Source organism: Pseudoduganella sp. OTU4001 (assembly GCF_038440195.1).
Taxonomy (GTDB): Bacteria; Pseudomonadota; Gammaproteobacteria; order Burkholderiales; family Burkholderiaceae_D; genus Rugamonas.
Genome location: NZ_JASATG010000005.1, coordinates 1 through 53,929, shown reverse-complemented (window position 1 = coordinate 53,929; position 53,929 = coordinate 1). Strand labels below are relative to the sequence as shown.

The 53,929-nt window shown below is 62.6% G+C and carries 58 protein-coding genes, 1 tRNA gene and 1 pseudogene (1 of these 60 cut by a window edge); 31 read left to right on the top strand and 29 right to left on the bottom strand.

All coding sequences use genetic code 11. The features are described 5' to 3' along the window. A protein-coding gene (locus AAHE99_RS06410; protein ID WP_342115579.1) for a DUF1653 domain-containing protein crosses the window boundary here: on the top strand, positions 1 to 114 show its 3' portion. Its footprint begins 78 nt before the window's first position; the window shows 114 of its 192 coding nt (coding positions 79-192); its start codon lies beyond the left edge, outside the window; it ends in the stop codon at positions 112 to 114. A gap of 77 nt (positions 115 to 191) precedes the next feature. After that, complete coding sequence (locus AAHE99_RS06405; protein WP_342115578.1) at positions 192 to 2,138, top strand: DUF6600 domain-containing protein; 1,947 nt, start codon at positions 192 to 194, stop codon at positions 2,136 to 2,138. Between the two features lie 72 nt (positions 2,139 to 2,210). Here AAHE99_RS06405 and AAHE99_RS06400 read toward each other — a convergent pair whose 3' ends face one another. Then, the gene (locus AAHE99_RS06400; RefSeq protein ID WP_342115577.1) at positions 2,211 to 2,699 is read right to left on the bottom strand and encodes a phage regulatory CII family protein; all 489 of its coding nucleotides are present in this window, start codon (positions 2,697 to 2,699) and stop codon (positions 2,211 to 2,213) included. Positions 2,700 to 2,794: 95 nt separating this feature from the next. On the opposite strand from AAHE99_RS06400, the gene AAHE99_RS06395 reads away from it, so the two are divergent. From AAHE99_RS06395 to AAHE99_RS06380, 4 genes are all read left to right on the top strand, one after another. Beyond that, entirely contained in the window at positions 2,795 to 3,715 is a 921-nt protein-coding gene (locus AAHE99_RS06395) for a hypothetical protein (protein WP_342115575.1), read from the top strand. A 4-nt stretch (positions 3,716 to 3,719) separates the two neighbouring features. Beyond that, positions 3,720 to 4,511, top strand: a complete 792-nt coding sequence (locus AAHE99_RS06390; RefSeq protein ID WP_342115574.1) for a DUF2491 family protein — start codon at positions 3,720 to 3,722, stop codon at positions 4,509 to 4,511. 43 nt (positions 4,512 to 4,554) lie between these two features. Beyond that, positions 4,555 to 5,325, top strand: coding sequence for a hypothetical protein (locus AAHE99_RS06385; RefSeq protein WP_342115572.1), 771 nt, complete (start codon positions 4,555 to 4,557; stop codon positions 5,323 to 5,325). Between the two features lie 112 nt (positions 5,326 to 5,437). After that, on the top strand, positions 5,438 to 5,713 hold the full coding sequence (locus AAHE99_RS06380) for an HP0495 family protein (RefSeq protein WP_342116023.1): 276 nt from the start codon (positions 5,438 to 5,440) through the stop codon (positions 5,711 to 5,713). Here the strand turns inward: AAHE99_RS06380 and gcvA are convergent. Next, positions 5,710 to 6,600 (bottom strand): transcriptional regulator GcvA, encoded by an 891-nt coding sequence (gene gcvA / locus AAHE99_RS06375; protein ID WP_342115570.1) that lies wholly within the window; start codon positions 6,598 to 6,600, stop codon positions 5,710 to 5,712. The two genes, AAHE99_RS06380 and gcvA, sit on opposite strands and share 4 nt — an antisense overlap. Positions 6,601 to 6,698: 98 nt before the next feature. Here gcvA and yfcF point away from each other — a divergent pair, with 98 nt between their 5' ends. The 3 genes from yfcF (at position 6,699) to lipA (ending at position 9,033) form a co-directional block, all read left to right on the top strand. After that, positions 6,699 to 7,328, top strand: a complete 630-nt coding sequence (gene yfcF, locus AAHE99_RS06370) for a glutathione transferase (RefSeq protein WP_342115568.1) — start codon at positions 6,699 to 6,701, stop codon at positions 7,326 to 7,328. Between the two features lie 67 nt (positions 7,329 to 7,395). After that, positions 7,396 to 8,064, top strand: a complete 669-nt coding sequence (gene lipB, locus AAHE99_RS06365; protein WP_342115566.1) for a lipoyl(octanoyl) transferase LipB — start codon at positions 7,396 to 7,398, stop codon at positions 8,062 to 8,064. Positions 8,065 to 8,076: 12 nt separating this feature from the next. Next, entirely contained in the window at positions 8,077 to 9,033 is a 957-nt protein-coding gene (gene lipA, locus AAHE99_RS06360) for a lipoyl synthase (RefSeq protein WP_342115564.1), read from the top strand. Positions 9,034 to 9,050: 17 nt separating this feature from the next. Here the strand turns inward: lipA and AAHE99_RS06355 are convergent, their stop codons facing one another. Next, positions 9,051 to 9,479 carry an STY0301 family protein gene (locus tag AAHE99_RS06355; protein ID WP_342115562.1) on the bottom strand — a complete coding sequence of 143 codons (429 nt, stop codon included), beginning with the start codon at positions 9,477 to 9,479 and terminating at the stop codon, positions 9,051 to 9,053. Between the two features lie 7 nt (positions 9,480 to 9,486). Further along, positions 9,487 to 9,876 carry a BPSL0067 family protein gene (locus AAHE99_RS06350; protein ID WP_342115560.1) on the bottom strand — a complete coding sequence of 130 codons (390 nt, stop codon included), beginning with the start codon at positions 9,874 to 9,876 and terminating at the stop codon, positions 9,487 to 9,489. Between the two features lie 138 nt (positions 9,877 to 10,014). Between AAHE99_RS06350 and AAHE99_RS06345 the strand changes: the two genes are divergently transcribed. The 3 genes from AAHE99_RS06345 to AAHE99_RS06335 are packed head-to-tail and all read left to right on the top strand — an operon-like array spanning position 10,015 to position 11,833. Continuing rightward, positions 10,015 to 10,593, top strand: a complete 579-nt coding sequence (locus tag AAHE99_RS06345) for a hypothetical protein (protein WP_342115558.1) — start codon at positions 10,015 to 10,017, stop codon at positions 10,591 to 10,593. 30 nt (positions 10,594 to 10,623) lie between these two features. Beyond that, positions 10,624 to 11,175, top strand: a complete 552-nt coding sequence (locus AAHE99_RS06340; RefSeq protein ID WP_342115557.1) for a YdeI/OmpD-associated family protein — start codon at positions 10,624 to 10,626, stop codon at positions 11,173 to 11,175. Continuing rightward, positions 11,168 to 11,833, top strand: a complete 666-nt coding sequence (locus AAHE99_RS06335; protein ID WP_342115555.1) for a uracil-DNA glycosylase — start codon at positions 11,168 to 11,170, stop codon at positions 11,831 to 11,833. The genes AAHE99_RS06340 and AAHE99_RS06335 overlap by 8 nt, the downstream gene beginning before the upstream one ends. On the opposite strand, the gene AAHE99_RS06330 is transcribed toward AAHE99_RS06335, so the two are convergent. Next, positions 11,830 to 12,087 (bottom strand): DUF6966 domain-containing protein, encoded by a 258-nt coding sequence (locus AAHE99_RS06330; protein ID WP_161024118.1) that lies wholly within the window; start codon positions 12,085 to 12,087, stop codon positions 11,830 to 11,832. The two genes, AAHE99_RS06335 and AAHE99_RS06330, sit on opposite strands and share 4 nt — an antisense overlap. A 153-nt stretch (positions 12,088 to 12,240) precedes the next feature. Between AAHE99_RS06330 and AAHE99_RS06325 the strand changes: the two genes are divergently transcribed. The 4 genes and pseudogenes from AAHE99_RS06325 to AAHE99_RS06310 all read left to right on the top strand — a co-directional run bounded on the left by AAHE99_RS06325 (position 12,241) and on the right by AAHE99_RS06310 (position 15,691). Continuing rightward, positions 12,241 to 12,657 carry a PaaI family thioesterase gene (locus AAHE99_RS06325; protein WP_342115551.1) on the top strand — a complete coding sequence of 139 codons (417 nt, stop codon included), beginning with the start codon at positions 12,241 to 12,243 and terminating at the stop codon, positions 12,655 to 12,657. Further along, a pseudogene (locus AAHE99_RS06320) lies at positions 12,570 to 13,061 on the top strand (group I truncated hemoglobin); the annotation flags it as partial. The gene AAHE99_RS06325 and the pseudogene AAHE99_RS06320, both read left to right, overlap by 88 nt. Next, positions 13,059 to 13,922 carry a DUF3034 family protein gene (locus tag AAHE99_RS06315; protein ID WP_342116020.1) on the top strand — a complete coding sequence of 288 codons (864 nt, stop codon included), beginning with the start codon at positions 13,059 to 13,061 and terminating at the stop codon, positions 13,920 to 13,922. The pseudogene AAHE99_RS06320 and the gene AAHE99_RS06315, both read left to right, overlap by 3 nt. A gap of 23 nt (positions 13,923 to 13,945) precedes the next feature. Next, positions 13,946 to 15,691, top strand: a complete 1,746-nt coding sequence (locus AAHE99_RS06310; protein ID WP_342115549.1) for an AAA family ATPase — start codon at positions 13,946 to 13,948, stop codon at positions 15,689 to 15,691. A 15-nt stretch (positions 15,692 to 15,706) separates the two neighbouring features. Here AAHE99_RS06310 and AAHE99_RS06305 read toward each other — a convergent pair whose 3' ends face one another. Genes AAHE99_RS06305 through AAHE99_RS06285 form a run of 5 tightly spaced genes read right to left on the bottom strand, consistent with a single transcriptional unit; the run spans position 15,707 to position 19,151 of the window. After that, positions 15,707 to 16,219 carry a TlpA disulfide reductase family protein gene (locus AAHE99_RS06305; protein ID WP_342115547.1) on the bottom strand — a complete coding sequence of 171 codons (513 nt, stop codon included), beginning with the start codon at positions 16,217 to 16,219 and terminating at the stop codon, positions 15,707 to 15,709. Positions 16,220 to 16,225: 6 nt separating this feature from the next. Then, positions 16,226 to 16,852 (bottom strand): BON domain-containing protein, encoded by a 627-nt coding sequence (locus AAHE99_RS06300; RefSeq protein WP_342115545.1) that lies wholly within the window; start codon positions 16,850 to 16,852, stop codon positions 16,226 to 16,228. Continuing rightward, positions 16,845 to 17,441, bottom strand: coding sequence for a phosphoheptose isomerase (locus AAHE99_RS06295; protein WP_342115543.1), 597 nt, complete (start codon positions 17,439 to 17,441; stop codon positions 16,845 to 16,847). The genes AAHE99_RS06300 and AAHE99_RS06295 overlap by 8 nt, the downstream gene beginning before the upstream one ends. A 58-nt stretch (positions 17,442 to 17,499) precedes the next feature. Beyond that, positions 17,500 to 17,856 (bottom strand): YraN family protein, encoded by a 357-nt coding sequence (locus AAHE99_RS06290; protein WP_342115541.1) that lies wholly within the window; start codon positions 17,854 to 17,856, stop codon positions 17,500 to 17,502. After that, on the bottom strand, positions 17,856 to 19,151 hold the full coding sequence (locus AAHE99_RS06285) for a penicillin-binding protein activator (RefSeq protein ID WP_342115539.1): 1,296 nt from the start codon (positions 19,149 to 19,151) through the stop codon (positions 17,856 to 17,858). The genes AAHE99_RS06290 and AAHE99_RS06285 overlap by 1 nt, the downstream gene beginning before the upstream one ends. A gap of 10 nt (positions 19,152 to 19,161) precedes the next feature. Between AAHE99_RS06285 and rsmI the strand changes: the two genes are divergently transcribed. Further along, on the top strand, positions 19,162 to 20,064 hold the full coding sequence (gene rsmI, locus AAHE99_RS06280) for a 16S rRNA (cytidine(1402)-2'-O)-methyltransferase (RefSeq protein ID WP_342115537.1): 903 nt from the start codon (positions 19,162 to 19,164) through the stop codon (positions 20,062 to 20,064). Between the two features lie 54 nt (positions 20,065 to 20,118). Here rsmI and AAHE99_RS06275 read toward each other — a convergent pair whose 3' ends face one another. After that, positions 20,119 to 20,667: a hypothetical protein gene (locus AAHE99_RS06275; protein ID WP_342115535.1), complete on the bottom strand. Its 549-nt coding sequence runs from the start codon at positions 20,665 to 20,667 to the stop codon at positions 20,119 to 20,121. A 66-nt stretch (positions 20,668 to 20,733) separates the two neighbouring features. Between AAHE99_RS06275 and AAHE99_RS06270 the strand changes: the two genes are divergently transcribed. Both AAHE99_RS06270 and AAHE99_RS06265 read left to right on the top strand, forming a co-directional pair. Then, a tRNA-Pro gene (locus AAHE99_RS06270) sits at positions 20,734 to 20,810 on the top strand. Between the two features lie 62 nt (positions 20,811 to 20,872). Continuing rightward, positions 20,873 to 21,571, top strand: a complete 699-nt coding sequence (locus AAHE99_RS06265; protein ID WP_342115534.1) for a CPCC family cysteine-rich protein — start codon at positions 20,873 to 20,875, stop codon at positions 21,569 to 21,571. Here the strand turns inward: AAHE99_RS06265 and AAHE99_RS06260 are convergent, their stop codons facing one another. From AAHE99_RS06260 to AAHE99_RS06195, 15 genes are all read right to left on the bottom strand, one after another. Then, positions 21,572 to 22,480: a hydroxymethylglutaryl-CoA lyase gene (locus tag AAHE99_RS06260; RefSeq protein WP_342115532.1), complete on the bottom strand. Its 909-nt coding sequence runs from the start codon at positions 22,478 to 22,480 to the stop codon at positions 21,572 to 21,574. A 12-nt stretch (positions 22,481 to 22,492) separates the two neighbouring features. Then, a complete protein-coding gene (locus AAHE99_RS06255; protein ID WP_342115530.1) occupies positions 22,493 to 23,425 on the bottom strand; it encodes a 2-hydroxyacid dehydrogenase in 933 nt (310 codons plus the stop codon). A gap of 9 nt (positions 23,426 to 23,434) precedes the next feature. Further along, positions 23,435 to 25,465, bottom strand: coding sequence for an acetyl/propionyl/methylcrotonyl-CoA carboxylase subunit alpha (locus AAHE99_RS06250; protein ID WP_342115528.1), 2,031 nt, complete (start codon positions 25,463 to 25,465; stop codon positions 23,435 to 23,437). A 28-nt stretch (positions 25,466 to 25,493) separates the two neighbouring features. Continuing rightward, complete coding sequence (gene bioB / locus AAHE99_RS06245) at positions 25,494 to 26,534, bottom strand: biotin synthase BioB (RefSeq protein WP_342115526.1); 1,041 nt, start codon at positions 26,532 to 26,534, stop codon at positions 25,494 to 25,496. 13 nt (positions 26,535 to 26,547) lie between these two features. After that, positions 26,548 to 27,315, bottom strand: a complete 768-nt coding sequence (gene bioD, locus AAHE99_RS06240) for a dethiobiotin synthase (RefSeq protein WP_342115524.1) — start codon at positions 27,313 to 27,315, stop codon at positions 26,548 to 26,550. A gap of 1 nt (position 27,316) precedes the next feature. After that, positions 27,317 to 28,501 carry an 8-amino-7-oxononanoate synthase gene (gene bioF, locus AAHE99_RS06235; RefSeq protein WP_342115522.1) on the bottom strand — a complete coding sequence of 395 codons (1,185 nt, stop codon included), beginning with the start codon at positions 28,499 to 28,501 and terminating at the stop codon, positions 27,317 to 27,319. Beyond that, positions 28,501 to 29,826: an adenosylmethionine--8-amino-7-oxononanoate transaminase gene (gene bioA / locus AAHE99_RS06230; RefSeq protein WP_342115520.1), complete on the bottom strand. Its 1,326-nt coding sequence runs from the start codon at positions 29,824 to 29,826 to the stop codon at positions 28,501 to 28,503. The genes bioF and bioA overlap by 1 nt, the downstream gene beginning before the upstream one ends. Positions 29,827 to 29,837: 11 nt before the next feature. Then, positions 29,838 to 30,623, bottom strand: coding sequence for an enoyl-CoA hydratase/isomerase family protein (locus tag AAHE99_RS06225; protein ID WP_342115518.1), 786 nt, complete (start codon positions 30,621 to 30,623; stop codon positions 29,838 to 29,840). Between the two features lie 10 nt (positions 30,624 to 30,633). Beyond that, complete coding sequence (locus tag AAHE99_RS06220; protein WP_342115516.1) at positions 30,634 to 32,241, bottom strand: carboxyl transferase domain-containing protein; 1,608 nt, start codon at positions 32,239 to 32,241, stop codon at positions 30,634 to 30,636. Between the two features lie 17 nt (positions 32,242 to 32,258). Beyond that, positions 32,259 to 32,687 carry a YchJ family protein gene (locus AAHE99_RS06215; protein WP_342115514.1) on the bottom strand — a complete coding sequence of 143 codons (429 nt, stop codon included), beginning with the start codon at positions 32,685 to 32,687 and terminating at the stop codon, positions 32,259 to 32,261. A 36-nt stretch (positions 32,688 to 32,723) separates the two neighbouring features. Beyond that, complete coding sequence (locus AAHE99_RS26770; RefSeq protein WP_446728897.1) at positions 32,724 to 32,924, bottom strand: HepT-like ribonuclease domain-containing protein; 201 nt, start codon at positions 32,922 to 32,924, stop codon at positions 32,724 to 32,726. Positions 32,925 to 32,943: 19 nt separating this feature from the next. Then, positions 32,944 to 33,084, bottom strand: coding sequence for a hypothetical protein (locus AAHE99_RS26765; RefSeq protein ID WP_446728896.1), 141 nt, complete (start codon positions 33,082 to 33,084; stop codon positions 32,944 to 32,946). After that, complete coding sequence (locus AAHE99_RS06205) at positions 33,081 to 33,275, bottom strand: nucleotidyltransferase family protein (RefSeq protein WP_446728899.1); 195 nt, start codon at positions 33,273 to 33,275, stop codon at positions 33,081 to 33,083. Before AAHE99_RS06205 ends, AAHE99_RS26765 begins: the two co-directional genes overlap by 4 nt. Before the next feature lie 162 nt (positions 33,276 to 33,437). Next, positions 33,438 to 34,691: a D-amino acid dehydrogenase gene (locus AAHE99_RS06200; protein WP_342115512.1), complete on the bottom strand. Its 1,254-nt coding sequence runs from the start codon at positions 34,689 to 34,691 to the stop codon at positions 33,438 to 33,440. A 108-nt stretch (positions 34,692 to 34,799) separates the two neighbouring features. After that, positions 34,800 to 36,095: a serine hydrolase domain-containing protein gene (locus tag AAHE99_RS06195; protein WP_342115510.1), complete on the bottom strand. Its 1,296-nt coding sequence runs from the start codon at positions 36,093 to 36,095 to the stop codon at positions 34,800 to 34,802. Positions 36,096 to 36,258: 163 nt separating this feature from the next. Here AAHE99_RS06195 and AAHE99_RS06190 point away from each other — a divergent pair, with 163 nt between their 5' ends. From AAHE99_RS06190 to AAHE99_RS06150, 9 genes are all read left to right on the top strand, one after another. Next, positions 36,259 to 36,999, top strand: coding sequence for a GntR family transcriptional regulator (locus tag AAHE99_RS06190; protein WP_342115508.1), 741 nt, complete (start codon positions 36,259 to 36,261; stop codon positions 36,997 to 36,999). A gap of 76 nt (positions 37,000 to 37,075) precedes the next feature. After that, on the top strand, positions 37,076 to 37,957 hold the full coding sequence (gene murQ, locus AAHE99_RS06185; protein ID WP_342115506.1) for an N-acetylmuramic acid 6-phosphate etherase: 882 nt from the start codon (positions 37,076 to 37,078) through the stop codon (positions 37,955 to 37,957). A gap of 39 nt (positions 37,958 to 37,996) precedes the next feature. Then, positions 37,997 to 39,262 carry an MFS transporter gene (locus AAHE99_RS06180; protein ID WP_342115503.1) on the top strand — a complete coding sequence of 422 codons (1,266 nt, stop codon included), beginning with the start codon at positions 37,997 to 37,999 and terminating at the stop codon, positions 39,260 to 39,262. Between the two features lie 62 nt (positions 39,263 to 39,324). Then, a complete protein-coding gene (locus AAHE99_RS06175) occupies positions 39,325 to 40,950 on the top strand; it encodes a glycoside hydrolase family 10 protein (RefSeq protein ID WP_342115501.1) in 1,626 nt (541 codons plus the stop codon). A gap of 70 nt (positions 40,951 to 41,020) precedes the next feature. After that, positions 41,021 to 41,938, top strand: coding sequence for an N-acetylglucosamine kinase (locus AAHE99_RS06170; RefSeq protein ID WP_342115499.1), 918 nt, complete (start codon positions 41,021 to 41,023; stop codon positions 41,936 to 41,938). A 15-nt stretch (positions 41,939 to 41,953) separates the two neighbouring features. Continuing rightward, positions 41,954 to 42,742, top strand: a complete 789-nt coding sequence (locus AAHE99_RS06165; RefSeq protein ID WP_342115497.1) for an N-acetylmuramoyl-L-alanine amidase — start codon at positions 41,954 to 41,956, stop codon at positions 42,740 to 42,742. A gap of 86 nt (positions 42,743 to 42,828) precedes the next feature. Beyond that, on the top strand, positions 42,829 to 43,731 hold the full coding sequence (locus AAHE99_RS06160) for a LysR family transcriptional regulator (protein ID WP_342115495.1): 903 nt from the start codon (positions 42,829 to 42,831) through the stop codon (positions 43,729 to 43,731). Continuing rightward, positions 43,731 to 44,342 (top strand): M15 family metallopeptidase, encoded by a 612-nt coding sequence (locus AAHE99_RS06155; RefSeq protein WP_342115493.1) that lies wholly within the window; start codon positions 43,731 to 43,733, stop codon positions 44,340 to 44,342. The genes AAHE99_RS06160 and AAHE99_RS06155 overlap by 1 nt, the downstream gene beginning before the upstream one ends. Before the next feature lie 13 nt (positions 44,343 to 44,355). Continuing rightward, positions 44,356 to 44,829, top strand: a complete 474-nt coding sequence (locus AAHE99_RS06150; RefSeq protein ID WP_342115490.1) for a hypothetical protein — start codon at positions 44,356 to 44,358, stop codon at positions 44,827 to 44,829. Here AAHE99_RS06150 and AAHE99_RS06145 read toward each other — a convergent pair. Further along, the gene (locus AAHE99_RS06145; protein WP_342115488.1) at positions 44,826 to 45,866 is read right to left on the bottom strand and encodes a hypothetical protein; all 1,041 of its coding nucleotides are present in this window, start codon (positions 45,864 to 45,866) and stop codon (positions 44,826 to 44,828) included. The genes AAHE99_RS06150 and AAHE99_RS06145 overlap by 4 nt on opposite strands. Positions 45,867 to 45,918: 52 nt before the next feature. On the opposite strand from AAHE99_RS06145, the gene AAHE99_RS06140 reads away from it, so the two are divergent. Beyond that, positions 45,919 to 46,374, top strand: a complete 456-nt coding sequence (locus AAHE99_RS06140; RefSeq protein ID WP_342115487.1) for a RidA family protein — start codon at positions 45,919 to 45,921, stop codon at positions 46,372 to 46,374. A gap of 22 nt (positions 46,375 to 46,396) precedes the next feature. Here AAHE99_RS06140 and dacB read toward each other — a convergent pair whose 3' ends face one another. Together dacB and AAHE99_RS06130 are read right to left on the bottom strand one after the other, a co-directional pair. Next, positions 46,397 to 47,902, bottom strand: coding sequence for a D-alanyl-D-alanine carboxypeptidase/D-alanyl-D-alanine endopeptidase (dacB, locus tag AAHE99_RS06135; RefSeq protein ID WP_342115485.1), 1,506 nt, complete (start codon positions 47,900 to 47,902; stop codon positions 46,397 to 46,399). Positions 47,903 to 47,911: 9 nt separating this feature from the next. Next, entirely contained in the window at positions 47,912 to 49,150 is a 1,239-nt protein-coding gene (locus AAHE99_RS06130; protein ID WP_342115484.1) for a nucleoside recognition domain-containing protein, read from the bottom strand. A gap of 134 nt (positions 49,151 to 49,284) precedes the next feature. Here AAHE99_RS06130 and AAHE99_RS06125 point away from each other — a divergent pair, with 134 nt between their 5' ends. Together AAHE99_RS06125 and AAHE99_RS06120 are read left to right on the top strand one after the other, a co-directional pair. Next, positions 49,285 to 50,973, top strand: coding sequence for an ABC transporter substrate-binding protein (locus AAHE99_RS06125; RefSeq protein ID WP_342115483.1), 1,689 nt, complete (start codon positions 49,285 to 49,287; stop codon positions 50,971 to 50,973). 93 nt (positions 50,974 to 51,066) lie between these two features. After that, positions 51,067 to 53,823 carry a TonB-dependent receptor gene (locus tag AAHE99_RS06120; RefSeq protein ID WP_342115481.1) on the top strand — a complete coding sequence of 919 codons (2,757 nt, stop codon included), beginning with the start codon at positions 51,067 to 51,069 and terminating at the stop codon, positions 53,821 to 53,823. The last annotated feature ends 106 nt before the right edge of the window (positions 53,824 to 53,929 follow it).

Sequence of the window (53,929 nt, the reverse complement as noted above, 5' to 3'; positions counted from 1 at the left end):
ACGATGATCGTGTACAAGGCCGCCAACGGCACCATCTGGTGTCGCCCGCGCGAGGTATTTTTCGAGGTGATCGAGGTCGACGGCAAGCAGGTGCAGCGCTTCACGCCTATTTGAAAATCTTTGTAACTTGCGTCGTCGCTTCGGCTCCCCAAGCGTTAAATAAAAACAAAAAATCTCCCTGGAGTAGAGACATGAGCCGCAAGATCCTGCACTTCCTGATGCTGGCAGCCCTGGTTGCCGTATCCACCGTTGCCATGGCCGACCCACCCGCCCGGGTGGGTCGCGTCACCGTCACCGAAGGCAAGGTGACCATGCTGGTCAATGGTGAGGAAGAGACTGGCAACCTCATGAATTGGCCGGTCACCAGCGATAACCATCTGACCACCGCCCCCGGCGCCCGCGCGGAATTCCGGGTTGGCTCGGCCGCCGTGCGCCTGGATGGCGACTCCGACATCGAGGTGGAGCAGCTGGATGACGAGCGTTTGCGCTTGCGCCTGAACTACGGCACCGCCAGCGTGCGCCTGCGCGATCCTGCCATGATCAATGAATTCGAATTCACCACGCCGCAGGCACGTATCACCATGACCGAGCCGGGCGCTTTCCGCGTCGATACCGAGCGCGCCCCCGACACCACCGTCGTCAATGTCTTCATCGGCAATGTGCGGGTGGACGGCGCTGGAACCATGCTGAGCGCCCGTGCGGGCAAGCGTGTGGAAGTGCGCGGGGACGACGTTTTCACCGCGCTGGCCGTGCGCGACCGTTTCGATGACTGGGTGACTTCCCGCGACCGCCGCGATGAAGGCCTGGTAGCCTCGCGCTATGTGCCGACCGACATGACCGGCTACGAAGACCTGGACCAGTACGGTAACTGGGTTGAAGACCGCGAATATGGCACCGTCTGGTTCCCGCGCGCCGTGCCGGTTGGCTGGGCGCCTTACCGCGATGGCCGCTGGGTCTGGGTTTCGCCTTGGGGCTGGACCTGGGTTGATAACTCGCCTTGGGGCTATGCCCCGTTCCACTACGGCCGCTGGGTCGTGGTGGGTGGCCGCTGGTGCTGGACGCCCGGCCGCTTCGTTGGCCGTCCGGTCTGGTCGCCAGCCCTGGTGGGCTGGGTTGGCGGCAACAACTGGAGCGTGAGCTTCAGCTCCGGCCGCTCCGGTCCGGCGGTGGGCTGGTACCCGCTCACCCCGCGTGACCGCTATGTCCCGGGCTACCGGGTTTCTTCCGACTTTGAACGCCGTCTGGTGTGGAACCACCGTACCAACGACCGCTGGCATGACCGCTACAAAGACCGCAACCACGATGGCCGCCGCGACGGCGTAACTGCCCTGCCGCGCGAGCAATTCGACCATGGCCGCCGCATTTCGGTCACCAACGTGGCGCGCGTGACCCCGCAGGACGTGCGCAATGTGCCGCAAATGGTGACCCCGCCGCAGGTGACCGCCAGCCAGGTACGCCCAGGGCGCCAGGAATGGCAGAACCGTGGCGACCGCAACGACCGTGACGACCGCGATAACCGTGGCAACCGCGAACGCATCGTTGAGCGCGGCGTCGACCGTAACGTGGATCGCTCGCTCGACCGCGGTCCCGAGCTGCGCGGCCCGGACCGCCTGATCCGCGAAGAACGCCACGAGCAGCCGCGCCAGCTGCCGCAACTGCAGGCCCAGCCTCAGCAGCAGCCCCAGCCGCAACCGCGCGCCAATATGCAGCGCGGCGATGACGAGGACCGCACCCCATGGCGCAACCGCAACGAGCAGCGGCGCTCGGTGACCAGCACCCAGCCGCAACCGGCGATGCAAATGGCCGCGCCACCGGCCCAGCAGCAAATGCAGCCGATGCCACAGGTCCAGCAGCCTCAGCCGCGCTTTGAGCCGCGTGCCGAAATGCGTGCCGAACCTCGTCCGGAGCCACGCCACGAGGCGCGCCAGGAGCGGGAAGTACGTGAAGTGCGTGAGGACCGTGGCCGCCGCGAAATCCAGCAGCCGCAGATGGCGCCGCCGCCGCAGATGGCTCAGCCGCGTCCGGCCCAGATGGCGCCACCGCCGCAAGCCCAGCCGCAGCAGCAACCCCAGCAGCGCCGCGAAGGCCGTGAGCGCCGCGAAGAACGCGACGACAACCAGAAAGAACGCGTGCGTTAACCGGTTTTGCCGCCTATCCTGATGTTGTAAGAGATTTTCCGCCAGCCATCCTCACTAAGGCTGGCGTTTTTTTTACTTGCCAATCCGCGCGCGCTGGCGGATCCGCTCGCGCCACTCGCCCAGCGCCGACAGCGCACCGTGGAACTCGCGCTCGATCAAGTCCGCTTCCGCCTCCGTTACCTTACCGTCGAGTAAGGCCACCGACACCGCTTCCGCCACCGCGCCCACCTGGGCCATCACCTTGCAGACCGTCTGCGACAGGTCGTCGCTGCTGACCTCCTCCGGTACCGGCACGATGAAAGCCGCCATGCCATGCCGCGTCAGCAGCGCGTGCAGCGGCATCATCGCCTCGTGCACGCCAGCCTTGTGGCACAGGTCAATGATGGTCGACACCTCTTCGAACGAAGGGTAATGCGAAGCAATGGTCGGTGCCAGCTTGTTGCGCAGCACGTTGGCCGAGATGCCCATTTGCAGGGCCAGCGCCTCGATGCCGCCGGGGAAAGTGCGCGCCACCTTGTAGAGCGCGTCGTGTTGGTTCATGTCCAGGTATTTCTTAGTCATGGTGAAGCTAGCCTTTTTTTACCGATGCAGTGCGTTGGTTGGAACGATATGCTGATTTTCATCGAAAGTTTAACTACCTGACAACGGTGAAATTCATGTTAACTCGCACACGCTTCGCGGCACTTTGGGTTGTGGTGGTGGCAATCCTGGTCGCCAACCCGGTCGACGCCCGGCCCAGCGGCTCGTTCCGGGGCGGCTTTTCCTCGGGCAAGAGCACCGCGACGCGCAGCATCGGCGCTCCGCGCCAGCCGGCGTTCGGCAGCTTCGGCAAGCGCCAGGCGCCGCCGCCCACCGCGGCGCGCACGCCACAGCGCGAGTCGGCCATGTCGCGCGACCTGGAGCGCAAAGCTGCCCAGGACCAGGCCCTGCGCACCTATGACTCGCGCCGTTATGCCGACAGCGCAGCGTCGGGCAACCGTCAGGGCATGTCCGGCTACGGCGCAACCGGCGCCGGCGCAGCAGCCGGCGCCACGGCGGCCGCAGGCGGCTCCGTGTCCCCGCTGCCCCCGCTAAACCCGGTCCTGCCCGGCGGCAGCGGCCGCAGTTCCGGCAATGGCGGCTACGCCCAGCACGGCGCACCAATCGGCGGCGCCACCAGCGCGGCCGCCCCTGTAATCGTCCGCGACAGCAACAACGGCTGGTTGTGGGGCATCGGCGGCTTCATGCTGGGCCGCGCGACCGACGGCCATGCAGCAGCGCCGCCAGCGGCGCAACCGTTACCTACAGCCCAGTCCACCGGCGCTATGGCGGACGCAGCGGGCGCCAGCGATATCGCAGCCGCCGCCGAGGTAAGCGCAGCGGGCGCCGACGCTACCCGCGTCACCCCGGCCCCGGCTCAGGCCCCGACGGCTGACCGCGCCGCCAAACCGGCCGCAAGCGAAGCCAGCATCATCGCCAAGCTCGCCGTCCTGCTGCTCATCGGCGGCATGGTGTGGCTGGTGTGGAAAGCCTTCCGCCTGATGTCCGGGGCACAAGCAGTAAAAAAGAACGCCAACTATTCGTTTGAAAGGAACTGAGGAAATGGGCTGGAAAGACGCATTCGATTACCTCCGCGGCGGCGCCAAGCGCCACGGCGTAGAGGGCGACGCGCCGCAAGCCGAAGACCGCGGCCTGCCGCTGGGCGCAAGGATCGGCAGCCTGGTGACCCTGCAAATGTCGCCCCTGCTGCGCGCCAACGCCAACGGCTCCCTGGTCGCCCTGCCGGACGCGGAAGACACCCGGATCCTGGCCATTTCCCAGTTCAAGCTGTCGATGGCCGGCCGCCTCTACCGCTACTACCTGGCCAAAGGCGACGACGACGACCGCGAAAAGTTCCTCCAGCTGTATGTGGACGAACAGGGCGCCGTGAAGGAAATCCTGTACTGCACCCAGCTGGCGAGGGTCATCCCCACCACGGCGGAAGACCAGGATGCCTACACCGGCGCCGCCGGCAGCGGCCTGGGCGACCTGAACTTCGCCCTGTGGCGCGCCCAGCTGGAAGAAAGTGGCTACGACGCTGCCGAACTCGCCACCGCCTTCGGCGACGACGAAGCGCTGGACTTCGAGCGCGACGTGGGCGACCCGGAAGCAGGTTTCGTCGCGCCCTTCACCGGCACCGAAACCCGCATTGACGACGCCAGCGGCATGCAGGGCCTGAAGCAGCAGCTCTACTTCATGCCCTACGCCCGCCGGCTAGGCGATGGAAGCAAGGAATATTTGCTGATCACGACGGAGATCCTCCAGAGCGTGAACGGCGATGCAAGGAAACGCGCGATTCACGTCGACTTTGTAGTGGGAATCGCGGTTGAGCAGGAACGGCTGGTCGTCCAGTAAGCGACCGCCGCACATTGAACTAACAACTGAAAGGATGCACAAAATGAGCAACTCGAATGGCTGGGCCCTGACTGCACGACTGATTTCCAAGCACTTTGGCGCCCTGGGCGACCGCGTGTCGGAAGCGATCGCCAGTTTTGACCCGGAAACGGCGACCGAGGCCGACCGCGACCGCCTGGCCGACACCCTGCGCAGCGCCGCGCAAAAGCTGGCCCAGGCCCGTGCCGCCTTCAACAAGGAACGCGACGACGTGGTGCGCCTGCGCAAGCTGATCGACACCGACGAAAAAGCCACCGGTACCCTGGCCGAACGCCTGGCCGCCGGTCAGATTTCGGAAGCCACGATCAACCTGTTCTGCGACGAGCTGGAAGCCAACAAGAACCGCCTGCCGCAGGAAATCCAGGAAGAAGCCGACGCCCAGGCCTATATGGAAGAACTGCAGAAGATCGTCGACGCCCTGTCGCAGCAGCTGGCCGACTTCGACGCCGCCGCCAAGAAAGCGATGCAAGCCCTGGCCCAGGCCAAGGCCCAGCGCGACCTGCAGGAAGTGCGCGCCGAGCGCCAGAGCCAGCTGGCCAGCTTGTCCGGCATGCGCGGCAACACCAGCGCCCTGAACGCGCTGACCAAGCGCGCCCAGTCGATCGCCAACGAAGCCGAAGGCATGAAAATCGTCTCCGATATCGGCCAGCGCCCTTACGACCAGGCCGCCGAAATCGAAGCGATCCGCAAATCCGTCGCCAACCCGGCAAGCGGCACCGAGTCCGCCCTGGAGCGCCTGCAGCGCCTCTCAAACAAAGCGCCAGAAGCGGCCTGAACTTGAAATATGGCCCATCGGGGCCATATGCGTAACGAGGTAAAATGGAACCCGGCGCGACTCGCACCGCGCCGGGTCTTTTTTTTGTTGTTACAAGATTGGAAAAATCATGATGAATCCCATCCCGCCTGAAGAGTCCCTCATCGAGTATCCGAGCGACTTCCCGATCAAGGTGATGGGCGCTAGCCACGACGCCTTCGCCGCTACGATTATCGAAGTGGTGGTCGAGCACGATCCGACTTTCCACGAAGGTAAGCTGGAATCGCGTCCATCCGCCAAGGGCAATTACACCAGCCTGACCGTGACCGTGCGCGCCACCAGCCGTGAGCAGCTGGATAATATTTACCGCGCGCTGTCGGGCCACCCGATGGTCAAGATGGTCCTCTAAGGTCCGGTAAGCAGCTGGCTGCGGGCGATTTCCGCCTTCAGCCACTCGCGGAACGCCCGCACCTGCGGCTTTTGCAGGGCGGCGGGCGGGCTCACCAGGTAGTAGTCATCCGGGCAAGGTGTGGCGATATCGAACAGCCGCACCAACTGGCCCGACGCAATTTCCTGCATCGCCACGATATGGCGCACCAGCGCCACCCCGTCGCCATCGACGGCGGAGCGGATCAGCATCGACAAATCCTCGAACATTACGCCGCCGGAAGGCTCCGGCAGCGCGAGTCCGGCCGCCCGGAACCAGGGCGCCCATGGCTCATTTGAGCGCAACAAAGTCGCTTGTGCCAGGTCTTGTGGACAAGCTGGCAGTTGTCCACAGCGATAGCGAGGACTTACTACCGGGTAGTAAATCTCCCCGATCAGCCGCTCCACATCCAGCCCCGGATACTTGCCGCGTCCAAAGCGGATACCGACATCGATCCCTTCCCGCACCAGGTCCTGCAGCTGCCCGCTGGCCTGCAAAATCACCTCGATATTCGGATGCTGGTCGATGAATTGCCCCAGCCGGGGCGCCAGCCAGCGCGCCGCAAACGAAGGGATGGCCGTCACGCTCAGGCGCTGCACGCCCTCGGGCGGACGCAGTTCCGCCGCCCCATCCGCCAGCTCCGCCAGGCAGCGCGCCACCGTCTCCGCATAGCGCCGCGCCTCCGGCGTCGCCGTCACCTGCCGCCCATTGCGGATAAACAGCTGCACGCCCAGCTCCTCCTCCAGCCCCCGTACCTGGTGGCTGATGGCGCCATGCGTCAGGCACAGTTCCGCCGCCGCCCGCGAGAAATTCTCGTGGCGCACCGCTGCCTCAAAGGCGCGCAGGGCGGAAAGATTGGGAAGTCTCATGTGAATAAAATTAGCAAGGCCATAGAAAATATATCGTTTTGGCAAGCACGAAGCAAGGCATACCATGTGAATAAATATAACTAAGCCGGAGCCGCACGATGAGCCTCAAACTATACGTGGACAGCCAGTTCACCAGCCCCTACGCCATTTCCGCCTTCGTCGCCCTGCGCGAAAAAGGCCTCGACTTCGACATGGAGACCGTGGACCTGGAAGCCGGCAAGAACAAGGAGCTGGCTTACACCGGCAAGGCCCTGACCGGCCGCGTGCCCTGCCTGGTGCACAACGACTTCATGCTGACCGAGTCCAGCGCCATCACCGAATATCTGGAAGAGATGTTCCCCGCCCCCGAGCACCGCGCCTTGTACCCGGTGCTGCCGCAGAAACGCGCCATCGCCCGCCAGATCCAGGCCTGGGTGCGCAGCGACCTGGGCGCGCTGCGGGAAGAACGCAGCACCTACACCGTCTTCTACAAACGTGCCGAACAGCCGCTATCCCCCGCCGCCCAGGCGGCGGCGGACAAGCTGGTGCACCTGGCCGAACGCGTGATCGAGGGGCCCTACCTGTTCGGCCGCTGGTGCATCGCCGACACCGACCTGGCCATCATGCTGTCCCGCCTGGTGATGAACGGCGATCCGGTGCCGCAAAAGCTCAAGGACTATGTCGCCCACCAGTGGCAGCGCGACTCGCTGCAAGATTGGCTAAAGAACATTAACCTGATGCCAGCTTAAGGAAATCGGCATAAAACTGCCTAGCCATTAAGCAGCGATAAGGCCGGAACGGTATAATGGCGGCCTTATGCCTATTCAGCCGGCGGTGATCCGCCATCTCGGCCAAGCCGATTACGAGCCTACTTTCGCTGCGATGCGCGCCTTCACCGACGCGCGCCAGGAAGATACGCCCGACGAACTGTGGATCGTCGAGCACCCGCCCGTCTATACGCTGGGCCTGGGCGCCGATCGCGGCCACCTGCTGGCCGGCGCAACTTCCATTCCTTGCGTGCAGACCGACCGCGGCGGCGAAGTGACCTTCCACGGTCCCGGCCAGGTCGTGATCTACCTGATGATGGACCTGCGCCGCAACAAGCCGGGCGGCAAACTGTACGCCCGCCAGTTCGTCAACAAGATCGAGCAAGCGATCATCAATGTGCTGGCCGCGTATAATCTCGCCGGTGAGCGCGTGGAAGGCGCGCCTGGCATTTATATGTCCGGCGGCCCCAAGAAAGGCGCCAAGATCGCCGCGCTGGGATTGAAGGTGCGCGGCAACGGCTGCACCTATCACGGCGTATCGCTGAACGTGGACATGGATCTGGCGCCATTCAGCTGGATCAACCCTTGCGGCTATGCCGGCCTGGAAACGGTCGACATGCGCACCGTGGGCGTGATCGCCCCATTGGCCGATGTGCAGCAGGCACTGGCGGACGAACTGGTCCTCCAGCTGCAGGTGGCCGAACCTGAATTAACCTGAAAGCAAGCAGCTATGACTTACAACCCAAGCGACAAGCAAAAAGGCGCCGACAAGACTTCCCGCATCCCGATCAAGATCATCCCGATCGAACAGGCGGAACGCCTGAAGAAGCCGGAATGGATCCGCGTCAAGGCGGCATCGGCCTCTTCCCGCTTCTACGAGATCAAGGACATCCTGCGTGAGAACAAGCTGGTGACCGTGTGCGAAGAAGCGAGCTGCCCGAACATCGGCGAATGCTTCGGCAAGGGTACTGCTACCTTCATGATCATGGGCGACAAGTGCACCCGCCGTTGCCCGTTCTGCGACGTGGGCCACGGCCGTCCTGACCCGCTGGACACCCAGGAACCGATCAACCTGGCCAACACCATCGCCAAGCTGCGCCTGTCCTACGTGGTGATCACCTCGGTGGACCGCGACGACCTGCGCGACGGCGGCGCCGCCCACTTCGTCGAGTGCATCACCAAGACCAAGGAATTGTCGCCGAAGACCCAGGTTGAAGTGCTGGTGCCGGACTTCCGCGGCCGCCTGGAAAAGGCGCTGGACATCTTCGCCGGCGGCCTGCCGGACGTAATGAACCACAACCTGGAAACCGTGCCACGCCTGTACAAGGAAGCCCGCCCAGGCGCCGACTACCTGCACTCGCTGAAGCTGCTGAAAGACTTCAAGGCACGCTACCCGAACGTCAAGACCAAGTCCGGCCTGATGGTTGGCCTGGGCGAGACCGACGAAGAGATCCTGGAAGTGATGCGCGACATGCGCGAGCACGACATCGACATGCTGACCATCGGCCAGTACCTGGCGCCGTCCAACAGCCACCTGCCGGTGCGCCGCTACGTGCATCCGGACGTGTTCAAGATGTTCGAAGAGAAGGCCTACGAAATGGGCTTCGCCCATGCTGCGGTTGGCGCCATGGTGCGTTCCTCGTACCACGCTGACGTGCAGGCGCACAACGTCCTCGAGCAGGCGTAATTCCCCTTCGAACGTGTTCAGCGGCACTCGACGCTGAACACGTTCTGTCCCGCCTTATCCCCTTTCTTTCCCTTGATCGTGCACGCAGTGATGCGGTCATCAAGGCGCTTCGCCAGCACAACCTCGTTCAGCATCCCGTAACTGCATTGCAGCCATTTGCCCTCGGGGAAAGGGCCCCGCAAATCATACGTATCAGTCCAGGCATTGCGCCCAGTCGCCACATGCTTGCCCACAAGCTGCCCAAGCCGTTCCGGTGGACCGTCAATGACCGCCACCGAATGCAGATAGAGCGGCGCCGCAATAAAGGTCATCCACCCCGCGTCAACGTCTTTAAGTTTCACTGACGGCTCTGAGATTTGCGGCGGGCATCCCAAGTTCGAACTGCTCTGCGCTTGGAGCGAAATCATGAGCCCGAGTAGAGCAGCGATTATGCGATGGGTAGTCATAGTCCTCCTATTCGATCACCGAGTAGGCATCTGCATTATTGCTGGGCGCCATATATTTTCCAGTCTTGCTTTTTCCCTTGGCGCGAATGAAGCGCTTTGAGATTTTGGGCTTCTTCACCATATCGGCCCATTGATCAACGACATAGATGCCATTTGCCACTTGACTCAGGTAGAACGCTGCATGATTGCCGTGGGGGCGGTTTGGGTAGCGGCCGTTCTCAAAGGTCGCTATTGCTGTACCAGGTGTCAAATTCTTATTACCCATAACGCGCACGCCCTCGCGCCATGCCGAAGTAATCGGCGCACTAGCAAAATGCTGTACTAAGGCGACGCATTGGAAACTTCCTACCTTCTCCGTGTTGTCCAAGCTCTGTGCCTGCGAGTATACGTAAGCCATGACTGCCTCCATACATGCGGGTTTAGGAAAGAAGCAGCTCAATTTTCGAACTAGTGAACGAGCGCGTATTGAGGTACCTCAGTACCGGTGACACAGCACGCGCCGATACTTGACGTTCCAGGGGGCTGGGAGGCTGACATGTTCGAAACGGTAAAAGCGGCAGTAATGGCGTTGCTTATCCTTCAGGCGGGCCCTGTGATAGCAAAGGACCGGCCGCCCAAAATGCTGCGCGATCCACTATTGGGATTGCGTTATGACCGCACGCTTGTCAGCTTCGAGCATTTGCCGAAGCAGGTGCTGGCGCCGTGTCCGACGCTTGCAGAACGCGAGAGCATCAAGAGCCATTGGTATGTGTTCGCGAAGGTGCGTGGCGAGGGAGGGGAAATCTACTATCTTGCGGCTGGATATTCCGTCCGCGCAGTTCCGTATCCGCCGGAGATCCCCAAATACGACCTGGATGATGCTGGCATCATATTCAGCATCAAGGACGATACCTGCATCGTGTTTGAGGAACCCGCGCGCGACATGTTCGGGCCGAACCTGGAGGGCGAGATACCGGAGCCAGTCTTGCTGGCGCTGGCCAACGATCACAAGCAGCGCTTGACGCAGGCCTTTGCCGGAAGCGCGCAGCTGAAGACCGCTATGAAACGTCAGCGCATTGCAATCGACAAGCTGCCACCAGCTTTGCGCGAAGCATATTCGGCCATTCTGAAGTAGTATTATCGCCAACAAAAAACGGAGGCGAACATGGCTGAACATCGTTGGCATGAAGAGTTTGAGGCGCTGCGCAAGATCGTCCTCTCCACGCATTTGACTGAGGAGACCAAGTGGGGCTGCTCGTGTTTCACCTATAACGACAGCAACGTGGTGCTGATCCACGGCTTCAAGGAATACTGCGCGCTGCTGTTTTTCAAAGGCTCCCTGATGCAGGATCCCGAAGGCATCCTGGTGCAGCAGACTGCCAACGTGCAAGCCGGCCGCCAGCTGCGCTTCAGCGGCATCGCCGACATCAAGAAGCAAGCCAAGATCATCAAGGCTTATGTGGAAGAAGCCATCGCCCTCGAAAAGTCCGGTGCCAAGGTGGCGTTCAAGGACACCAGCGATTTCCCTATGGCAGAGGAGTTCCTGCAAAAGCTGGACGAGCATCCAGCGCTGGCCGAAGCCTTCTATGCATTGACGCCAGGCCGCCAGCGCGGCTACCTGCTGCACTTCTCCTCAGCCAAGCAAGCCAAGACGCGCGAATCGCGCGTTGAGAAATGCATGCCGCAGATCCTGGCCGGCAAGGGCTTGGATGACTGACAATCAGATCGAATTCTCTTGGAGGTCGCAGTTGGCTGAGGAGTTCAGGCAGCCATACTGGGAAAGTTTGGCTGACTTTGTTCGCACTGAATATGTCCGCCATACGTGCTTCCCGGCCACTGAGGACATTTTCCGCGCATTTGAGCTGACGCCGTTTGACAAGGTGAGAGCAGTGATCCTCGCCCAGGATCCGTATCACTCGGATGGCGCAGCGATAGGCCTTGGTTTCTCTCTCTCTGGCAACAAGAAAGCGCAGCCGAGCCTGCGGAACATTTTTAGGGAACTTGAGTCCGACCTTGGTGTGGAACGTAAACACACCGATTTATCTGACTGGGCCGCGCAAGGAGTGCTCCTGTTGAACTGCGTGATGACCGTGCGTAAGGGCAAAGCAGGTTCACATCGCGGCAAAGGCTGGGAGCAATTCACGGACAGCGCAATCCGGCACCTCTCAGCGCAGCATAAAGGCTTGGTTTTCATCCTGTGGGGTGACTATGCACGCGCCAAGCGTACCCAGGTCGATGCCCAAAAGCACTTGGTCATTGAGTCTCGCCATCCGTCGCCCCGTCGGGCCCACGAAGGATTCTTCGGCAGCCGCCCCTTCTCACGCGCCAACACCTACTTGGAAAAGATGGGCAAAGCGCCGATCAATTGGGCTTAATGCGTGGTGCGCTTGCCGTAGCAGAGGGTGTATAGCTGGGTGCGCAGGTCGCTGAACTCTTCGTCCAGCTGCAGGTCGCTGATGGAACCGGCGCCGCCGAAGTAATGCAGGATCTCGCCTTTGGCGGCCGAGCAGTCGAATGCGCTCAGGGTGCGGGCGCGGTGCAGCAGGCGGGCCCAGTCTTCTTGATGGCCTTGCGCCAGCTTCACTTCCATGCGCTGCACGATGGCAGACAGTTGCTCTCTTTCGTTCATAGGTCATTCTCCGTAAGTAAATCGGTTGAATCCACCTTGTGAGCTTCTGGTCTTGCCTGCAGACCTGGCCCTTGTGAGGCAGGTCGTATAGGTACAAGCATACCCTGTTTCCGGCTGCTATGATTCACTATCTGCAACGGAGACCCCCGCGAAATGAAGTTCGACCTCGAAAAACTCAACCAACTGACCCATAACACCCTGCCTGGCCACCTGGGCATCCGCATCACCGCCGCCTCCGAAGGCGAGTTGCACGCCGAAATGGACATCGCCCAGCATCACCTGGCGCCAAACAACTACCTGCACGCAGGCAGCGTCGTGACCCTGGCCGATACGGCCTGCGGCTTTGGCTGCATCGCCAACCTGCCGGAAGGCGCCCAGAATTTCACCACCGTTGAACTGAAATCCAACCACCTTGGCACCGCGCGCGACGGCACTATTGCAGTGGCCGCCAGGCTGGTTCACGGCGGCCGTACCACCCAGGTATGGGACGCAACCGTCACCAACAAGGCGAACGGCAAGACCATCGCCCTGTTCCGCTGCACGCAAATGATCCTTTATCCGAAAGGCTGAACATGCGAAAAATCCTTGGTGCGGGCTTGATGATGGCCGCTTCGGCAGTACATGCGCAGGACGATAGCCTCTATCGCGGCCTTGGCGGCGATGCCGGCATCAAGCGCATCGTATCCACCATGTTTGAAATCGTGCTTGCCGACGACCGTATCAAGGGCACCTTCGACGGCTTCGATATTGCGCAGACCAAGGAACGCCTGGCCTTGCAGTTCTGCGAACTGAGCGGCGGCCCGTGCAAGTTCGCGGGCCACGGCAAGAATCGCGACATGAAGACTGCGCATGAGGACCTGAAGCTCAACGACAAGCACTTCAACGCCCTGACGGAAGACCTCCAGATCGCGATGGAGCGCAACAATGTGCCGACCAGTGTGTCGAACCGTCTCGTGGCCAAGCTGGCGCCAATGCACCGCGATATTGTCACGGCCGGCGGCGGCGCACCCTCGGTGGCGCTGGACCAGGGCAAATTCATCGCCACCGGCGGCGTCACTACGGTGGAAGGCGCCGGCGGTGGCGGCATCGTGCCGTGGGCGCTGATCACCGGCTATGGCACCCGCGACAGCTGGGGCGCCAGTGCCTTCGCCACGCGTGTGGACACGCAGGATTACAGCCTGAATAGCTTCGGCGTAGCAGCCGGCATCGGCGACCGGGTAGAGATATCGCTGGCCCGCCAGGAATTCAAAGGCGACCTGGCCCCGCTGGAAAAACTGAACATCAAGCAGGACATCTTCGGCGTGAAGCTGCGCCTGGCCGGCGACGCGATCTATGAGCAGGATAGCTGGATGCCGCAGATCGCCATCGGCCTGCAGCACAAGAAGAACAAGGGTATCGGCGGCCTGGGCGCGCTGGGCGTCATCAATGTCAAGCAGCTGGGCGCCAAGTCCGACCGCGGCACCGACTTCTACATCGCCGCCACCAAGGTGCTGTTCGAACAGAGCCTGCTGGTGAACGGCACGCTGCGCGCCACCAAGGCCAACCAGATGGGCCTCATGGGTTTTGGCGGCGACAAGGAAGCCAGCCGCCGCTACATGCCGGAGCTGTCGGCCGGCTACCTGGTGACGCGCAAGCTGGTGGTAGGCGCCGAGTACCGCCGCAAACCGCACAACCTGGGAGTGGATAACGAGAAGGCCTACAAGGACATCTTCCTTGCATGGGTACCAAATCGCCATTTCTCGCTGACAGCGGCGTATGCGGACCTGGGAACGATCACGGTCTTCAACCCGAAAACCCAGCGCGGAGCGTATCTCTCTGCTCAGCTAGCTTACTGAATCGAACACGCAAATCGGATGAAATGACTTCAAAAATTTTCCTGCAGGGTGTTGCACTACAAAATTATCGCGGAATTGGAGAAGATGCCGCATTCATTGGGCCTTTCAAGCGGTTTAACTTTATGATCGGTCCCAACAATTCGGGTAAGTCAACGGCACTGAACTTCATTAGTGCGCATCTTGCGCGCGCGACAACGGGTCGGAACAATCTCAAAGCACTAGGCGATCTAGACAAGCACCAAGGTAATTCGTTCGCCTCTCCAAAGTTTGGATTCGGTATTGCGTCCGAGCAGTTTCGCGAAGGAATAATTTCACGCTTATCGCCCATCATTAATTTCACCGGTGTCGCTGGCTTGATAACGAAATTGGTAAATTCATTATCAATTGGTTCGATGGTTTGGTTTTCGAGAAACGATAACGGTTCAGACTTGCTGCCATGGAACAACATAGATTTCCAACAGCTTTATACGAGCAATGATGAAAGTGCTTGGCGGGTAATTTGGGAACATTTAACTGGCAGTCGAGGGGGAAATCCACTTGCACATTGGGTTCCGGAATCCATTCGCGCAATTGTCCGCCTTGCTAACAATCAATTCCCAAAGGCGCATCTGATCCCAGCTATTCGCCAAATTTCAGAGAAAGGTAAGGAATTCAAAGACTACAGCGGAGCAGGTTTAATCGATCAACTAGCGGTATTGCAGAATCCCAGCTTTGGTAATCGTTCTGACCGCGAAAAATTCAATCGCATCAATGCATTTTTGGAAACCGTGACCCAAAGCAAGGGCGCTAAGATTGAGATACCGCATGACCGTGCTCATATACTTGTCCACATGGACTCCAAAATACTTCCGCTAGAATCTTTAGGTACGGGAATCCACGAAGTAATTCTATTGGCAGCGTTTTGCACAATTATAGAAAATGAGATAGTGTGCATCGAAGAACCAGAACTTCATTTACATCCCCTATTGCAGCGAAGATTAATTCAATACCTCGAAGCGCAGACATCGAATCAGTATTTTATCGCCACGCATTCGGCAACCATTTTGGATTCGGTGGATGCGGCGGTCTTTCATGTGAGTAACGCTGGAGGGACTACAATTTACGGCGAGTCAATCTCGATAGATGGCAGGTTTAATATTGTTCGGGATTTGGGGTATAGGGCATCTGATTTACTTCAGACGAATTTTATTGTCTGGGCGGAGGGCCCATCTGATCGAATATATCTAAATTTCTGGATCAAAGCGCTAAATTCTAACTTGAAAGAGGGTATCGACTATTCAATCATGTTCTATGGAGGGCGCTTACTAAGTCACTTGACTGCTACTCAAGGTGGTGACGACCCAGATCAATCGATACGTTCGTTTATTGAACTTAAGCGCTTAAATCGGGCAATGGCGATTGTGATTGACAGTGACAAGAAATCGAAGAATTCGACCATAAACGCTACAAAAACTCGACTTAAGGATGAGCTAGCTGATGGATCAGGGATGGTGTGGATAACCGCTGGACGCGAGATCGAGAATTACGTTCCAGAGGATGCTTTAACCGCAGCCCTTAGGGCAACGCATAAAAATTTTAAGTCCCGCTCTGGGACTGGACGATTCGAACACGTCTTACCATTCGTTAATTTGCAAGGCAAACTTGTCGACAATATCGATAAAGTGAAAGTTGCTCACGAGGTAGCAAAGGGCAATGCAGATTTCAGCTCACTCGACCTAAAGCAAAATATGATTCAGCTTGTTAGGCTTATTGAGCAATCAAATCGCTGATGCCCCACGTGGACTTTAGCCCTTCAGGGCTTTTTCGAGCAGCGCGTGGAGGGCCGGGAATTCCGGCTTGCCCACGTAGCGCTTGATGATGTTGCCGTCTTTGTCGATGACGAAGGTGGTTGGCGTCATCTGCACGTCGCCGTAAGCCTTGGCTGCTTCGCCGGTCACGTCCAGCGCAACCTTGAAAGGCAGCTGGCGCGTTTCGGTGAAGTTCACCACGTAGTTAGGCGCGTCGTACTTCATCGCCACGGCGACGAACTCCAGGCCCTGGCCTTTGTACTTGTTGTACGTCTCGACCATTTCCGGCATCTCCGCCACGCAGGTCGTGCAGGAGGTGGCCCAGAAATTGACCATGTAGACCTTGCCCTTCAGGCTATCGGGCGTGATCTTTTCCCCTTTGATGCCGAGGAAAGTGACCGCAGGCGCGGACTGGTGCTTATTCAGCGACTGGTAGGCGGTAAAGCCGATGCCGGCGATGACGGCAAGCGCAATCGCCGGTTTGATCCACGCCCGGGAGCCGGTACTCATGATCTTTTAGCCTTGCGATGCCGGGGCGGGCTGGTACTGCTTCCACTCGTCCTCGGTGATGTACTCGAATACTTTGACAACCTTGGTCACGCCGGACACGCCGCGCGCGATATCGGCAGCCTGCGCGCCTTCGCGCTGGGTCACGCGGCCCATCAGGAACACGGCGCCCTTCTCGGTCACGACCTTGAAGGAGTTGGCCGAAATATCCTTGGCGTCGGCCAGGCTCAGTTTGACCTTGGAGGTGATCAGCGCGTCGTTGGAGCGCGAGGTGTAGCTGGAGGAGAAACCGACTTCCAGCTCATTGGTGACGTTCACCACGCCTTCGATGGCGCGGACTTCGCGTTCCACCTTGGCCTTGGTTTCGTCATCCGGCACTTCGCCGGTGATCAGCACGCGTCGGTTGAAGCTGTTCACGTTGACATGGCTGCTTTTGCCGGCAACGTTCGGCAGTTTCAGTTCGGCTTTGACGACAATCGACTTGTCTTCCGTCTGCGCGCCGAAAGTACGGCGGTCAGTCGCCGCAATCGTACCGGCAACGGCGCCGCCGACGATGATCGGGGCGCAGGCAGACAGGGTAGTGCTCGCCAGGACCGCGGCCATCACGGCCAGCGAAAGTGGACGGGCTTTATTCATTTACATCTCCTCCGAACAGCGCGACGTCGATACCGTCGCACAGGCAATGGATAGTCAGCAGGTGCACTTCCTGGATACGGGCAGTGCGCTCCGCTGGCACGCAGATATGCACATCGGCGTCGGTCAGCATCTTGCCGATTGCACCGCCGGTTTTGCCGGTCAGCGCCACTACGCGCATTTCACGCTCCAGCGCCGCTTCGATGGCCGCCATCACGTTGGCCGAATTGCCCGAAGTGGAAATCGCCAGCAGGATGTCGCCAGCCTGGCCGTAAGCCTGCACCTGCTTCGAGAAGATCTCGCGGTAGCTGTAGTCATTGGCCACAGCGGTCAGGATCGAGGTGTCGGTTGCCAGCGAAATGGCCGGCAGCGGGAAGCGTTCGCGCTCGAAACGACCCACCAGTTCCGCAGCGAAGTGCTGGGCGTCGGCAGCCGAACCGCCGTTACCGCAGGCCAGGATCTTGTTGCCGTTCGAAAGGGCGGAGAACATCAGTTCCACGGCTTGCGCGATAGGCTGCGCCAGGACGGTTGCGGACTGGATCTTGATTTCGGCACTTTCGTGGAAGTGCGAGAGGATGCGTTGATTAGTCATAGTGTGCGTAATTATAGTGCAGCGACCCGCCGGGCCTCACAAGCGCTGTTAAAAATGCTTACATTTGATCAATGATTGCGTTACGCAGCCAGTTTATGCGTTCTCCATCGATGGCGACAATGTCAATTCGACATGGTGGCAGGGGTTTGCAGCGCAGCAGGTAAAACTGGGCGGCGCGCACGATGCGGCGCTGCTTGGCCGGGGAAATACTGGCGGCGGCGCCGCCGAAACGCGGGTTGTTGCGTTCGCGGACTTCCACGAAGACCAGGTAGGCGCCGTCGCGCATGATGAGGTCCAGCTCCCCTACCTTGCACAGGAAATTGCGCTCGACCAGTTTCAGGCCCTGCTGCTGCAGATAGGCCAGGGCGCGCTCTTCACCGGCCTGGCCGATGTCCTGCAGCTCGGTGCGCGGCATCAGCGGAGCGGCGTGGGCACGCCGTTGCGATACTCAGCGGGGACTTCAATGCGCTCGAACCAGGCGGGGCCATGGCCGAAATCGATCGTCAGCTGGCCCGTCACCCCATCCAGCTGGAAGCGGCGCTGCGGCTGGCGCGCAATTTCGCGCGCGATGCGGAAGGCGTCGATACCCAGCGCGTAGATGCGTTCCATGTCGGCGCTGATGCGGGTCTCGTCGCGCGGCACCGGCTGCGGATAGACCATCACCGCCGGGTGGTCGCGCTGCACCAGCCAAGGCAGGTCGAGCAGGCGCACACCATCCATTTCCGGCCCGGGCAGGATGGTGCTGCGGCCCGGATTGATGGACGACGTGCCGTAAATCGGGATTTCGCCCAGCGGCGGCGCGGCCAGGGCGGAGCGCAGCTGGCGCGCCTGGTCCGGGTCGAGTGCGGCAAACAGCACGCCGGCCGGCTCGGTTTGCAAACGGCCGCGCAGCGCTACCAGGTCGCCGTCCTGCAAATAGCCGTTCAGCGGGACCAATTCCACGCTGCGCGCATTGAGGCCAAGGCGCTGCCACTGCGCGGCAATGGCGCCGGCAATCCGTTTCTGCCAGGCCGAATTGCCCGAAATGACCAGCGCCCTGGCCGAGGGATTTTCACGCGCGGCCCATTCGGCCACCTGGCGGGCTTCTTCCTCGATCGACAAGCCGATCACCAGCAATTGCGGCGGCAGGCGCGCATCCCGCACATCCGGATGGTTCAAAGCGATGGTCGGTTTGATAACTTGCTGGCTGGCGGCGACCGCGCTGACGGCGGAGCGGGCCAGCGGGCCAACCACCATATCGTTCTGCTGCTGGGCGGTGGCGTAGGCGGCCAGCACGTCCTGCGCCTGGTCGCCGGTTTCCACCAGGTTGACTTCAAAACCCTTGCTGTCGCGCTCCAGGGCCGCCATGAAACCGGCGCGCAAGGCATCGGCGGCGCGGCCCAGGGCTTCCGAGCGCAGGGGCAGCAGCAAGGCAATGCGGTAAGGCGCCTGGCCAGCCTGATCGCCGGCCGGCTGCGGGATGACCTGCATGATGCCGGGCGGACGTGGCGCCTCAGGCGGCGGCACGGCAAAGGTTTCCACCACCGCTTCCGGTTCCGGCGGCGGCGCCGGAGGTTTCGGACGCGGCGCGGGGACAGCAGCGGGCGCCGCACTTGTCACCGGCGCAATTGGCGCGCACAATCGCCCCGGCGTGCCGCACGGCGCGCTGCAAGCGCTGGTCAGCATGGCGCCGATGCAGAGCATCAGCAATTTGATATTTTTTGGCAGCATCCTACCCCCAATGACAGCACAAGATTCCAGCCCGCTCGCCGGCTTGCCCATCCTCGGCGAGACCGTCCACCAGACCTATCCTACGGCATCTTTGTACGTGGTGGCTACGCCAATTGGCAATGTAACCGACATTAGCCTGCGCGCCCTGCATGTGCTGTCGCTGGTCGATGCGGTGGCCTGCGAAGACACCCGCAACACGGCCCAGCTGATGAACCGATTCGGCCTGCACAAGCCCTTGATCGCTGCGCACATGCATAACGAACGCGAGGCGGCGGAAGGCTTGATCGCCCGTCTTCAGGCCGGGGAGCGCATTGCCCTGGTATCGGATGCCGGCACCCCGGCGGTTTCGGACCCCGGCGCGCGCATTGTCGATGCCGTGCGCGCGGCCGGCTTGCGGGTGATCCCATTGCCGGGCGCTTCGGCGGCCGTGGCGGCACTGTCGGCCAGTGGGCTGGTCAACGATCAATTCCATTTTGTTGGCTTTTTGCCATCCAAAGCCAAGCAGCGCGAAGGCGTGCTGCAGGGGCTGATGGCGGCCGCGGCCACGCTGGTGTTCTACGAGGCTCCGCACCGTATTGTTGAATGCGCGCAGGCCCTGGCCGATGTTTTCGGCGCCGAGCGTCAAGTCGTGTTCGCCCGCGAGGTGACCAAGTTGTTCGAACAGATCCACCGCTGCCCGCTGGGCGAGGCGGTCAGCTGGCTCAAATCCGACGCCAACCATGAGAAAGGCGAGTTCGTCGTGCTGGTCGAAGGCGCCCCGCCTGCCGCAGCAGGCCAGGATGCCGAGGCCGACCGCATCTTGCAAATCCTGCTCGCGGAATTGCCAGTAAAACAAGCCGCCAGCCTCGCGTCCCAGATCACCGGCAAGAAGAAAAACGCACTCTACGACCGCGCCCTTGAACTGAAGCAATAAATGTCCACATTCGTTCCTGCCGGGTCGCCGTACCGCCCCAAGTCGGACATTTATTTACCATTTGCAACCGCTGTCTTTCTTGTCCATCATCAGGTAGAGCGGGGCTAGCAGGCCGCCGGGGATGCCGTCTTTGCAGTTGGGGCGGGCGGCGTTCTGGATTTGGCGGGCGAGTTTTTCGTCGCGGGTTTCACGGTACTTCACCGGGCCGGTGTCGAGCTCGGCGGCGATGTCGCGGGCGGCGGCTTTGGCGGCTTCGCGGTCGAACGGCTTGCTGGCGCCCTGGCCGGCGGGAGGGAGGATCAACGTGCTCTCTTTCGTGGGGCGCACGGCGACCATGGCAGTGCGCTGGCGCTCTTTCTGCCGCCGGCGCGGTTCGGCGGCGACGCGGGCGGGGGCCGGGGCGGTTTCGGGCTCCACCTGCGCGGGCGCGATCGGTGGCGGGGGCGGCGGCACGATCCGGACTTCCACTTGCGTCAGCCAGATGCGCGGGTCGGCCACCACGCTGGGTTCGGGCAGGCGCAGCCACACCACCGCCGCCACGTGCAGTAGCAAAGAAATAAAAATGCCGAAAGCGATGCGCCACCTTGGCGTCTGATACGGCATTGAAACCCTCCAAATTTAAATTGGGGGTTGACGGCCCCCTGCCCAGCTTGTATTATCTTGCTTCTTCGGAGTGTAGCGCAGCCCGGTAGCGCATCTGCTTTGGGAGCAGAGGGTCCAAGGTTCGAATCCTTGTACTCCGACCAAGTTTCAGAAAAAAGACCTGCATTCGTGCAGGTCTTTTTTTTTCTGCATTAAGATCAGCGCCATGTACACCTGCCCTTGCTGCGGATACGCCACCTTCGCCGCCCCACCAGGCTCCCTTGCCACGTGCCCCGATTGCGGATGGCAGGACGACCTGCAACAACTCTACTCCCCCTTCCTGGCCAGCGGTGCAAATCCGTATAGCCTGGCCGATGCGCAAGTTCGTTTCGTGCAGTTTGGCGCGCCTTCCAGCGAGCAGCATATGCGGGACCCGCACTGGTTCCCGCTGTGGCAGCAGAAGGCCGACATCCCGGACGAGGCGCAGCCTGCGGGCAGCACAACGTTTGACCTTTACTACTGGCTGCGCACCGCGCGCGCTTCCGTGCCGGAGCAGCCGGTCGGTCTGCGCCGCGTGCGCAACCGCATCATCGAGTATCTGGAACTGGCCAGCTCTTTCGAGGCGCAACGCCGTCTGCAGGATGCCGCGCCGGCCATGTCCGCGCCGGACGAAGTGCTGAACCAATGGGAAGACTGGGTAACGCCGGACTGGAAGCAGCAGTTCGTGGAACCGGTGTTTTCGGCGGAAGAGCGCAATGGCATCGCGCAGTTTGCTGGCGTTTGGCGTGGCATCGCGAACGGTGCGCCGCATCCGCTGCCGCGGCTGGAAGTGCTGTTCGCGACGCCCAACTGGCAATCGCTGCAGCGTGCAGCGGCCGCGCTGCTGGCAGTCTTCCTGCTGCGCGGCCGCTCAGACGAACATTAATCAGCCGGCGCGTTTGGCGGCAATCGCATTGCCGGCGCGGCTGGCTGCCTTGCGGTTGAGGAAGTTGGAAATGAACTGGCCGGCGTCGACCACCTTGTCGAGGTCCACGCCGGTCTCAATGCCCAGGCCATTCATCATGTAGATCACATCTTCCGTGGCGACGTTGCCGGTCGCGCCTTTGGCATAAGGGCAGCCGCCCAGGCCGGAAACCGAGGAGTGGAAGATCTCGATCCCTACTTCCATCGAGGCGTAGATATTCGCCAGCGCCTGGCCGTAAGTGTCGTGGAAGTGGCCCGCCAGACCGTTGGCGCGGAATTCCTTGATCGCGCGCTCCATCACAGCCTGCGTCTTGCGCGGGGTCGAGACGCCGATGGTGTCGGCGATGTCGATCTCGTCGCAACCCAGGTCGCGCATGCGGCCCACCACATATGCAACGGAATCCAGCGGCACTTCGCCCTGGTATGGGCAGCCAAATGCCGTGCTGACCGAAGCGCGCAGGCGCAGGCCTGCATCCTTGGCGGCCTTGGCGACCGGTACGAAGCGTTCGATCGATTCGGCGATCGAGCAGTTGATGTTCTTTTGCGAGAACGCTTCGGATGCGGCGCCGAAGATCACAACTTCATTGGCACCAGCGGCCAGCGCGGCTTCAAAGCCCTGCATATTCGGCGTCAGCGCGGAATAGATCACGCCCGGCTTGCGGGTGATGCCTGCCATGACGTCTTTCGACGTCGCCATTTGCGGCACCCACTTCGGCGACACAAAGGAGGCCGCCTCGATATTCGGGAAGCCGGCTTCAGTCAGTCGGTTCACCAGCTCAATCTTCACATCGGCCGGCACGTCACCCTTCTCGTTCTGCAGGCCGTCGCGTGGGCCGACTTCAACAATCTTTACCTTCTTTGGCAGGTTCATTTCAATATCCTCTCAGTATCCTGTGGCGCGATTGATCGTGTCGGCGACGGGCTCGCCGCGCATATGCTGGCGCATCTTGGCGGCGATCTGCTCAATGCTCTCGCGGCGCAGCGTCAGCGCGGAAATATGCGGTGTGATGGTGATGCGCGGTTCCTGCCAGAACGGATGCTGCGCAGGCAGCGGTTCGTTGCGGAACACATCCAGCGTGGCGCCGGCAATGTGGCCGGCTTTAATCATCGGCACAAGGTCCGGCTCGGAAATGTGCGCACCGCGGCCAACGTTGATGATGTAAGCGCCTTGCGGCAGCTTTTGCATATTGGTGCGGCTGAGAATATTCGTGGTCTCTTCCGTCAGCGGCAGCATGCACACCACCACGCGCGAAGAGCCGAGGAAGCCGTCCAGCCCTTCGGCGCCATGGAAGCACTCGACGCCCGCCAGGGACTTCGGCGTGCGACTCCACGAGCGCAGCGGGAAGCCGAATGGGCGCAGCGCTTCGATCACGTGCGAGCCGAGCGCGCCAACGCCCATCACGCCCACCGAAAAGTCGCTCTTGTCGCGCGCTTCCAGCTGCAGCCAGGCGCCGGCACGCGCCTGTGCCTCGTATTCGTCCATGCGGCGGAAGTAGCGCAGCACGGCGTAGGTGACGTACTCCGCCATCTGCATGCCCATCCCTGCGTCGTTCAGGCGCACGATCGGGATATGCGGTGGGATGGCGTGCGAGTACTTCATGATCGCATCGGCTCCCGCGCCGGTAAGGAAGATCGCCTTCACGTGCTGCAGGTCCGCCAGCATGTCTTGCGGCGGCGTCCACAGCACGGCGTAGTCGCATGGCGCCAGCTCGGCGCCGGGACGCCAAACCACCACTTCGGCTTCCGGCAGGAGCTCGGCGAAATCCTTGATCCATGGCGCGGTGTTGCCATCCGCGCGATACAGCAGGATGCGCATGCGCTCTCCTTAAGCGGCGGTCTTGAAGGCCAGCAGCGGCGCGCCGTCTGCCACCTGGTCGCCCACCGCGTACAGGATCTCTTCGACCACGCCGTCATGCGGGGCGGAGATGGTGTGCTCCATCTTCATCGCTTCCATGATGACCAGGGCATCGCCCTTCTTCACTTCTGCGCCCTTTGCCGCCAGCACGGCGACAACCTTGCCTGGCATCGGTGCGGTCAGGCGGCCGCCTTCGGCTTCCGACTCGCCGGCATGCGCCATCGGGTCGTTATAGTCCAGCACATAGTGGCCGCCGCCAGTGAAGACGTGGAACACATCACCGTCACGGCGCACGGTGCCATGCACCGAAGTCTCGCCCAGCTTAATGCTCAGGTCCACGCCGTCCTGCTTGAACAGCGACAGGTCGACTTCCAGGCCTTTGATCTCGAAGTGCCAGCCGTGCGGCAGGTAGGTCAGCATCGGCGTGTACTGCTTGCCGTGTTCATCGCTGAATGCCAGCTTGCGTGCGTAACGGAAGTTCATGCGCCAGCCCAGTGCCTGGCCCCAGGGATCGCCTTTGTTGGCGCCGGATTGGGCGGCCGATTTGTCTTTCTCTTCTTCGATCAGGGACACGGCAGCCAGCGCTACGGCGGCCACCGGGATGGAGCGTGGCGGCGGGAACAGGGTGTCGTGGTTGCGTTCAATCAGGCCGGTGTCCAGGTCGGCGGTGGCGAAGGCGTCGCCTTCCACCAGGCGTTTCAGGAATGCGATATTGGATGCCAGGCCGACGATCTGGTACTGCGACAGTGCTTGCGCCATGCGGGCCAGCGCCTGCTTGCGGTCCGCGCCCCAGACGATCAGCTTGGCGATCATCGGATCGTAGAACGGGGAAATCGCGTCGCCTTCGCGTACGCCGGAATCGACGCGCACTGCGGCAGGGAAGCCAGGCACGCCGCCCAGTTCGAAGTTGACGGCAGCCGGGGTTTCCAGGTGGTGCAGCGTGCCGATCGACGGCAGGAAGCCCTTCTCCGGGTTCTCGGCGTAGATACGTGCTTCGATCGAGTGGCCGTTGATGGTCAGTTCGTCCTGTTTCTTCGGCAGGGTTTCGCCGGCGGCGACACGGATCTGCCATTCCACCAGGTCGGTGCCGGTGATCATTTCGGTCACAGGGTGCTCAACCTGCAGGCGGGTGTTCATCTCCATGAAGTAGAAGCTGCCGTCCTGGTTGGCGATGAATTCCACGGTGCCGGCGCCAACGTAGCCAACCGCTTTCGCGGCCGCCACGGCGGCTTCGCCCATGGCGGCGCGGCGTTCCGCGCTCATGCCCGGAGCTGGCGCTTCTTCCAGCACTTTCTGGTGGCGGCGCTGCACGGAGCAGTCGCGTTCGAACAGGTAGATGCAGTTGCCGTGGGTGTCGGCGAACACCTGGATCTCGATATGGCGCGGGCGCAGCAGGTACTTCTCCGCCAGCACCTTGTCGTCGCCGAAGGAGCTGATCGCCTCGCGTTTGCAGGACGCCAGCGCGTCCTTGAACGCTTCGGCGCTTTCGACCACGCGCATGCCCTTGCCGCCGCCGCCGGCGGAAGCCTTCAGCAGCACAGGGTAGCCGATACGGTCGGCTTGTTCTTGTAGGAAGCCTGCATCCTGGTTGTCACCGTGATAGCCCGGCACCAGCGGCACATTGGCCTTCTCCATCAGCTGCTTGGCAGCCGATTTGGAGCCCATGGCGCGCATGGCGGAGGCTGGCGGGCCGATGAAGGCCAGGCCCACTTCGGCACAGGCATCCGCGAACTCGGCGTTCTCGGACAGGAAACCGTAGCCTGGGTGGATCGCTTCCGCGCCGGTCGCCAGCGCCACCGCGATCAGCTTGTCGCCGACCAGGTAGGACTCCTTGGCGGCGGCCGGGCCGATGTTCACTGCCTCGTCGCACACGGCGACGTGCTTGGCATTGGCATCCGCATCCGAATACACGGCAACGGTCTTGATGCCCATGCGGCGCGCGGTAGCGGCAACGCGGCAGGCGATTTCACCACGGTTGGCAATCAGGATTTTCTTGAACATGTCTCTCTCTACTCTTCTTGTTTTGGAGTTAGCAGCCGCAGGCTTCTTTTTGCACGGAGTCCAGCACCGCGCCGCGCGTCGGCAGGCCCAGTTTCGCCAGCAGCGCGCGGTCGTCGTTCGCTTCCGGGTTGTCGGTGGTCAGCAGCTTGTCGCCGTAGAAGATCGAGTTGGCGCCGGCCATGAAGCACATGGCCTGCACGGCTTCGCCCAGTTCGCGGCGGCCAGCCGACAGGCGCACGCGCGCTTTCGGCATGGTGATGCGGGCGATGGCGATGGTGCGCACGAATTCCAGCGGGTCCAGCTTGTCCAGGCCGTGCAGCGGGGTGCCTTCCACCTGCACCAGGTGGTTGACCGGTACCGATTCAGGGTATGGGTTCAGGTTGGCCAGCTGGGCGATCAGGCCGGCGCGCTGCTCGCGCGATTCGCCCATGCCCACGATGCCGCCGCAGCAGACCTTCAGGCCGGCGTTACGCACGTGGCCCAAGGTGTCCAGGCGGTCCTGGTACTGGCGGGTGGAGATCACGTCGGCGTAGAAGTCCGGCGAGGTGTCCAGGTTGTGGTTGTAGTAGTCCAGGCCCGCGTCTTTCAGGCGCTGCGCCTGTTCGGCTTCCAGCATGCCCAGGGTGGCGCAGGTTTCCAGGCCCATGGCCTTCACTTCACGCACCATGGTTTCGACTTTTTCCATGTCGCGCTCTTTCGGGCTGCGCCATGCGGCGCCCATGCAGAAGCGGGTGGCGCCGTTGTCTTTGGCCTGCTTGGCCGCGTCCAGCACGGTGTCCAGGTCCAGGATCTTCTTGGCTTCCACGCCGGTGTCGTAGCGCGCGGCTTGCGGGCAGTAGCCGCAATCCTCTTCGCAGCCGCCGGTCTTGATCGAGAGCAGGGTCGCCAGTTCGACGTCGCCGTCCGGCCAGTGCGCGCGGTGGGCTTCCTGTGCGCGGAACATCAACTCGTTGAATGGCAGCTCGTACAGCTCCATTACGTCTTCCAGCGGCCAGGTAGCGGCTTCCGGCAGCTTGATCGCTGCGGTTGGGCGGTGCAGTTGGACGGTTTTCGGTTCTTGCAGGGACATTATTCTTCCTCTCTTACTTGTTGCGGCGGCCCGGCCAGTTCGGCAGGGACGTGAAGTCCAGGTATTCGGCGGCAGCGGCGGCGCTTGGCTTGGCCAGGCGCGGGATGCGGCCGAGCAGCGGCGCGGGAATGCGCGCTGCCAGCGCCTCGATATTCTCGTCGGCGAAGTTCATTTCAAATTCAAGCGTGTTGGCGACCCAGCCCACTAGTTTCAGGCCGCGCGCCTGGATCGCTTCCACGGTCAGCAGCGCGTGGTTGATGCAGCCAAGGCGCAGGCCAACCACCAGCACCACCGGCAGGCCAAGCTGCTGCGCCAGGTCAGCAGTGTCGTAGTTGTCGGTCAGCGGCACGCGGAAGCCGCCCACACCTTCCACCACGGTGGCGTCGGTCAGGGCGGCGATTTCCAGGTAGGCGGCCAGGATCGGCACCGGGTCGATCGCGACGCCTTCCAGCGCGGCGGCGATATGCGGTGCGGCCGGTTCCTTCAACATGAAGGGCGTGGTCAGCGACTGCGGCAAGTGCACATTGCTTGCGTCGATCAGCTGGTCGGCGTCGTCGTTGTGCAACGCGCCGTCGCGCATCACCGCACCCGCGGCGATGGGTTTCATACCGCAGGCGCGCGCTCCGTTGCGCACCAGTGCGTACAGCATGGCGGAAGACGTGAGGGTCTTGCCGATTTCGGTATCGGTTCCCGCGACAAAGCAGGAAAAGCGCAGCGGCACGCCATCGGCGGCTGCAGCGGCTTGGGGTTCAGGAGCGATGACAGGGTCTTCGAGTGCCATATCAGGTCCTTTCCAGTTCATTGATTGCATCAGCCAGGCGGCGCACATCGTCGGCCGTGTGGGCGGCCGACAGGGTGATGCGCAGGCGCGCGCTGCCGGCCGGCACGGTTGGCGGGCGGATGCCGCCGACCCAGATGCCCTGCTCGTACAGCGCGGCGGACAGCCGCATGGTTTCGTCGTTCTCGCCAATGATGATTGGCTGGATTGCCGTCTGCGACGGCAGCAATTGCCAGCGCTTAAGGCGCAGGCTGTCGTGCAATTGTGCCACCAGCGCTTGCAGCTGGGCGCGGCGCTCGCGGCCTTCATTGCCGGAGATGATATCCAGGCTGGCTTGCAGGGCGTGCGCCAGGGCTGGCGGCGCGGCGGTGGTAAAGATATACGGGCGGGCGCGCTGGATCAGTGTTTCCACCACGGTGCGGTGCGCGGCCACGAAGGCGCCGCCCACGCCGGCTGCTTTGCCGAGCGTGCCGACATAGACCAGGTTCGGCGAGCGCATGCTGAAGTGTTCCAGCGCGCCGCGGCCGTTCTCGCCCAGCGTGCCGAAGCCGTGAGCGTCGTCCACCACCAGCCAGGCCTTATGCAGTTCGCACAGGGCCAGCAACGCCGGCAGGTCGGCCAGATCGCCGTCCATGCTGAACACGGAATCGGTGACCACGATCTTGGTGCTAGCCGTGCTGGCGGCCAGCAGTTCGCCCAGCGCGGCGGCGTCGGCGTGCGGGTAGACCGACAGCTTGGTGCGCGCCAGGCGGCCGCCGTCGATCAGCGAGGCGTGGTTCAGCGCTTCGCTGAAAATCTCCGTGTCCTTGTCGGCGCTGGCCAGGCCGGTCAACACGGCCAGGTTGGCCATATAGCCGGTGCAGAAGTAAAGCGCCTGCGCTTCCACCAGGTGCGGCGACAGGAATTCGGCCAGGCGCTGCTCCAGCAGCGTATGCGCGCGGCTATGGCCGCTGATCAGGTGCGAGGCGCCGCTGCCGGTGCCGTACATTTCCACGCCCTGCTGCATGGCTTCGGCCAGACGCGGGTGCGCGGCCAGGCCCAGGTAATCGTTGCTGCAGAACGCCAGCAGCTCGCGGCCATCGACCATGACGCGCGGCGCGCAGGCGGTTTCCACCGAGCGCCGTTTGCGGATCAGGTTTTTATCGTGCAGGCCTTGCAGCTGCTGTTCGAGTTTTGCCAGCAGTTCCATCAGTCCACCGTCTTTTCAAATACCGACAGCGTGCGCGCGGCCAGGCCCTCGATCTCCTCGTCGGAGAGGATGTAGGGCGGCATCAGGTACACGGTATTGCCGATCGGGCGCAGCAGCAGCTCCTGCCTGGTGCCCTCGGTGAAGAAGCGGCGCGAAAATCCCGGCGCGGCGTTGATCGCGTCGAACGCCCAGATCATGCCGCGGTTGCGGAAGTTGGTCACACGTTCGTGCTGTGCCAGCGGCGCCAGGGCCTCGGTCAGCTTGCGCGAGCGTGCCTTGTTCGCTTCCAGCACATGGTCTTCGTTGAAGATGTCCAGCGTGGCCAGCGCGGCGCGGCAGGCCAGCGGATTGCCGGTGTATGAATGAGAATGCAGGAAGCCGCGCGTCACGTCGGCGTCGTAGAAGGCCTGGTAGATCTCGTCGCGCGACAGCACGATCGACAGCGGCAGGTAGCCGCCGCTGATGCCCTTTGACAGGCACAGGAAGTCCGGCCAGATGCCAGCCTGCTCGCACGCGAAGAAGGTGCCGGTGCGGCCGCAGCCGACGGCGATTTCGTCCAGGATCAGGTGCACGCCGTGCTTGTCGCACAGCTCGCGCACCAGTTTCAGGTAGAGCGGATCGTGCATCGCCATGCCGGTGGCGCACTGCACCAGCGGCTCGATGATGATGGCGGCGATCTTGCCGGCGCGTTCGGTGAACATGCGCTCAACGTCAGCGGCGGCGCGGCGTGCCACGTCAGCGGCCGATTCGCCTTCCGCAGCCTGGCGCGCATCCGGCGACATCACCGTCTGCGTGGCGCGCAGCAGCGGGCCGTAGGCGTCCTTGAACAGCGCCACATCGGTCACGGCCAGCGCGCCGATGGTCTCGCCGTGGTAGCTGCCTTTCAGGCAGACGAATTCCTGCTTGTCGCCCTGGCCCATATTGCGCCAGGAATGGAAGCTCATTTTCAATGCGATTTCGACTGCCGACGCGCCATCCGACGCGTAGAAGGCATGCCCCAGCTGGTGCTGGGTCAGCGCCGCCAGGCGTTCGCTGAGCTGGATCACCGGCTCGTGGGTGAAGCCGGCCAGCATCGCATGCTCCAGCATGTCCAGCTGCTCGCGCAGCGCCGCGTTGATGCGCGGGTTCGCATGGCCGAACAGGTTCACCCACCAGGAGCTGATCGCATCCAGGTAGCGGTTGCCTTGGTGGTCATACAGCCACACGCCGCGGCCATGGCTGACGGGAATCAGCGGTACCGTTTCATGGTGCTGCATCTGGGTGCACGGGTGCCAGACCGACTTCAGGCTGCGTGCGACCCAATCGCTTTGTTGGTTCACTTCCAAAAACTGCTCCGTTAGTTCAGCCAGCCCGGCTTGCGCTTCTCCAGGAAGGAGCTGACGCCTTCGCGGCCCTGCTCGGAGGCGCGGATATGGGCGATGCGTTCCGCCGTATCCTTCAGCAGCGCATCGTTCACCGGCTTGCCGGCGATATCGCGCACCAGCGCTTTCGCTTCCTTGACCGCATTCGGGCTGTTGGTGACGAGGGCTTTCAGCACCTCGGCGACTTTGGCATCCAGCGCGTCGGCGGCCACCAGTTCGTGGACCAGGCCGATACGGTGGCCTTCGACTGCGCTGAATCGTTCGGCGGTGAGGAAGTAGCGGCGCGAAGCCTGCTCACCCATCGCCTTGATGACATACGGCGAAATGGTCGCGGGGATCAAGCCCAGTTTCACTTCGCTCAGGCAGAAATTCGCTTCCGGCACCGCGATCACGATGTCGCAGGCGGAGACGAGACCCATGCCGCCGGCATAGCAGTCGCCGTGCACACGCGCGACCACCGGTTTCGGGCAGGCGTAGATGGTGCGCAGCATTTGCGCCAGCTGCATGGCGTCGGCCTCATTCTCCTCGTGGGTGTAATGGGCCATCTTTTTCATCCAGTTCAGGTCACCGCCGGCGCAGAAGGCCGGGCCGTTACCTGCCAATACGATGGCGCGGACCAGCTCATTGCGGCCCAGCTCCGAGAAGGCGCGCGTCAGGTCGTTGATCGAATGCTCGTTGAAGGCATTGCGCACATCCGGACGGTTCAGGGTGACGGTGGCGACTTTGTCGTTGATTTCAACGGTCAGGGTTTCGTAAGTCATCTTCGCCTCCTTACATGCGGAACACGCCGAACTTGGTGTCCGGGATTTCCTGGTTCAGCGCTGCGGACAAGCCCAGGCCCAGCACCATGCGGGTGTCGGCCGGATCGATCACGCCGTCGTCCCACAGGCGCGCGGAGGCGTAGTAAGGGTGGCCCTGCACCTCGTACTGGTCCTTGATCGGCTGCTTGAAGGCCGCTTCTTCTTCGGCGCTCCAGGTGCCGCCTTTGGCCTCGATGCCGTCGCGCTTCACGGTAGCCAGCACGCCGGCGGCCTGTTCGCCGCCCATCACGGAGATACGTGCGTTTGGCCACATCCACATCATGCGTGGCGAGTAGGCACGGCCGCACATGCCGTAGTTGCCGGCGCCGAAGGAGCCGCCGATGATCACGGTGAATTTCGGCACGGAGGCGGTAGCGACAGCGGTCACCATCTTGGCGCCGTTACGGGCGATGCCTTCGTTTTCGTACTTGCGGCCGACCATGAAGCCGGTGATGTTCTGCAGGAAGACCAGCGGGATCTTGCGCTGGCAGCACAGTTCGATGAAGTGCGTGCCCTTCAGCGCGGACTCGGAGAAAAGGATGCCGTTGTTGGCGATGATGCCGACCTTCATGCCGAAGATGTGGGCGAAGCCGCACACCAGCGTAGTGCCGTAGCGTGCCTTGAATTCGTCGAATTCCGAGCCGTCGACAATGCGCGCGATCACTTCGCGGATATCGAAAGGCTTGCGGGTATCGACCGGGATTACGCCGTACAGTTCTTCCGGCGCGTACTTCGGTTCGACTGCCTCGCGCAGCACGCCTTGCTGCGGCTTCTGGCGGTTCAGGTTCGACACGATGGTGCGGGCCATCGACAGCGCATGCATATCGTCCTGCGCCAGGTGGTCGGCCACGCCGGACAGGCGGGTGTGCACATCGCCGCCGCCCAGGTCTTCAGCCGACACCACTTCACCGGTTGCCGCCTTAACCAGCGGAGGGCCGCCCAGGAAGATGGTGCCCTGCTCTTTCACGATGATCGACTCGTCCGACATGGCCGGCACGTAAGCGCCGCCGGCGGTGCAGGAACCCATCACCACCGCGATCTGCGGGATGCCCTTGGCCGACATATTGGCCTGGTTGAAGAAGATGCGGCCGAAGTGGTCGCGGTCCGGGAACACGTCGTCCTGGTTCGGCAGGTTGGCGCCGCCCGAGTCCACCAGGTAAATACATGGCAGGTTGTTCTGCTCCGCGATCTCCTGCGCGCGCAGGTGCTTCTTCACGGTCATCGGATAGTAAGTGCCGCCCTTCACGGTGGCGTCGTTACACACGATCACGCACTCCTGGCCGGACACGCGGCCAATGCCGGTGATCACGCCCGCTGCGGGAGCGGCGTTGTCGTACATATCATGCGCAGCCAGCTGCGAGAATTCGAGGAAGGGGGTGCCGGGATCGAGCAGCATCTGAACGCGGTCGCGTGGCAGCAGCTTGCCGCGCGCCACATGCTTGGCGCAGGCCGCCTCGCCGCCGCCCTGCGCCGCCTTCGCGACTTTGGCGCGCAGGTCGTCGACCAGGGCTTGCATGGCGGCGGCGTTGGCTTTGAAGTCCTCGCTGCGCGGATTGAGTTTGCTTTCGATGCTCGGCATTGTCGTCCTCTTGTCTCTTATTCTGGAAATTCGCCGTCCACGTAAAACCAGCGCAGGCCGCCATCACCTGGTTCGCGCAGGAAGCGGCTCAGCTCATGCAGGCGCTGGCCGCGGCCATCCACGCGCAGGCGGGCCACGAACTCGACGAAATCCTCGTTCGGCTTGGCCTCTGCTTTACGTTGACGTAAACGTAAAGCCGATTTTACCTCAAGTCCCAGCCATTGGAGCTTTTCGTCCGGTCGGACTATTTTTTCTGTGGGCCGCGTGGTTTCGTGCCAAGTTGCCAACAAATACGGCTCATTTTTGAGCGTATACGCCGTATAGCGCGAGCGCATCAGCTGCTCCGCCGTCTCCGGCACCTTGGCGCCTTCGATAAACGGCCCGCAGCACGTCTCGTAGGAAGGACCGCCGCAAGGGCAGCCCACAGGGGTCTTCGATTTGGACATCCCGCAATTATCCGCCATATCGGCCGGCGGCGGGTTTTAGGGCACTGGGCTTCCGCCCTTTGCTGCAGCTTCTATAGTTGGAAGTTCGTTGAGCAAATGAGGAAGCGAGATCGTCAAAGTTTCCCAGACGACCTCCAGATCGATGTCAAAATAACCATGGGCAATCCGATTGCGCATGTTTTGCATGCTACGCCACGGGATCCCAGGGTATTTGTCGAGAAAGTCGGCATAGCCCAACTGCAGCTTACCCGCTGCCTCACCAATAATGATCAGATTCAGCAGCTTGCTGTGTACGAATGTCTGCCATGAAGTCCTCTTTACTTAGGCCATCGATATATCCTGAGGCGAACTTTGAAGCTGCCAGAATATGCCCGAGATAGACGCTGGCGCGTTTCATAAGGGGACTGCTCGAGCCAGGACTTCGGAGCGGAATAGCGGAGATAAGTCCCCTGGCGTGCGCAAGTCAACACTAATTCCTAACAGCTCTTCCAAATCAAGCTGCAGCTGACTAAGGTCCAGAAGAGTCGTGCCGGGTGGAGCATCGACCAGTAAGTCCAGATCACTTCCGTCGCGGTCGGTTCCATGGATCGTGGAACCGAAGATACGCGCATTCTTTACTTGGAGCGTGCAAGCAGCTCCACAAGCGCGGCATATTTGGATTCCAGAACTAGAGACGGTTTCATGGCCGCTAAGCTAAGAGTCTATTTAACCCTATTTTAGACCTTGAAGCGCCCAGCTTGCGTTGCCCCGTTAATGCTTGTACGCCAAACAATCGAGGGCGAATGGGGATTCCTTGCCGCGCATGAGCGTGGACAGCAGGTTGGCGCTGCCGCAGGCGAAGGTGAAGCCGAGCGGGCCGTGGCCGACGTTGAGCCACAGGTTGGGGTAAGGCGTGGCGCCGATGATCGGGGCGCTGTTCGGGGTGGCGGGACGCAGGCCGGCCCAGGCTTCGGCCTGGTTGTAGTCGGCGGCGTTCGGCATCGACTCGCGCGCCAGGCGGGTCAGGCTGGCGATGCGGCGGCGGTCAATGCGGGTGTCTTCGCCCACCATGTCGACCATGGCGGCAATCCGCAGCTCGTTGCCGATGCGCGCGTACAGGGTCTTGCGTTCGAAATCGGTGATGCTGATATTCGGCGCCACATGCTCGCTGCGGATCGGCGCGGTCAGGCTATAGCCCTTGAGCGGATACATCGGCAGGTCGAGGTCGGCGGTGGCGGCCAGATCGCGGCTCTGGATGCCGGCGGCCAGCACGTAGTGGTCGGCGGAGATCCAGCCGGCATCGGTCTCAATCGCCGACACCTTGCCATTTTCTACAAAGATGGTGCGCGCCGCCGTGTGCATGCAGCGTTCGAAACGCGGATGGGCGTAGATGCGCTTTTCCAGCGCCAGGCAGAAGGCGTAGCAATCGGCTACCGCTTCACCGGCGTTGAAGATGCCGCCCGCCAGCTTGGGCGCCAGTTCGGCCAGTGCCGGTTCGATGCGCGCGGTATCGGCGCCCACCAGGATGGCGCGGTTTTCGTCGTCATCCGGCTTGTCCAGCGCGGCCTTGAAGGCCTCCTCAGTACGGTACACCACCAGCTTGCCCGCGTTGCGCCAATTGAATTCGGACAGCGGAAGGTTCAGCTCCAGCTGCGCCAGCGACTGGCGGCTCAGTTCACCCAGCTGCAGCAGCTTGGCGGTGGTGCGGGCATTATCGGCGGAGTTGCAGTTGGCGAGGAACTGCGTCATCCAGCGCCACTGGCGGTAATCCGCTTCAGGACGGAAGCGCAGCGGGCCATCCGGCTGGAACAGCCACTGCATGGCCTTCTTCGGCACACCGGCATCGGCCAGCGGAGACACGTAGCGGTAGCTCAGCTGGCCGCCGTTGCGGTAGCTGGCTGCACTGGCGACCGTCGGGGCACGTTCGAGCAGGGTCACACGGTAGCCGGCTTCCAGCAGCCACCATGCGGACGTCAGGCCGACTACGCCGCCGCCAATTACCACTACTTGCTGTGCTTCCTGCATGCCACCTCCGGGTTTCACTGGTTATAGAGCTTAAGGCGCAGGGTTGCGCTGGAGCCAATGAAACGTATTCTTGCGGCCATAACCTTTGGTCATGTGCTTGCAGCAGTTTCAGTCCTCACGCCCCAGGATGGCGCGCTTATAGAGCGCGTCGAGGATCTTCTCCTCGGCCCGGGTATGGGCTGAATACTGGCCAAGGTCGGCATCGGGATCGCTGGCGAATCCGCCGATCAGCGATACGATGCCCTGCTTCTTCCGTAAGTCTACGGCGAAGGTGGACACCAGGCCATACGCTTCGCCCAGGTGGCCGACGGCGTGGAATTTGCCATCCGCCGGCATGCCGCCCATATTGCCGCGCACGTCGGCAAAGCGCTGCGTGCCCAGGCCCCAGCTGTGGTACAGGCCTTTCAGCGTGTCGCCATTGCTGCCGTTGTAGCGCCACTGCTCGCTGAACATCATGGCCAGCGATTCGGGCTTGAGGATTTGCTTGCCCTCGTGGCGGCCATTGTTGATCAGCATGAGCATGATCTTGCCCATATCGGCGGCGGACATGCGCATGCCTCCAGTGGGGCTGAACGGCGTGGCGTTAGCGCCGATGACGTATTTTTCGATGCCGGGCGGAGCCAGCGGGGCGGCAACGCCGAAGTCATCCACCTGCGCAATCCATGGGCCCTTGCTGTCCCAGACTTCCGTATCGCGCGTGCGGCGGCGGTACAGAGTGGCCGTATCAGCCACCTCCTGCTGGCTGAACTCGGAAGGGTTATAGCCGCCATGCAGGCCCATCGGCGCCAGCAGCAGGCGTTTCATCAGGCGGTCAAAGCGCTCGCCGGTGACGCGTTCCATGATGGTGCCGATCACGGCCCAATTCAGGTTGGAATAGGTGAAGTACTGGCCGGGCTCGCCCTCGCGCGCCCACATCTTGCCTTCCGGGACCAGCACGTCGCGCAGCGCCGTACCGCTGACCCAGAAATAGCCGGCGTCATCGCGCAGCGTGGAGGTGTGGCTCAACAGGTGCCGCAAGCTGATGCTGCGTGCAGGATAGTGCGGGTTGCGCAGCGCGAAGCCGAGGTAGCTGCCCACGTCGGTATCGAGCGACAGCTTGCCTTCCTCCACCAGCTTCATCACGCCAAAGGTGGTCATCATCTTGGAGATGGAGGCCATGCGGAACATGGTTTGCGGCGTAACCGGCGCCGTCACGCCAGTGCCGGCCGTATCAAGCCGGCGATGGCCGAACTGTTGTTGGTAAGCCACCTTGCCATCGCGGATCGCCAGTACCGATAAGCCCGACAGCGGGCGCTGTGGGTCGTTCACGATCGCCGCCAGTTCCGCATCCAGTTTGCTGGCCGCAGCCTGGCTCATTCCACTCAACAGTACTGCGCCGATCAGGGCGCGCATTCCTTTTTGCATGCCTTCTCCTTTTGCGCCCAGCATACGGCGGCACTGTTTCGCTGAGCTAATGAAAACTGATTATCTGCCCATAACCCTCATGCATTGAACCTCAACATGTGAAATGAAAAGAGCAGCATGTTTTCGCTTTCGCTATTACACTAGCAACTATAGGAGAAATGCAATGAGCCTCACCGGTGCTGAATTCAAACCAGATCTACAAGACAATTCCCCGCTGTACATGCAGATTGCACGCAAGTTGAGCGACGATGTACGCAACGGACGTTACCAGGTAGACCAGGCATTGCCCTCCGAACGCACCCTGTCGGAATTGCTGAACGTATCGCGCGTCACCGCCCGCAAGGCGATTGACCAGCTGGTGGACCAGGGCCTGGTGGTGCGCCGCCGCGGTTCCGGCAACTACATCGCGCCGCGCATCGAACAGCCGCTGTCGAACCTCACCAGCTTCTCGGAACAATTGGCGCAGCGCGGCTACAAGCCGGGCTCGCGCTGGCTGAAGCGCGGCCTGGTGGCAGCCACTGCCGATGAGCAGCTGAGCCTGGGCCTGTCGCCCAACACCCGCGTGGCGCGCCTGGAGCGCCTGCGCTTGGCCGATGATGTGGTGATGGCCTATGAAGTCTCGATCCTGCCGCAAACCATCGTCGCCAATCCCGAGCTGATCGGCGATTCGCTATACCAATACCTGGAATCGGTCGGCAAGGCGCCGGCGCGCGCGCTGCAGCATATCCGCGCCATGAACGCCTCGGCCGAGCTGGCACGCCAGCTGGAAGTACCGGAAGGCCAGGCCGTCCTGTTTATTACCCGTATCGCCTATCTTGAGTCGGGCCAGGCGATCGAGCTGACGCACTCCTACTGCCGCAGCGACCACTACGATTTCGTGGCCGAGATGCGGCGCGCTGCGTAAGCTGCATAACCTGGGGGCATGACCCCCGCAAGTCCTGTCATGGGCTGGCCCGGCATTTTGGCATTAAACTGGTTTTATGCTGAATACCGAAACGCCCAGTTCCCAACACCGCGAACTGGACCAATATCCTACAGAGCAGCTGGTAGCCGCCTTTGCCGATGACCAGCTGACGGCGGTGCAAGCCGTACGCGCCGCCGTTCCTGCCATTACCAAGGCAGTAGAAGCGGCCGTGCCGCGCATCGAGGCAGGCGGACGCCTGCTGTATGTCGGCGCCGGCACCTCGGGCCGCCTGGGCGTGCTGGACAGCGTTGAGCTCTACCCTACCTTCTCCTGGCCGCACGAGCGCGCCGTGGCCGTCCTCGCCGGCGGCACGGAAGCCATGTTCCAGGCCGTGGAAGGCGCCGAGGATGACCGCGAACAAGGCGCCCGCGACCTGCTGGCGCTGGCGCCTGGCCGCAACGATGTGGTGCTGGCGCTGGCCGCCTCGGGCACCACGCCTTATGTACTGGGCGCCATCGAAGCCGCACGCGAAGTGGGCGCGCTGACCATCGGCATCGCCAACAATCCCGGCGCGCCGGTCGCGCAGCAGGCGGAAATCGGCATCACCCTCGATACCGGCAACGAAATCATCTCCGGCAGCACGCGCCTGAAAGCGGGCACTTCGCAGAAGATCGTGCTGAACACCATTTCCAGCGCGATCATGGTGCGCCTGCACAAGGTTTATGGAAACTTGATGGTAGACTTGAAGCCGACCAATGCGAAGCTGTTCGCGCGTACGGTGCGGCTCACCATGCACGCTACCGGCGCGGATGAAGCGGCAGCCCGCACAGCGCTGGAACAGTGCGGCTTCCACGTCAAAGTGGCGGTGGTCGCCCTGTTAAAGAAAACCACGGTTCAGCATGCGGGAGACTTGCTGGACCAGGCCAGGGGCAGCGTGCGCGGCGCACTGAATAGTTGATCCGCCCTGCGCCCGTTCCCGGCCACCTGAAAGGATGTAATGGATCGAGCGCAGCAACGCAGCCCATGGGCGTGGATTCCCACCCTGTATTTCAACCAAGGTATTCCCTATTTTGCGGTCATGGCCTTGTCCACCGCGATGTACAAGGACCTTGGCATCTCCAACACGGAGATGGCCTTTTACACCGGCTGGCTGTACCTGCCATGGGTGATCAAACCCCTGTGGTCGCCCCTGATCGAAATGTTCGGCACCAAGCGGGCCTGGGTCACCATCCTGCAGATGGTGCTGGGCGTGTCGCTGGCTGCCGTGGCGTTTACCCTGCCTTTATCGAACTTCTTCCAGCTTAGCCTTGGCGTGATGTGGCTGATGGCGTTCAGCTCGGCCACGCACGATATCGCGGCCGATGGTTTCTACATGCTGGGGCTGCGGCAGAAGCAGCAGGCGGAATATGTCGGCGTGCGCAGTACCTTCTACCGCGCGGCCAATGTGGCTTGCAACGGCGGCCTGCTGTTCCTGGCGGGTGAGATCATCAAGTATTACGGCAATCCGCATGTGGCCTGGGCCATCACTTTCGGTGCGGCGGGCGCCGTGTTCCTGGCGCTGGCCATTTACCACCAGTTTATGCTGCCACGGCCGGCCGAAGATGTGCCTGCAGTGCACTCTTCGGCGCCGATGAAGGAATTCTTTGCGACCTTTGGGGCCTTCTTCCGCAAGGATGGCATTGTCGTGATCCTGCTGTTCCTGCTGTTGTTCCGTCTTGGCGAGTCGCAGCTGCTGAAGATGGTGGTGCCGTTCCTGAAGGATCCGCTGGAAAAAGGCGGCCTGGGCATGAGCACGGCGGATGTGGGCATTGCCTACGGCACCATCGGCATCATTGGCCTGATCCTGGGCGGGCTGGTGGGCGGCTGGCTCATCTCGCGCTTCGGCCTGAAGCGCTGCCTGTGGCCGCTTGCGATTGCGATCCACGTGCCGGACCTGGTGTTCGTGTACCTGTCGCAGGCGCAGCCGCAGAATTTCATCTGGATTTCGACCTGCCTGGCGGTGGAGCAGTTCGGCTATGGCCTGGGCTTCACGTCCTTCATGATGTACATGATCATGGTGAGCCAGGGCGAGCATAAGACTGCGCATTATTCGATCTGCACCGGCTTTATGGCATTGGGGATGATGATCCCGCAGATGGCGAGTGGTGCGATCCAGGAGTTCCTCGGATATCAGCATTTCTTCATTTATGTCTGCACGGCGACGATCCCTGCCTTTATCATGACGGCGCTGATCAAGATTGACCCGGAATTTGGGCGCGAGTAGAGGATTTGGTTTTGGCTTTTAATGCGAAGAGGCGGCTGACTATTGCCGCAGCCGCGGCCGGCGTGGCCGCATTTTTGGGGGCGTGTACCAGCACGCCGCACGCGCCAGGCGCGGCTGCCGTCAACGGCGGATCCGGTGCGGCCGGTGCCGGCTCGGGCACGGCCGGCGCAGCGGGCGGCCACGTGGGCCAGCCCGGCCAGGTATCCAGCCAGCAATTCTCAGGCGAGTCGCCGCCAGCCGCGCCGCGCGAGTTCCGTGCGGCCTGGGTGTCGACGGTCGCCAATATCGACTGGCCGAGCAAGAGCAGCCTGCCGCCGGCACGCCAGCAAGCGGAAGCCATCGCCATCCTTGACCGCGCCAAGTCGCTGCACCTGAACGCTATCGTGCTGCAGGTGCGCCCGAGCGCCGATGCGATCTACCCATCCAAGCTGGAGCCTTGGTCGGAATTCCTGACCGGCCAGCAGGGCAAGGCCCCCGAACCGGCTTGGGACCCGCTGGCCTTCTGGATCCAGCAGGCCCACGCGCGCGGCATGGAGCTGCACGCCTGGTTCAACCCTTACCGCGCCCGCCATTCCGCCGCCCGCACGCCGAACTCGCGCGACCACATAGCCAACACCAAGCCGCAAGTGGTGCGCCAGTACGGCAAATTCCAATGGATGGATCCGGGTGAGGAAGCGGCAGCGCAGCAAACCCTGGACGTGATCCTCGACGTGGTACGCCGCTACGACATCGACGGCGTCCACATCGACGACTACTTCTACCCCTACCCGATCGAAGCCCCCGGCGCCAACGGCGGCGAAGCCGCGCTGGACGCGCAATCGAACGGCGCCAAGGCGGAACTCGACTTCCCCGACAGCGCCGCCTGGCAACGCTACCAGCAGGGTGGCGGTACGCTGGACAAAGCAAGCTGGCGCCGCCAGAACGTCAACCAGCTGATCGAAGCGATCTACGGCGGCATCCGTAAGGAAAAGTCCTGGGTACGCTTCGGCATCAGCCCCTTCGGCATCGGCCGCCCGGACCGCCGCCCGCCTGGCATCCAGGGTTTCAGCCAGTATGACAAGCTGTATGCCGACGCCGAACTGTGGCTGCAGAACGGTTGGCTCGACTACCTGGCTCCGCAGCTGTACTGGCCGATCGCCCAGCAGCCGCAAGCCTTCCCTGTGCTGCTCGACTACTGGCTGGGCCAGAACAAGCGCGGCCGCCACATCTGGCCCGGCCTGTACACCAGCCGCATCGACGACACCGCCAAGTCCTTCACGGCAGAAGAAATCGTGCAGCAGGTCGACGTCATGCGCAGCCGCCCGAACGTGAACGGCCATATCCACTTCAGCATCGCCGCCCTGATGCAGAACCGCAAAGGCGTGACCGACCAGCTGAAAGCCACCAGCTACCCCGGCCCGGCCCTGGTGCCGGCCTCGCCCTGGCTGGGCAGCGAAGCGCCGCCGGCGCCGACCGTGGCCGTCAAGCGCCACGCCAGCGGCCTGGCGGTCGCCCTCGGAAACGTGCAGCGTGCAAGCCAAGTGGCGATCTGGGCCCGCTATGGCGAGGAATGGCGTTTCAATGTGGTGCCGGCCGGCCGCAGCGAGGTGGTGCTGACCGACGATAATGGCGTGGCTGCCCGCAGCGTCGTGGTGTCGGCGGTCGACCGCCTGGGCAACGAGAGCCCAAGAGTTTCCGCAGCGTTATAACTTTTTGGAATGAGTGTACCAACGCCTTTCATGTAAAGATGGAAGCGTTTCACCGTACACTCATCTGATCATGGGCAAACTGCAAACCGATCGCACCCTTGGGCTGGGTATTGATGCCGGCGGCACGGAGACGCGCTGGGCGCTGTCCGAACCGGACGGCGAGATCGTGGCCGAAGGCACGGTCAGCGGCCTGTCGGCCCTGCTGATGGCCAAGCCGGCCGGGCGCGAGCAAGTGCACGCCACCTTCAGCCAGCTGGCGAAGGATGTGCTGGAAGCGGGTCACCCGCTGCGTGTCTGCGCCGGCCTGACCGGCTTTGGCGGCGATGGCAATGTCCTGGTCGGCTGGCTGTCCGATTTGCTCGACGTGCGGCTTGACGCCATCACCCTCTGCAACGATATCGAAATCGCTTACCTGGACGCTTTTGAGCCGGGCGAAGGCTACCTGGTCTACGCCGGCACCGGCTCGATCGCCGCCTTCATCGACGAAAACGGCGAATTCCACCGTGCCGGCGGCCGCGGCGTCATGCTGGACGATGCCGGCGGCGGCTTCTGGATCGCGCGCGAAGCCATGCGCCGCATCTGGCGCCGCGAAGACGAAGAGCCGGGCGCCTGGCAGGATTCGCCCATGGCGCACGCGGTGTTCGACCACGTGGGCGGCAGCGACTGGTCCTTTTCGCGCAGCTTCATGTACACGCAGGAACGCGGCGAGATCGGCAAGCTGGCGCTGGCCGTCGCCATGAGCGCCGGCGCCGACCCGTCGGCCCGCCACATCCTGCTGCAGGCCGGGCGCGAACTGGCCCGTCTGGCGCTGGCCCTGGTTACGCGCTTCGGCGAACGCCCGATCACGCTGTCGGGCCGGGCCGCCGAACTGCATCCCCTGATTTTCGAAGCCATGCGCGCCGACCTGCCGCACGGCCTGACTTTACAAAAACGCACTGCCCGCCCGCACCACGCGGCAGCGCACCTGGCCGCCCGGCCACGCAATTAAGAGAACCACGAGACCATGAAGAAACTGCTGCTTGCCTCCCTGATTGCCCTGACCGGCTGCGCTTCGCAACTGCCGCGCATCGATAATTCGCTGGTTTCCAAGGGCCAGAGCAGCCGCGTGCGCTTCGTGGTGATCCATTACACGGTGTCCGACCTGCCGTTGTCGATCAAGCTGCTGACCGAGAAGGAAGTCAGCGCTCACTATCTGCTGACCGACGAGAATGAGCCGCGCATCTACGCCCTGGTCGACGAAAACCGCGCCGCCTGGCACGCCGGCATCAGCAGCTGGAAGAACTACACGGCGCTGAATTACAGCTCGATCGGCATCGAAATCGTCAATCCGGGCTTCAAGGACATGCCGGACGGCCGCCACTGGTACGGCTTCACCGAGCGCCAGATGGACCAGCTGGTCGCCCTGCTCAAGCAGATCAAGGAACGCCACCAGGTCGCGCCGGAAAACTTCCTCGGCCATTCCGAGATCGCCCCGCAGCGCAAGCAGGACCCGGGCCCCCTGTTCCCATGGAAGCGCCTGGCCGACGAAGGCCTGATCGCCTGGCCGGACGCCAACGCCGTCGCCGCCGCGCGCCCGCAATACGAAGCCCAACTGCCCGACATCGCCTGGTTCCAGAAAAAGCTGGCCGAGCACGGCTACGCCACCCCGCAAACTGCAGTGCTGGATGAGCAGACCCGCAATGTGCTGGTGGCTTTCCAGGCCAAATACCGCAACAGCAAGTGGGACGGCGTGCCTGACGCCGAGTCCGCCGCGATCCTCGACGTGCTGACTGCTACAAAGCCGAAACAGTAAGCGCGTTGCACGGTCGCCGGCTTTCCCCTATCCTGCGGTGATGCTGCGGGGAAGGGCCCACGGCGCCAGGAAGAGGAACCAGAACCATGCGGCTGCGCCATATCGAAGTTTTCCACGCCATCATGCAGGTTGGCACCATCAGCGGTGCCGCCCAGGTGCTGCACATTTCACAACCTGCGGTGACCAAGGTGCTGCAGCATTGCGAACTGCAGCTCGGCATGCCGCTGTTCGAGCGCGTGCGCGGCAAGCTGTATCCGAAACCGGAAGCGCACCGCCTGTTCGCTGAAACCGAAAAGCTGCATCGCGACCTGCAGGGCATCCGCCGCCTGGCCGCCAGCCTGAAAGGTCGCGCGGTCGAAACCATCCGCCTGGTGTCCACGCCGACCATCGCCATCAGCGTGCTGCCAGCCGCCATGAGCGAATGGCGCCGCGAATTCCCGGACACCCGCTGCGAGCTGGCCACCCACCACACTTCCGAGATCGTCAACACGCTGCGCCTGGGCGAAGCCGACATGGCGCTCTCGCTGCAGGACCCGCGCCACCCCGGCATCATCGCCGAACCGATTGCGCAGGGCGTGATGACCGTGATCGCCCCGCCCGGCACCTGGCGCGCCGATGAATTGGACAAGCCGCTGACGGCGGAAGGCCTGACCGGTGAACTGATCGGCCACGCCGACAACGACCCGCTGGGCGAGATGGTGGTGGCGTCCTGCGAAGCGCAGGGCATCCAGCCCTTCTTCCGCACCACGGTGCAGACTTACCAGATTGCCCGCTCGCTGGTGGAGGCTGGCGGCGGTATCGCCGTGGTCGATCCGCTGACGGCGGCATCGGCCGATCCGGCCAAAGTACAGAAGCGCGTGTGGGCGCCGGCCATCCCGATCCAGCTATTCCTGCTGACCAATGGCCACTCGCCCCTGTCGCATGGCGCCCGCCAGTTGGCCGACTGCATCGCCGGCGAAGCGCGCGCCTGCCTCGATCAAGGGAAATAATGAGCAACACCATCCGCAGCGAAGACATCCCGAGCAGTCCCGATTTCCGCCACCTGAGCACCATTGCCGATATCGCGGTGGACCTGCGCTATGCCGGTCCGGATAATTTTGTCGGCCGGGACCTGTATTCGCCGCTGGATTGCGCCTGGCTGCACCGCGACGCCGCGGCCGCCATCGAGCGCGTGGTGGCGTATCTGGCGCAGCGCGCGCCGGGCCACAAGGTGCTGCTGCTTGATGCCCTGCGTCCGCACCGGGTGCAGGAGCAGCTGTGGGACGCGCTGGCCGGTACTGATTTGCAGATGTACCTGGCGCCGCCGGAACGCGGTTCGATCCATTCATTCGGCATGGCGGTGGATATCACCATCCTCGACCCGTCCGGCGCGGAGCTCGATATGGGCACCGGCTTTGACGATATGACCGAACTGTCGCACCCGGCGCTGGAAGCGCGGCACCTGGCCAGCGGCGAACTGACCTCCGCGCAGGTGGCGAACCGCCAGCTGCTGCGCGACGCCATGTTCCAGGCGGGCTTTGTCGGCATCAACAGCGAATGGTGGCATTTCGACTGCGGCGACCGGGTACTGGTGCGCCGCGACTTTACGCGGGTCCTATAAAGGAGGCACACCCATGCGGCAGCCCTGGTCCACGACACGTGCAATCCTGACCGGCGGCGCGCTGGGCGGGCTGTTGGATATCATTTTCGCGATCAGCTTCGCTGGCTACAACGGCTTGCCGCCGGAACGCCTGCTGCAGGTGGTCGCCAGCGGCGCGCTGGGCCAGGCGGCCTTCACCGGCGGCGGCGCAGCCGCAGCGTTCGGGTTGGCCTGCCATTTCGCCCTGAGTCTTGTGTGGATGGCGCTGTTCTTCTTCGCCGCGCGCCGTGTGCCCGCGCTGGCGCGCAAGCCATTGCCGGCGGCGGTCGGCTACGGCGTGCTGGTGTTCCTGGTCATGCGCCTGGTGGTGCTGCCGCTGTCGGCCTTCCCGCGCCCGGTGACCTTCAACGCCTTCTCCTGGGGCATGGATACCCTGTCGCACATCTTCCTGTTCGCCCTGCCGATCGTGTGGGCCACGCGCAAGGCTGCGCGCGCCCCGGCCGCCTAGTTGGCCCTGCCGTCGGCGACGATCTTCAGGCTTTTGCGCTCCACCAGCGCTGCGCGGACCTGATGCTTGCGCAGCACGCCTTCAGCGTCGAACAGCAGCGCCAGTTCAGCCACTGAATCGATCTTCTCCTTGCCCGGCAACGGCGCACGCTCCAGCAAGGTCCACATTTCGCGGCCTTGCGACAACTGGCGCGATTTGCCGCGCGCCAGCAGCGCTTGCAGGTCGGCCTTGCGCGTCTGACCCGGCACCAGGCCGGCAACGTCCTTCTCGAACACAGGCGCGCTATTGGAGGAAGGCTGGGCATCGCCATCGACGTAGTAGATGCGCACCAGCGCATCATCCGGCCACAGCTCCTCTTCGATTGGGGGATGGAAGTAGCGGCTGCGCTGCCTTGGCAGCTTGGTCACCGCGTTGTCCGGCATGGCGGGGCTGAACAGATGGCGCTCACGCCCCGGCGCCTCTACCGTCACCGCAAAGATCTCGCGATCCGCCAGGAAGAAGAACGGCACATTTGCACCGCACTGTCCCATCATTTTGGTGAGGAACGCCATTCCGCCATGTTGCAGGCCCGAAGCATAGGTGACCTGGCATTGCACCCGCAGGTCGCCCAGGCGGCGCGTATCCGCCGGCAAGCCGGGGGTGATGACCTGCGGCTTCCAATAGACCGACCCGGTCCGGCGATTCGACACCAGCGCAGCATCCTCACGCTGCGCGGTTTCGTTGACAGGCAGCGCGAATGAGGCGTCATCGTCATGCGCCAGGGGCAGTTTGAGGCTCGCGCTTTCCAGCGCCAGACGCAGCGTCTGCGGCTTCACATCGCGCTCCGTGCCGAACATGCGGAAACGCAGCACAGCGTTCGGCGCCTGCGCACGCAGGCTGTCAAACTTTTCTACGCCGCGCAGCATGCGGCGATACGACTGCTCCGAGCTGAATTCACCCGGCACTTCGACACGCTGCATCGGCGCCTCATCCTGCGCCAGCGCGCAAGCCGCGACCGACGATGCTGCGGCCAGCAGAAACAATTTGAATACATTCATTGGGAAGCCTGTGGTGCATAATCGGCAACTATTACACCTCAAGGAGACACCAATGCGCAAGCTGTTCGCCGCGGCCCTGATGATGGCGGCATCCCTGGCCCACGCCCAAGGCGGCCCGTCCGTGCCCGGTCCGTCGAAAGTGCAGCCGGGCTGCTATCACGTGAATGAAAAGATGGAGCGCGAGGTGGGCTACTGCCAGGCCAGGCGGCACGGGAATATGCTGTACATCTCAGGCCACACGGCGGGCGGCGAGATGCCGGCGGCGGTGAAGACGGTGTACACGCGGCTAGGCCGCATCCTGGCCGCGCATGGCCTGACGTTCAAGGACGTGGTGAAGGAGAACGTGTTCACCACCAATATGGATGCGCTGGTGAAAGCGGCCGACGTGCGGCTACCGTTCTACGACAACCACTACCCAGCCGCCAGCTGGATCGGGGTGCAGCGCCTGTTCATGCCTGAATTCGTGATCGAGGTCGAACTGGTCGCTGCATTCCCGGACGGGAAGTAAGTCAGGCGGGTGCGCGCACCGGTCAATTGGTGCGGGACACCCAGTCCACCATGCCATCCACGATGGCACGGCCATTGCCATTGCCGGCGCGGTCGTGGTTGACCATCACCACCACGATGCACTGCTGGCCGTTGGCGTCCGGTACGTAACCGGCGATGGCGACCACGTTTTTCAGCGTGCCGGTCTTGACGCGCGCGCGCATGGAGGCGCTGCTTTCCTTCAGGCGGCGCTTCATGGTGCCGTCGATGCCGGCGATCGGCAGGCTGGTGAGGAATTCAGGCGCCCACAACGACTTCTGCGCGGCTTTCAGCAGGCCGGCCATCTGCTCGGGGCTGAAGCGCTCGATGCGCGACAGGCCGGAGCCGTTTTCGAACACCATGCCGGTATCGTCGATGCCCTGGGCGCGCAGCCAGTTGCGGATCACCATTTCGGCGCGGGCCTGGGTGGTGGCTGCCGGCGGTGCTTCATCAGCGCCGCCAGGGCTGGCCGGGCCGGCCTGGTCCGGCAAAGGGCGGCTGCCCAGCACCGGGTCGGCCTGCAGGCTGCCGAGGCTGAGGAAAACGGTGCGTGCCAGGCCGTTGTCCGACGGCTTGTTGATGTCACGCACGGTCTCGGACAACGGACGGCTCACGTGCTCGGCCAACAGGCTCGAAGCCGCGCCGCTGAAGGCGCGCGACTCTTGCGCCGAAGCCTCTACTGCCTGGCCGGTGAAGCGGCCGCCAAGGCGTTCCCAGGTGGCGCGGAACAGGCGTTCGGCGTATACGGTGCGATCAAGAATGTTGACCACATTGGTCTTGCTGCAGTTGCGGGGGAAGGTACCCTTCAGCACTACGGTGATGCGCGAGCCGGTGCGCTCATATTCCGGGATCTTCCAGCCATCTTCCCACTTCGCGCACTCGCCGTCGGTCAGCGTCATCTCCGAGCGCACGCGCACGTTGGCCAGTTCCGGCAGTACGCTGGCCTTGAGCGACTTGGCGTCGGAGGTGAGGTCGAGCGTCTGCAAATTCATGTTCAGCAGCAGCGCATCGGGAATCAGGTTGTAGTAGGCCTCGGGCGATTCGTCGAAGGGCGCCACACCGACATCGCTGCGTGCCGGTTGCCACAGCTGGCGGTCCAGCACCAGGTTGCCTTGGATCTTGCGGACGCCCTTGATGCGCAGTTTCTCCAGCATGTGGGCAAAGGCGTCGGCGGTCAGGTCGCCGTCCGCACCGCCGCGCAGCACCACGTCGCCGTGCAGCACGCCGCGCACCACTTCGCCGGTGGTGCGCAACTCGGTGCGGCCGCGGAACTGCGGGCCCAGCGTGTCCAGGCCGACCATGGTGGTGAACAGCTTCATGGTCGAAGCAGGCGTGAAGGTGCGCGCCGCATCGTGCGAGACCAGCACCTGGTCGCCGCGCAGCACCAGCGCGCCGATGGCGTCTTCAGGGATGCCTTTTTCCGCAGCGATGCGGGCGATCGGTTCAGGCAGTGCGGCCTGCGCGGAGGCGCCGATGGCGGCGAACAGGGTGGCGAGTAAGAGGCGTCGCATGGAGAGTCCTTAACCGAAGAATACGTAAGCAACAGCAATCGCAGTCAGCACGCCCGCCAGGTCGGCGATCAGGCCGGCCGAAATCGCATAGCGGGTCTTGCGGATGCCGACGGAGCCGAAGTACAGGGCCACGATGTAGAAGGTGGTATCGGCCGAGCCCTGGAAGATACAGGCCAGGCGGCCGACGAAGGAATCCGGGCCGTAGGTCTTCATGGCGTCGATCATCATGGCGCGCGAGCCGGAGCCGGAGAAGGGCTTCATCAGCGCGGTCGGCAGCGACGGCACGAAGTCGGTGCGCAGGCCGAGCGCGTTGAAAACCCAGTTAAAGCCATCCATCACCAGCCCGAACACGCCGGCGTTGCGCAGCACGCTGATCGCCACCAGCATGCCTACCAGGTAAGGAATCACGGTCAGCGAAGTCTGGATGCCGCCTTTGGCGCCCTCGATGAAGGCTTCGTACACATTCACCTTCTTGATCAGGGCGCCGATGATGAAGGCGGCGATGATCGAAATCAGGATCAAATTCGAGGCAACCTTCGACACCACCTCGATCTGCTCGCGCGTCAGGAAGGCGGTGAAGTACCAGATCAGCCCCGCGATGGCGGCCGTCATGCCGCCGATCCAGGCCAGCAGTACCGGATCGAACAGGTTAAGGCGCTGGCGGATGCCGACGGCGATGATGCCGGTCATGGTCGCCGCATAGGTCGCGATCATGCAGGGAATGAAGATGTCGGACGGATCGGCCGCGCCGAGGATGGCGCGCTGCGCCATGATCGCCAGCGGAATCAGCGTCAGGCCCGAGGTATGCAGCACCAGGAACATGATCTGCGCGTTGCTGGCCGTGTCCTTGTTCGGGTTCAGCGTTTGCAGGCTTTCCATCGCCTTCAGGCCGAACGGGGTGGCGGCATTGTCCAGGCCCAGCAGGTTGGCCGAGAAGTTCATCACCATATGGCCGGTGGCCGGGTGGTCTTTCGGCACTTCCGGGAAGATGCGCGAGAAGAAGGGCGAGATGATCTTGGCCAGCCAGCCGATCGCACCTGCCTTCTCACCCACGTTCATGATGCCCAGCCACAGCGTCATCACGCCAGCCAGCGGCAGCGCGATGTCCATCACACCGAGCTTGGCGGATTCAAAGGTGCCGTCGATGATCTTTTTGAAGATCTCGGTATCGCCCATGAACAGCCATTGGATGATGGCAGCGGCGAAGCCGACCAGGAAAAAACCGGACCAGATGTAATTGAGGGACATGGATGCGCGTCTTCTGAGGTAATGACCAATTTTGCAGCGAAAGTATAGGGCCAGCGGATGAAAGAATGCGGTGCGGGCATGTAAAAAAGTTATAAGCTGGCGTATCGCCGCGCTCTGGCTTATATTCCTGCCGCATGAAAAGACTCCGCGTCCTCGTCACAGCCCTCGCCCTCGCCACCGCCAGCGCCGCCACCGCGCCGGCGGCGCACGCCGCCGACAAAGTCCTGCATGCCTTCCTCTCCACCGGCGAAACCGCCCTGGATCCGGCCGTCGCCTCCGACCTGGCCAGCCTGAGCCTGCTGGAAAACCTGTTCGAGCCGATGCTGCGCTACGACTACAGCGCGCGCCCGGTCAAACTGGCGCCAAGCGCCCTGCGCGAAATGCCTGCCAGCGACGACAGCGGCACCGTCTGGACCTTCCAACTCAAGCCGGGCATGTATTTCAGCGACGATCCCGCATTTAAAGGAAAAAAGCGCGAAGTTGTTGCTGCCGACTACAAGTACGCCATCGAGCGCCTGTTCGATCCCGCGCTGAAATCGCCCTGGCTGTTCATGTTCGAGAACAACCTGGCCGGCCTGGAGGTGGTCGACAAATACACGCTGCGCATGCGCCTGAAAGCGCGCGACCCCAGCCTGCTGTTCTACCTGGCCCTGCCCGCCACCGGCGCGGTGGCACGCGAGGTGGCCGAAGCCTACGGCAGCCAGATGGGCAACCACCCGGTCGGCAGCGGCCCCTTTGTCATCGAGGAATGGAAGCGCAGCGACAAGATCACCCTGGCCGCCAACAAGGGCTACCACCAGGTGTGGCAGGGCCAGCGCTTGCCGCTGGTGGACAAGGTCGAGGTCAAGATCATGGAGGAATACCAGTCGCGGGTGCTGGGCTTCCTGAACGGCGAGTTCGATTACATCGAGCAGGTGCCGGAATCGATGCGCGACATGGTGCTGGAGCCATCCTCGCCGCAGCCGGTGCTGAAAAAAGAGCTGGCCGCACGCGGCATGGTGCTGTCGCCGTTCCCGGTGCTGCAGACCTATTACATGTGGATGAACATGGACGACCCGGTGATTGGTGGTTACAGCAAGGAGAAGGTCGCCCTGCGCCGAGCCATAGCATTGGGTTATAACAGCCCGGAAGACGTGGCCCTGCTGAAAAAGGGCCTGGCGATCCCGGCCCAGAGCCCGTTGCCGCCCAATGTGCTGGGCTACGACCCGGCCTACCGCAGCCCCATCAGCTATAACCCCAAGCTGGCCAAAGCCCTGCTCGACCGCTATGGCTACAAGCTCGGCAAGGATGGTTTCCGCACCCTGCCGAACGGCCAGCCGCTGGCGCTGGTCATGCACAGCGAACCCACGATGGTGGGCCGCCTGCGCGACGAACTGTGGCGCAAGAACCTGACCGCGCTCGGCATCCGCGTCAGCTTCAAGACCGACAAGAAGACCGAGATCATCAAGGCCAGTCGCCTGGGCAAGGTGCAAATGTTCGAAACCAACTGGATCGCCGACTTCCCCGATGGCGACAACTTCTTCCAGCTGTTGTATGGCCCCAACAGCGGTCGCGCCAACTACGCCCGTTTCAACCTGCCGGAATACAACAGCCGCTATGAAAAAGCGCGGCAGCTGAGTGACGGGCCGGAACGCAACCAGCTGTACCGCGAGTTAAACCAGCTGATCCACGCCTACAACCCCTGGGTACCGCTGATCCACCCGATTTCGGCCGATATCCAGCAACCGTGGCTTAAAAACTACAAGCGCCACCCAGTGGAATTAACCAACTGGCGCTACCTGGACATTGATGGAAAACGTAATATGACGCCTTCATTACATTAAGTTATGGACGCAGCAGTAATTTTCATTGGATGACAAGTTTTCTATAACGATACTCTGCATTCGTATAACTATTTCTACTTTGGGAGAAGGCCCGTGAAGGTAAAAAAGCTGGCGCAACTGATTGCGCTCATCGGAGTAGTAAGTCCAGCCATGGCGCAGCAAGCTGCGCAGCCAATGCAGCGCGTGGAGATCACGGGTTCCAGCATTAAACGGGTTGCCGCCGAAGGCGCTCTCCCAGTGCAGGTAATCACTTTTGACGCCATCCAGAAGGCTGGCATCACCAGCACCGAAGACCTGCTGCGCACCATTTCCGCCAACGGTACCGGCGCCGACAATATGACTTCCGGTAATAACGTGTTCGGCGCCGACGCCGACCGCGTGTCCGGCGGCGCATCCTTCGCCTCCCTGCGCGGCCTGGGCCCGAACGCCACCCTGGTGCTGCTGAACGGCCGCCGCGTGGGCAACCACGGCGCTTCCGGCAAGGCAGTCGACCTGAACTCGATCCCGCTGGGCGCCATCCAGCGCGTGGAAATCCTGAAAGACGGCGCCTCCGCGATCTACGGTACCGACGCCATCGGCGGCGTGGTCAACTTCATCCTGAAGACCGACTACCAGGGCGTAGAACTGAGCGCCAGCTACAATGCCACCGAAGCCGGCGGCGGCATGCAGCGCCGTTACTCGGCACTGGGCGGCTGGGGCGACCTGGCCAACCAGGGCTGGAACGTGATGGCCAGCGTGACGCATGACGTCAACGACAAGCTGTCCTCCAGCCAGCGCGACTTCGCCAACGGCTACCAGCCGGCACGCGGCCTGTCGCCGGACACCACCGGCACCCCGTATGCGAACATCCTGACCGGCGCCGGCACTGCCCTGGGCACCGGCTTCAAGGTCGCGGGCGACAACACCACCTACCTGCAAGCCAACCCACTGAGCTTCCAGGGCAAGTGCGACACCATCCCTGGCATGTCGCAGTACCAGACCGACCTGTGGAAAGACGTCACCGCGCCGACCCGCACCAAATACTCCTGCGCCTACGACTACGGCGCGGACTACGTGATCAGCTTCCCGGTAGAGCGCACCAACGCGGTGTCGCGCGCCACCTTCCAGCTGAGCCCTGAGCACAAGATGTTTGCCGAACTGCTCGGCTCGCGTACCGAAGCGACCGCTTCGCTGACCCCGGTCCAGATTTCGACCAGCCTGGCCAACGGCAACGCCTACCCGGTCAACGGTCCGTACTATCTGGACATGAGCCAGTTCATCCCGACCTACGACAAGACCAAACCGATCATCTACAAGTGGCGTTCGACCCCATGGGGCGACCGTACGCAAAAGAACGTCACCGAAAACCTGCGCGGCCTGATCGGCATGGAAGGCCTGCTGGCCGGCAAGTACGACTATAAGGTCGGCCTGTCGCGCGCCCAAAGCAAGACCAAAACCGACCTGATCGACGGCTACGGCTGGACCAGCCAGATCTACTCGGCACTTGGTTCGGGCAAGATCAACCCATGGCTGCAGCCTGGCCAGAGCCAGACCGCCGAAGCGATGCAGCTGATCGAGTCCACCAAGTACAAGGGCGCACTGCAGCACGGCAAGACCACCCTGACCCAGCTGGACGGCTCGATTTCGGGCGAAGTGTTCCAGCTGCCGGCAGGCGCCGTATCGATGGCAGCCGGCGTCGACCTGCGCCGCGAAACGTATGAGTTTGCGCAGGATGTGGACGCCACCAAGATCCTGCTGGCACCGGGCAACGCCAACCAGAGCCGCGTCAGCCGCAATATCAAGGCGGTTTATGCCGAAGCGATCATTCCAGTAATCAAGGACCTGGAAGTGCAGCTGGCCGTGCGCCGCGACGATTACTCCGTGATCGGCGCCACCACCAACCCGAAAGTATCGTTCCGCTGGCAGCCAACCCAGAACCTGATGTTCCGTGGCTCCGCCTCGGAAGGCTTCCTGGCGCCTAGCTTCACCCAGCTGTACGCCGGCCGCCTGCAGCAGGAACTGCCGAACGGCGTGATCGACCAGGAAGGCTGCGCCAAGAACCCAGGCAATCCGGCCTTCTGCGCCATCCCGCGCCTGAACTACATGACCGGCGGTAACCCGAACCTGCGTCCGGAAACCTCCAAGCAGGGTACCCTGGGTATGGTGGTGGCACCGTTCACCGGTTTCACCGCCTCGCTGGACTTCTGGGCCATCAACATCCAGGACCGTATCCTGAACCGTACGCCGCAAGTGGTGCTGAACAACTGGCAATACCTGCCTGAGTACATCATCCGTAACCCACAGACCGGCGTGATCGACCATGTGGAAGCGGGCTGGATCAATGCGGCCGGCTTGAAAACCCGCGGCCTGGACATCGGCCTGCGCGGCGACTACAAGATCGGCACCTACAAGACCACCGCATCGCTGGACGGCACCTGGATGAAGTCCTTCCAGTTCGCGGAGTTCGAAGGCCAGCCGTTCAAGGAGCAAGTCGGCAAGTTCGCCACCCGAGACGTCTACCTGCGCTGGAAGCACAACGCCAGCGTGACCGTGGCGCGCGGCGACTGGAGCGTGCTGTTCACCAACAAGTTCGCCTCGCACTATGCGGACCAGCTGCCGAACGGCGGCAAGGGCACCCCGCCAGCCGGCTTCGACCCGATGGTCAAGCACTACAGCATCTTCGGTATTTCGGGCACCTACACAGGCTTCAAGAACACCACCATCACGGCCGGTATCCAGAACCTGTTCGACACCGATCCGCCATTCACGGCCCACAACGTGGACGAAGTGGTGGGCGCCGGCTGGGACCCACGCGTAGCGGACGGCCGTGGCCGCTCCTTCGCACTGAACCTGAAATACAAGTTCTTCTAACTTGATTACTCGGCGCAGTTTTGGCCGAATCGTGGCGGGGGGGGGGGGGGGGGGGGGGGGGGGGGGGCGGGGGGGGCGGGGGGGGGGGGGGGGGGGGCGGGGGGGG

What these genes read in the sequence shown, in the direction of transcription:
- yfcF (WP_342115568.1), top strand. Translation starts at nt 6,699, where the DNA reads ATGAGCCTCAAACTATACGTGGACAGCCAGTTCACCAGCCCCTACGCC.
- AAHE99_RS06225 (WP_342115518.1), bottom strand. Translation starts at nt 30,623, where the DNA reads ATGACTTACGAAACCCTGACCGTTGAAATCAACGACAAAGTCGCCACC.
- murQ (WP_342115506.1), top strand. Translation starts at nt 37,076, where the DNA reads ATGCTGAATACCGAAACGCCCAGTTCCCAACACCGCGAACTGGACCAA.
- AAHE99_RS06380 (WP_342116023.1), top strand. Translation starts at nt 5,438, where the DNA reads ATGAATCCCATCCCGCCTGAAGAGTCCCTCATCGAGTATCCGAGCGAC.
- AAHE99_RS06250 (WP_342115528.1), bottom strand. Translation starts at nt 25,465, where the DNA reads ATGTTCAAGAAAATCCTGATTGCCAACCGTGGTGAAATCGCCTGCCGC.
- AAHE99_RS06295 (WP_342115543.1), bottom strand. Translation starts at nt 17,441, where the DNA reads ATGACTAATCAACGCATCCTCTCGCACTTCCACGAAAGTGCCGAAATC.
- AAHE99_RS06275 (WP_342115535.1), bottom strand. Translation starts at nt 20,667, where the DNA reads ATGCCGTATCAGACGCCAAGGTGGCGCATCGCTTTCGGCATTTTTATT.
- lipA (WP_342115564.1), top strand. Translation starts at nt 8,077, where the DNA reads ATGACTTACAACCCAAGCGACAAGCAAAAAGGCGCCGACAAGACTTCC.
- AAHE99_RS06345 (WP_342115558.1), top strand. Translation starts at nt 10,015, where the DNA reads ATGTTCGAAACGGTAAAAGCGGCAGTAATGGCGTTGCTTATCCTTCAG.
- AAHE99_RS06125 (WP_342115483.1), top strand. Translation starts at nt 49,285, where the DNA reads ATGAAAAGACTCCGCGTCCTCGTCACAGCCCTCGCCCTCGCCACCGCC.
- AAHE99_RS06395 (WP_342115575.1), top strand. Translation starts at nt 2,795, where the DNA reads ATGTTAACTCGCACACGCTTCGCGGCACTTTGGGTTGTGGTGGTGGCA.
- AAHE99_RS06200 (WP_342115512.1), bottom strand. Translation starts at nt 34,691, where the DNA reads ATGCAGGAAGCACAGCAAGTAGTGGTAATTGGCGGCGGCGTAGTCGGC.
- AAHE99_RS06130 (WP_342115484.1), bottom strand. Translation starts at nt 49,150, where the DNA reads ATGTCCCTCAATTACATCTGGTCCGGTTTTTTCCTGGTCGGCTTCGCC.
- AAHE99_RS06350 (WP_342115560.1), bottom strand. Translation starts at nt 9,876, where the DNA reads ATGGCTTACGTATACTCGCAGGCACAGAGCTTGGACAACACGGAGAAG.
- AAHE99_RS06155 (WP_342115493.1), top strand. Translation starts at nt 43,731, where the DNA reads ATGAGCAACACCATCCGCAGCGAAGACATCCCGAGCAGTCCCGATTTC.
- AAHE99_RS06150 (WP_342115490.1), top strand. Translation starts at nt 44,356, where the DNA reads ATGCGGCAGCCCTGGTCCACGACACGTGCAATCCTGACCGGCGGCGCG.
- AAHE99_RS06315 (WP_342116020.1), top strand. Translation starts at nt 13,059, where the DNA reads ATGCACCGCGATATTGTCACGGCCGGCGGCGGCGCACCCTCGGTGGCG.
- AAHE99_RS06290 (WP_342115541.1), bottom strand. Translation starts at nt 17,856, where the DNA reads ATGCCGCGCACCGAGCTGCAGGACATCGGCCAGGCCGGTGAAGAGCGC.
- AAHE99_RS06340 (WP_342115557.1), top strand. Translation starts at nt 10,624, where the DNA reads ATGGCTGAACATCGTTGGCATGAAGAGTTTGAGGCGCTGCGCAAGATC.
- AAHE99_RS06310 (WP_342115549.1), top strand. Translation starts at nt 13,946, where the DNA reads ATGACTTCAAAAATTTTCCTGCAGGGTGTTGCACTACAAAATTATCGC.
- bioF (WP_342115522.1), bottom strand. Translation starts at nt 28,501, where the DNA reads ATGGAACTGCTGGCAAAACTCGAACAGCAGCTGCAAGGCCTGCACGAT.
- lipB (WP_342115566.1), top strand. Translation starts at nt 7,396, where the DNA reads ATGCCTATTCAGCCGGCGGTGATCCGCCATCTCGGCCAAGCCGATTAC.
- AAHE99_RS06385 (WP_342115572.1), top strand. Translation starts at nt 4,555, where the DNA reads ATGAGCAACTCGAATGGCTGGGCCCTGACTGCACGACTGATTTCCAAG.
- AAHE99_RS06170 (WP_342115499.1), top strand. Translation starts at nt 41,021, where the DNA reads ATGGGCAAACTGCAAACCGATCGCACCCTTGGGCTGGGTATTGATGCC.
- AAHE99_RS06300 (WP_342115545.1), bottom strand. Translation starts at nt 16,852, where the DNA reads ATGAATAAAGCCCGTCCACTTTCGCTGGCCGTGATGGCCGCGGTCCTG.
- AAHE99_RS06405 (WP_342115578.1), top strand. Translation starts at nt 192, where the DNA reads ATGAGCCGCAAGATCCTGCACTTCCTGATGCTGGCAGCCCTGGTTGCC.
- AAHE99_RS06390 (WP_342115574.1), top strand. Translation starts at nt 3,720, where the DNA reads ATGGGCTGGAAAGACGCATTCGATTACCTCCGCGGCGGCGCCAAGCGC.
- AAHE99_RS06190 (WP_342115508.1), top strand. Translation starts at nt 36,259, where the DNA reads ATGAGCCTCACCGGTGCTGAATTCAAACCAGATCTACAAGACAATTCC.
- AAHE99_RS26765 (WP_446728896.1), bottom strand. Translation starts at nt 33,084, where the DNA reads ATGAAACGCGCCAGCGTCTATCTCGGGCATATTCTGGCAGCTTCAAAG.
- AAHE99_RS06285 (WP_342115539.1), bottom strand. Translation starts at nt 19,151, where the DNA reads ATGCTGCCAAAAAATATCAAATTGCTGATGCTCTGCATCGGCGCCATG.
- bioD (WP_342115524.1), bottom strand. Translation starts at nt 27,315, where the DNA reads ATGGCACTCGAAGACCCTGTCATCGCTCCTGAACCCCAAGCCGCTGCA.
- AAHE99_RS06220 (WP_342115516.1), bottom strand. Translation starts at nt 32,241, where the DNA reads ATGCCGAGCATCGAAAGCAAACTCAATCCGCGCAGCGAGGACTTCAAA.
- AAHE99_RS06145 (WP_342115488.1), bottom strand. Translation starts at nt 45,866, where the DNA reads ATGAATGTATTCAAATTGTTTCTGCTGGCCGCAGCATCGTCGGTCGCG.
- AAHE99_RS06400 (WP_342115577.1), bottom strand. Translation starts at nt 2,699, where the DNA reads ATGACTAAGAAATACCTGGACATGAACCAACACGACGCGCTCTACAAG.
- gcvA (WP_342115570.1), bottom strand. Translation starts at nt 6,600, where the DNA reads ATGAGACTTCCCAATCTTTCCGCCCTGCGCGCCTTTGAGGCAGCGGTG.
- AAHE99_RS06255 (WP_342115530.1), bottom strand. Translation starts at nt 23,425, where the DNA reads ATGCGCATCCTGCTGTATCGCGCGGATGGCAACACCGCGCCATGGATC.
- AAHE99_RS06165 (WP_342115497.1), top strand. Translation starts at nt 41,954, where the DNA reads ATGAAGAAACTGCTGCTTGCCTCCCTGATTGCCCTGACCGGCTGCGCT.
- AAHE99_RS06215 (WP_342115514.1), bottom strand. Translation starts at nt 32,687, where the DNA reads ATGTCCAAATCGAAGACCCCTGTGGGCTGCCCTTGCGGCGGTCCTTCC.
- AAHE99_RS06265 (WP_342115534.1), top strand. Translation starts at nt 20,873, where the DNA reads ATGTACACCTGCCCTTGCTGCGGATACGCCACCTTCGCCGCCCCACCA.
- AAHE99_RS06305 (WP_342115547.1), bottom strand. Translation starts at nt 16,219, where the DNA reads ATGAGTACCGGCTCCCGGGCGTGGATCAAACCGGCGATTGCGCTTGCC.
- AAHE99_RS06160 (WP_342115495.1), top strand. Translation starts at nt 42,829, where the DNA reads ATGCGGCTGCGCCATATCGAAGTTTTCCACGCCATCATGCAGGTTGGC.
- AAHE99_RS06335 (WP_342115555.1), top strand. Translation starts at nt 11,168, where the DNA reads ATGACTGACAATCAGATCGAATTCTCTTGGAGGTCGCAGTTGGCTGAG.
- dacB (WP_342115485.1), bottom strand. Translation starts at nt 47,902, where the DNA reads ATGCGACGCCTCTTACTCGCCACCCTGTTCGCCGCCATCGGCGCCTCC.
- AAHE99_RS06180 (WP_342115503.1), top strand. Translation starts at nt 37,997, where the DNA reads ATGGATCGAGCGCAGCAACGCAGCCCATGGGCGTGGATTCCCACCCTG.
- rsmI (WP_342115537.1), top strand. Translation starts at nt 19,162, where the DNA reads ATGACAGCACAAGATTCCAGCCCGCTCGCCGGCTTGCCCATCCTCGGC.
- AAHE99_RS06330 (WP_161024118.1), bottom strand. Translation starts at nt 12,087, where the DNA reads ATGAACGAAAGAGAGCAACTGTCTGCCATCGTGCAGCGCATGGAAGTG.
- AAHE99_RS06355 (WP_342115562.1), bottom strand. Translation starts at nt 9,479, where the DNA reads ATGACTACCCATCGCATAATCGCTGCTCTACTCGGGCTCATGATTTCG.
- bioB (WP_342115526.1), bottom strand. Translation starts at nt 26,534, where the DNA reads ATGTCCCTGCAAGAACCGAAAACCGTCCAACTGCACCGCCCAACCGCA.
- AAHE99_RS06260 (WP_342115532.1), bottom strand. Translation starts at nt 22,480, where the DNA reads ATGAACCTGCCAAAGAAGGTAAAGATTGTTGAAGTCGGCCCACGCGAC.
- AAHE99_RS06325 (WP_342115551.1), top strand. Translation starts at nt 12,241, where the DNA reads ATGAAGTTCGACCTCGAAAAACTCAACCAACTGACCCATAACACCCTG.
- AAHE99_RS06195 (WP_342115510.1), bottom strand. Translation starts at nt 36,095, where the DNA reads ATGCAAAAAGGAATGCGCGCCCTGATCGGCGCAGTACTGTTGAGTGGA.
- AAHE99_RS06140 (WP_342115487.1), top strand. Translation starts at nt 45,919, where the DNA reads ATGCGCAAGCTGTTCGCCGCGGCCCTGATGATGGCGGCATCCCTGGCC.